At 73.5% G+C, this 53,101-nt stretch carries 61 protein-coding genes (2 of these 61 only partly in view); 28 read left to right on the plus strand and 33 right to left on the minus strand.

What is annotated here, in order from left to right:
- From AC3X7Z_RS15910 to AC3X7Z_RS15920, 3 genes are all read right to left on the minus strand, one after another.
- A protein-coding gene (locus AC3X7Z_RS15910) for a siderophore-interacting protein (protein WP_489976554.1) crosses the window boundary here: on the minus strand, window positions 1–181 show its 5' end (the start). Its footprint begins 623 nt before the window's first position; the window shows 181 of its 804 coding nt (coding positions 1–181); it begins with the start codon at window positions 179–181; the stop codon falls past the left edge of the window.
- A gap of 95 nt (window positions 182–276) precedes the next feature.
- Complete coding sequence (locus tag AC3X7Z_RS15915) at window positions 277–1,980, minus strand: GAF domain-containing sensor histidine kinase (protein WP_489976555.1); 1,704 nt, start codon at window positions 1,978–1,980, stop codon at window positions 277–279.
- Between the two features lie 164 nt (window positions 1,981–2,144).
- Window positions 2,145–2,837 carry a response regulator gene (locus AC3X7Z_RS15920; protein WP_489976556.1) on the minus strand — a complete coding sequence of 231 codons (693 nt, stop codon included), beginning with the start codon at window positions 2,835–2,837 and terminating at the stop codon, window positions 2,145–2,147.
- A gap of 314 nt (window positions 2,838–3,151) precedes the next feature.
- On the opposite strand from AC3X7Z_RS15920, the gene AC3X7Z_RS15925 reads away from it, so the two are divergent.
- Both AC3X7Z_RS15925 and AC3X7Z_RS15930 read left to right on the plus strand, forming a co-directional pair.
- Entirely contained in the window at window positions 3,152–3,673 is a 522-nt protein-coding gene (locus AC3X7Z_RS15925) for a hypothetical protein (protein WP_489976557.1), read from the plus strand.
- Window positions 3,670–3,882, plus strand: coding sequence for a hypothetical protein (locus tag AC3X7Z_RS15930; protein ID WP_489976558.1), 213 nt, complete (start codon window positions 3,670–3,672; stop codon window positions 3,880–3,882). Before AC3X7Z_RS15925 ends, AC3X7Z_RS15930 begins: the two co-directional genes overlap by 4 nt.
- Before the next feature lie 42 nt (window positions 3,883–3,924).
- Here the strand turns inward: AC3X7Z_RS15930 and AC3X7Z_RS15935 are convergent, their stop codons facing one another.
- From AC3X7Z_RS15935 to AC3X7Z_RS15945, 3 genes are all read right to left on the minus strand, one after another.
- Complete coding sequence (locus AC3X7Z_RS15935; protein ID WP_489976559.1) at window positions 3,925–4,776, minus strand: alpha/beta fold hydrolase; 852 nt, start codon at window positions 4,774–4,776, stop codon at window positions 3,925–3,927.
- A gap of 45 nt (window positions 4,777–4,821) precedes the next feature.
- The gene (locus AC3X7Z_RS15940) at window positions 4,822–4,902 is read right to left on the minus strand and encodes a DUF2200 family protein (RefSeq protein ID WP_489976710.1); all 81 of its coding nucleotides are present in this window, start codon (window positions 4,900–4,902) and stop codon (window positions 4,822–4,824) included.
- Window positions 4,903–4,988: 86 nt separating this feature from the next.
- Window positions 4,989–5,654, minus strand: coding sequence for a hypothetical protein (locus AC3X7Z_RS15945; RefSeq protein WP_489976560.1), 666 nt, complete (start codon window positions 5,652–5,654; stop codon window positions 4,989–4,991).
- A gap of 213 nt (window positions 5,655–5,867) precedes the next feature.
- Between AC3X7Z_RS15945 and AC3X7Z_RS15950 the strand changes: the two genes are divergently transcribed.
- Both AC3X7Z_RS15950 and AC3X7Z_RS15955 read left to right on the plus strand, forming a co-directional pair.
- The gene (locus tag AC3X7Z_RS15950) at window positions 5,868–6,335 is read left to right on the plus strand and encodes a DUF4383 domain-containing protein (RefSeq protein WP_489976561.1); all 468 of its coding nucleotides are present in this window, start codon (window positions 5,868–5,870) and stop codon (window positions 6,333–6,335) included.
- 11 nt (window positions 6,336–6,346) lie between these two features.
- Window positions 6,347–7,153, plus strand: coding sequence for an MBL fold metallo-hydrolase (locus tag AC3X7Z_RS15955; RefSeq protein ID WP_186341542.1), 807 nt, complete (start codon window positions 6,347–6,349; stop codon window positions 7,151–7,153).
- A gap of 7 nt (window positions 7,154–7,160) precedes the next feature.
- Here AC3X7Z_RS15955 and AC3X7Z_RS15960 read toward each other — a convergent pair whose 3' ends face one another.
- Complete coding sequence (locus tag AC3X7Z_RS15960) at window positions 7,161–7,901, minus strand: AfsR/SARP family transcriptional regulator (protein WP_489976562.1); 741 nt, start codon at window positions 7,899–7,901, stop codon at window positions 7,161–7,163.
- A 236-nt stretch (window positions 7,902–8,137) separates the two neighbouring features.
- On the opposite strand from AC3X7Z_RS15960, the gene AC3X7Z_RS15965 reads away from it, so the two are divergent.
- Together AC3X7Z_RS15965 and AC3X7Z_RS15970 are read left to right on the plus strand one after the other, a co-directional pair.
- Window positions 8,138–9,058, plus strand: coding sequence for a manganese catalase (locus AC3X7Z_RS15965; protein ID WP_489976563.1), 921 nt, complete (start codon window positions 8,138–8,140; stop codon window positions 9,056–9,058).
- A gap of 22 nt (window positions 9,059–9,080) precedes the next feature.
- Entirely contained in the window at window positions 9,081–10,175 is a 1,095-nt protein-coding gene (locus AC3X7Z_RS15970; protein WP_186341545.1) for a putative manganese transporter, read from the plus strand.
- A gap of 236 nt (window positions 10,176–10,411) precedes the next feature.
- Here AC3X7Z_RS15970 and AC3X7Z_RS15975 read toward each other — a convergent pair whose 3' ends face one another.
- From AC3X7Z_RS15975 to AC3X7Z_RS16005, 7 genes are all read right to left on the minus strand, one after another.
- A complete protein-coding gene (locus tag AC3X7Z_RS15975; protein WP_489976564.1) occupies window positions 10,412–11,119 on the minus strand; it encodes a hemerythrin domain-containing protein in 708 nt (235 codons plus the stop codon).
- Between the two features lie 47 nt (window positions 11,120–11,166).
- Window positions 11,167–11,721, minus strand: a complete 555-nt coding sequence (locus AC3X7Z_RS15980) for a hypothetical protein (protein ID WP_489976565.1) — start codon at window positions 11,719–11,721, stop codon at window positions 11,167–11,169.
- A gap of 13 nt (window positions 11,722–11,734) precedes the next feature.
- The gene (locus AC3X7Z_RS15985) at window positions 11,735–12,871 is read right to left on the minus strand and encodes a zinc-dependent alcohol dehydrogenase (protein ID WP_222129686.1); all 1,137 of its coding nucleotides are present in this window, start codon (window positions 12,869–12,871) and stop codon (window positions 11,735–11,737) included.
- A gap of 130 nt (window positions 12,872–13,001) precedes the next feature.
- Entirely contained in the window at window positions 13,002–13,598 is a 597-nt protein-coding gene (locus AC3X7Z_RS15990) for a DUF3618 domain-containing protein (RefSeq protein ID WP_186341549.1), read from the minus strand.
- Window positions 13,574–14,008, minus strand: coding sequence for a phage holin family protein (locus AC3X7Z_RS15995; RefSeq protein WP_206054535.1), 435 nt, complete (start codon window positions 14,006–14,008; stop codon window positions 13,574–13,576). The genes AC3X7Z_RS15990 and AC3X7Z_RS15995 overlap by 25 nt, the downstream gene beginning before the upstream one ends.
- Window positions 14,009–14,040: 32 nt before the next feature.
- On the minus strand, window positions 14,041–14,853 hold the full coding sequence (locus AC3X7Z_RS16000) for a hypothetical protein (protein WP_489976566.1): 813 nt from the start codon (window positions 14,851–14,853) through the stop codon (window positions 14,041–14,043).
- Window positions 14,850–15,014: a hypothetical protein gene (locus AC3X7Z_RS16005; protein ID WP_489976567.1), complete on the minus strand. Its 165-nt coding sequence runs from the start codon at window positions 15,012–15,014 to the stop codon at window positions 14,850–14,852. Before AC3X7Z_RS16005 ends, AC3X7Z_RS16000 begins: the two co-directional genes overlap by 4 nt.
- Window positions 15,015–15,108: 94 nt before the next feature.
- On the opposite strand from AC3X7Z_RS16005, the gene AC3X7Z_RS16010 reads away from it, so the two are divergent.
- Window positions 15,109–16,227 (plus strand): fatty acid desaturase family protein, encoded by a 1,119-nt coding sequence (locus tag AC3X7Z_RS16010; protein ID WP_489976568.1) that lies wholly within the window; start codon window positions 15,109–15,111, stop codon window positions 16,225–16,227.
- Between the two features lie 95 nt (window positions 16,228–16,322).
- The gene (locus tag AC3X7Z_RS16015; RefSeq protein ID WP_489976569.1) at window positions 16,323–17,456 is read left to right on the plus strand and encodes a carboxylate-amine ligase; all 1,134 of its coding nucleotides are present in this window, start codon (window positions 16,323–16,325) and stop codon (window positions 17,454–17,456) included.
- Between the two features lie 56 nt (window positions 17,457–17,512).
- On the opposite strand, the gene AC3X7Z_RS16020 is transcribed toward AC3X7Z_RS16015, so the two are convergent.
- From AC3X7Z_RS16020 to AC3X7Z_RS16030, 3 genes are all read right to left on the minus strand, one after another.
- The gene (locus AC3X7Z_RS16020; protein ID WP_186341554.1) at window positions 17,513–17,665 is read right to left on the minus strand and encodes a hypothetical protein; all 153 of its coding nucleotides are present in this window, start codon (window positions 17,663–17,665) and stop codon (window positions 17,513–17,515) included.
- 5 nt (window positions 17,666–17,670) lie between these two features.
- Window positions 17,671–20,361 (minus strand): FAD/NAD(P)-binding protein, encoded by a 2,691-nt coding sequence (locus AC3X7Z_RS16025; RefSeq protein WP_489976570.1) that lies wholly within the window; start codon window positions 20,359–20,361, stop codon window positions 17,671–17,673.
- 91 nt (window positions 20,362–20,452) lie between these two features.
- Window positions 20,453–21,055 (minus strand): GNAT family N-acetyltransferase, encoded by a 603-nt coding sequence (locus AC3X7Z_RS16030; protein WP_489976571.1) that lies wholly within the window; start codon window positions 21,053–21,055, stop codon window positions 20,453–20,455.
- A 74-nt stretch (window positions 21,056–21,129) separates the two neighbouring features.
- Between AC3X7Z_RS16030 and AC3X7Z_RS16035 the strand changes: the two genes are divergently transcribed.
- Window positions 21,130–21,843: an aspartate/glutamate racemase family protein gene (locus AC3X7Z_RS16035; protein WP_489976572.1), complete on the plus strand. Its 714-nt coding sequence runs from the start codon at window positions 21,130–21,132 to the stop codon at window positions 21,841–21,843.
- Between the two features lie 32 nt (window positions 21,844–21,875).
- On the opposite strand, the gene AC3X7Z_RS16040 is transcribed toward AC3X7Z_RS16035, so the two are convergent.
- On the minus strand, window positions 21,876–22,916 hold the full coding sequence (locus AC3X7Z_RS16040; protein ID WP_489976573.1) for a 1-aminocyclopropane-1-carboxylate deaminase: 1,041 nt from the start codon (window positions 22,914–22,916) through the stop codon (window positions 21,876–21,878).
- A gap of 66 nt (window positions 22,917–22,982) precedes the next feature.
- On the opposite strand from AC3X7Z_RS16040, the gene AC3X7Z_RS16045 reads away from it, so the two are divergent.
- Genes AC3X7Z_RS16045 through AC3X7Z_RS16055 form a run of 3 tightly spaced genes read left to right on the plus strand, consistent with a single transcriptional unit; the run spans window position 22,983 to window position 25,628 of the window.
- The gene (locus tag AC3X7Z_RS16045; RefSeq protein ID WP_489976574.1) at window positions 22,983–23,648 is read left to right on the plus strand and encodes a hypothetical protein; all 666 of its coding nucleotides are present in this window, start codon (window positions 22,983–22,985) and stop codon (window positions 23,646–23,648) included.
- 4 nt (window positions 23,649–23,652) lie between these two features.
- Window positions 23,653–24,591, plus strand: coding sequence for a cation diffusion facilitator family transporter (locus AC3X7Z_RS16050; RefSeq protein ID WP_489976575.1), 939 nt, complete (start codon window positions 23,653–23,655; stop codon window positions 24,589–24,591).
- A gap of 14 nt (window positions 24,592–24,605) precedes the next feature.
- Complete coding sequence (locus tag AC3X7Z_RS16055; protein WP_489976576.1) at window positions 24,606–25,628, plus strand: LLM class flavin-dependent oxidoreductase; 1,023 nt, start codon at window positions 24,606–24,608, stop codon at window positions 25,626–25,628.
- 178 nt (window positions 25,629–25,806) lie between these two features.
- Here AC3X7Z_RS16055 and AC3X7Z_RS16060 read toward each other — a convergent pair whose 3' ends face one another.
- Window positions 25,807–26,793, minus strand: coding sequence for an LLM class F420-dependent oxidoreductase (locus AC3X7Z_RS16060; RefSeq protein ID WP_489976577.1), 987 nt, complete (start codon window positions 26,791–26,793; stop codon window positions 25,807–25,809).
- Between the two features lie 108 nt (window positions 26,794–26,901).
- On the opposite strand from AC3X7Z_RS16060, the gene AC3X7Z_RS16065 reads away from it, so the two are divergent.
- Together AC3X7Z_RS16065 and AC3X7Z_RS16070 are read left to right on the plus strand one after the other, a co-directional pair.
- Window positions 26,902–27,114 (plus strand): hypothetical protein, encoded by a 213-nt coding sequence (locus AC3X7Z_RS16065; RefSeq protein WP_186341562.1) that lies wholly within the window; start codon window positions 26,902–26,904, stop codon window positions 27,112–27,114.
- A 53-nt stretch (window positions 27,115–27,167) separates the two neighbouring features.
- A complete protein-coding gene (locus tag AC3X7Z_RS16070) occupies window positions 27,168–27,824 on the plus strand; it encodes an SDR family oxidoreductase (protein ID WP_489976578.1) in 657 nt (218 codons plus the stop codon).
- Window positions 27,825–27,834: 10 nt separating this feature from the next.
- Here AC3X7Z_RS16070 and AC3X7Z_RS16075 read toward each other — a convergent pair whose 3' ends face one another.
- Both AC3X7Z_RS16075 and paaZ read right to left on the minus strand, forming a co-directional pair.
- Window positions 27,835–28,053, minus strand: coding sequence for a PLD nuclease N-terminal domain-containing protein (locus AC3X7Z_RS16075; protein WP_186341564.1), 219 nt, complete (start codon window positions 28,051–28,053; stop codon window positions 27,835–27,837).
- A gap of 38 nt (window positions 28,054–28,091) precedes the next feature.
- On the minus strand, window positions 28,092–30,122 hold the full coding sequence (gene paaZ / locus AC3X7Z_RS16080; protein WP_489976579.1) for a phenylacetic acid degradation bifunctional protein PaaZ: 2,031 nt from the start codon (window positions 30,120–30,122) through the stop codon (window positions 28,092–28,094).
- A 108-nt stretch (window positions 30,123–30,230) separates the two neighbouring features.
- Here paaZ and paaA point away from each other — a divergent pair, with 108 nt between their 5' ends.
- From paaA to paaI, 6 genes are read left to right on the plus strand one after another with little or no spacing between them, the layout of a single operon-like run.
- On the plus strand, window positions 30,231–31,190 hold the full coding sequence (paaA, locus tag AC3X7Z_RS16085) for a 1,2-phenylacetyl-CoA epoxidase subunit PaaA (RefSeq protein WP_186341565.1): 960 nt from the start codon (window positions 30,231–30,233) through the stop codon (window positions 31,188–31,190).
- Window positions 31,187–31,567: a 1,2-phenylacetyl-CoA epoxidase subunit PaaB gene (gene paaB / locus AC3X7Z_RS16090; protein ID WP_186341566.1), complete on the plus strand. Its 381-nt coding sequence runs from the start codon at window positions 31,187–31,189 to the stop codon at window positions 31,565–31,567. Before paaA ends, paaB begins: the two co-directional genes overlap by 4 nt.
- 40 nt (window positions 31,568–31,607) lie before the next feature.
- Window positions 31,608–32,564, plus strand: coding sequence for a 1,2-phenylacetyl-CoA epoxidase subunit PaaC (gene paaC / locus AC3X7Z_RS16095; RefSeq protein WP_489976580.1), 957 nt, complete (start codon window positions 31,608–31,610; stop codon window positions 32,562–32,564).
- A complete protein-coding gene (paaD, locus tag AC3X7Z_RS16100; RefSeq protein ID WP_241005357.1) occupies window positions 32,561–33,073 on the plus strand; it encodes a 1,2-phenylacetyl-CoA epoxidase subunit PaaD in 513 nt (170 codons plus the stop codon). The genes paaC and paaD overlap by 4 nt, the downstream gene beginning before the upstream one ends.
- A 2-nt stretch (window positions 33,074–33,075) precedes the next feature.
- Window positions 33,076–34,131 carry a 1,2-phenylacetyl-CoA epoxidase subunit PaaE gene (paaE, locus tag AC3X7Z_RS16105; RefSeq protein ID WP_241005358.1) on the plus strand — a complete coding sequence of 352 codons (1,056 nt, stop codon included), beginning with the start codon at window positions 33,076–33,078 and terminating at the stop codon, window positions 34,129–34,131.
- Complete coding sequence (gene paaI / locus AC3X7Z_RS16110) at window positions 34,124–34,528, plus strand: hydroxyphenylacetyl-CoA thioesterase PaaI (RefSeq protein ID WP_186341568.1); 405 nt, start codon at window positions 34,124–34,126, stop codon at window positions 34,526–34,528. Before paaE ends, paaI begins: the two co-directional genes overlap by 8 nt.
- Here the strand turns inward: paaI and AC3X7Z_RS16115 are convergent.
- A complete protein-coding gene (locus AC3X7Z_RS16115) occupies window positions 34,482–35,108 on the minus strand; it encodes a TetR/AcrR family transcriptional regulator (protein ID WP_489976581.1) in 627 nt (208 codons plus the stop codon). The genes paaI and AC3X7Z_RS16115 overlap by 47 nt on opposite strands.
- 59 nt (window positions 35,109–35,167) lie before the next feature.
- Here AC3X7Z_RS16115 and paaK point away from each other — a divergent pair, with 59 nt between their 5' ends.
- From paaK to AC3X7Z_RS16135, 4 genes are all read left to right on the plus strand, one after another.
- Window positions 35,168–36,475 (plus strand): phenylacetate--CoA ligase PaaK, encoded by a 1,308-nt coding sequence (paaK, locus tag AC3X7Z_RS16120; protein ID WP_489976582.1) that lies wholly within the window; start codon window positions 35,168–35,170, stop codon window positions 36,473–36,475.
- A 196-nt stretch (window positions 36,476–36,671) separates the two neighbouring features.
- Window positions 36,672–38,786, plus strand: coding sequence for a DEAD/DEAH box helicase (locus AC3X7Z_RS16125; protein ID WP_186341571.1), 2,115 nt, complete (start codon window positions 36,672–36,674; stop codon window positions 38,784–38,786).
- A 53-nt stretch (window positions 38,787–38,839) separates the two neighbouring features.
- A complete protein-coding gene (locus AC3X7Z_RS16130) occupies window positions 38,840–39,310 on the plus strand; it encodes a DUF5709 domain-containing protein (RefSeq protein WP_186341572.1) in 471 nt (156 codons plus the stop codon).
- A gap of 295 nt (window positions 39,311–39,605) precedes the next feature.
- Window positions 39,606–40,904: a S8/S53 family peptidase gene (locus tag AC3X7Z_RS16135; RefSeq protein WP_489976583.1), complete on the plus strand. Its 1,299-nt coding sequence runs from the start codon at window positions 39,606–39,608 to the stop codon at window positions 40,902–40,904.
- Window positions 40,905–40,943: 39 nt separating this feature from the next.
- On the opposite strand, the gene AC3X7Z_RS16140 is transcribed toward AC3X7Z_RS16135, so the two are convergent.
- The 3 genes from AC3X7Z_RS16140 to AC3X7Z_RS16150 form a co-directional block, all read right to left on the minus strand.
- Entirely contained in the window at window positions 40,944–41,780 is an 837-nt protein-coding gene (locus AC3X7Z_RS16140; protein WP_186341574.1) for a protein kinase domain-containing protein, read from the minus strand.
- The gene (locus tag AC3X7Z_RS16145) at window positions 41,777–42,496 is read right to left on the minus strand and encodes an ABC transporter permease (protein ID WP_186341575.1); all 720 of its coding nucleotides are present in this window, start codon (window positions 42,494–42,496) and stop codon (window positions 41,777–41,779) included. Before AC3X7Z_RS16145 ends, AC3X7Z_RS16140 begins: the two co-directional genes overlap by 4 nt.
- 74 nt (window positions 42,497–42,570) lie before the next feature.
- On the minus strand, window positions 42,571–43,449 hold the full coding sequence (locus tag AC3X7Z_RS16150) for an ABC transporter ATP-binding protein (protein WP_186341576.1): 879 nt from the start codon (window positions 43,447–43,449) through the stop codon (window positions 42,571–42,573).
- A 144-nt stretch (window positions 43,450–43,593) separates the two neighbouring features.
- On the opposite strand from AC3X7Z_RS16150, the gene AC3X7Z_RS16155 reads away from it, so the two are divergent.
- Window positions 43,594–43,737: a LuxR C-terminal-related transcriptional regulator gene (locus AC3X7Z_RS16155; RefSeq protein ID WP_489976584.1), complete on the plus strand. Its 144-nt coding sequence runs from the start codon at window positions 43,594–43,596 to the stop codon at window positions 43,735–43,737.
- Between the two features lie 47 nt (window positions 43,738–43,784).
- On the opposite strand, the gene AC3X7Z_RS16160 is transcribed toward AC3X7Z_RS16155, so the two are convergent.
- Window positions 43,785–44,492 (minus strand): 4a-hydroxytetrahydrobiopterin dehydratase, encoded by a 708-nt coding sequence (locus AC3X7Z_RS16160; RefSeq protein ID WP_186341578.1) that lies wholly within the window; start codon window positions 44,490–44,492, stop codon window positions 43,785–43,787.
- A 240-nt stretch (window positions 44,493–44,732) separates the two neighbouring features.
- Between AC3X7Z_RS16160 and AC3X7Z_RS16165 the strand changes: the two genes are divergently transcribed.
- Together AC3X7Z_RS16165 and AC3X7Z_RS16170 are read left to right on the plus strand one after the other, a co-directional pair.
- Window positions 44,733–46,007, plus strand: coding sequence for an HNH endonuclease signature motif containing protein (locus tag AC3X7Z_RS16165; RefSeq protein ID WP_489976585.1), 1,275 nt, complete (start codon window positions 44,733–44,735; stop codon window positions 46,005–46,007).
- Window positions 46,008–46,205: 198 nt separating this feature from the next.
- Window positions 46,206–46,817, plus strand: coding sequence for a DUF1294 domain-containing protein (locus AC3X7Z_RS16170; RefSeq protein WP_489976586.1), 612 nt, complete (start codon window positions 46,206–46,208; stop codon window positions 46,815–46,817).
- 156 nt (window positions 46,818–46,973) lie between these two features.
- Here AC3X7Z_RS16170 and AC3X7Z_RS16175 read toward each other — a convergent pair whose 3' ends face one another.
- The 7 genes from AC3X7Z_RS16175 to AC3X7Z_RS16205 all read right to left on the minus strand — a co-directional run bounded on the left by AC3X7Z_RS16175 (window position 46,974) and on the right by AC3X7Z_RS16205 (window position 52,961).
- The gene (locus AC3X7Z_RS16175) at window positions 46,974–47,366 is read right to left on the minus strand and encodes a hypothetical protein (RefSeq protein WP_489976587.1); all 393 of its coding nucleotides are present in this window, start codon (window positions 47,364–47,366) and stop codon (window positions 46,974–46,976) included.
- 251 nt (window positions 47,367–47,617) lie between these two features.
- On the minus strand, window positions 47,618–48,343 hold the full coding sequence (locus AC3X7Z_RS16180; protein WP_489976588.1) for a DinB family protein: 726 nt from the start codon (window positions 48,341–48,343) through the stop codon (window positions 47,618–47,620).
- Between the two features lie 93 nt (window positions 48,344–48,436).
- Window positions 48,437–49,180 (minus strand): SDR family oxidoreductase, encoded by a 744-nt coding sequence (locus AC3X7Z_RS16185; protein WP_489976589.1) that lies wholly within the window; start codon window positions 49,178–49,180, stop codon window positions 48,437–48,439.
- Between the two features lie 7 nt (window positions 49,181–49,187).
- A complete protein-coding gene (locus tag AC3X7Z_RS16190; RefSeq protein ID WP_489976590.1) occupies window positions 49,188–49,856 on the minus strand; it encodes a histidine phosphatase family protein in 669 nt (222 codons plus the stop codon).
- The gene (locus AC3X7Z_RS16195) at window positions 49,853–50,926 is read right to left on the minus strand and encodes a phosphotransferase family protein (RefSeq protein WP_489976591.1); all 1,074 of its coding nucleotides are present in this window, start codon (window positions 50,924–50,926) and stop codon (window positions 49,853–49,855) included. The genes AC3X7Z_RS16190 and AC3X7Z_RS16195 overlap by 4 nt, the downstream gene beginning before the upstream one ends.
- Window positions 50,923–51,711: an SDR family NAD(P)-dependent oxidoreductase gene (locus AC3X7Z_RS16200; protein WP_186341585.1), complete on the minus strand. Its 789-nt coding sequence runs from the start codon at window positions 51,709–51,711 to the stop codon at window positions 50,923–50,925. The genes AC3X7Z_RS16195 and AC3X7Z_RS16200 overlap by 4 nt, the downstream gene beginning before the upstream one ends.
- Window positions 51,708–52,961 (minus strand): acyl-CoA dehydrogenase family protein, encoded by a 1,254-nt coding sequence (locus AC3X7Z_RS16205; protein ID WP_489976592.1) that lies wholly within the window; start codon window positions 52,959–52,961, stop codon window positions 51,708–51,710. Before AC3X7Z_RS16205 ends, AC3X7Z_RS16200 begins: the two co-directional genes overlap by 4 nt.
- A 39-nt stretch (window positions 52,962–53,000) precedes the next feature.
- On the opposite strand from AC3X7Z_RS16205, the gene AC3X7Z_RS16210 reads away from it, so the two are divergent.
- Window positions 53,001–53,101, plus strand: the start of a protein-coding gene (locus tag AC3X7Z_RS16210; RefSeq protein WP_489976593.1) for a TetR/AcrR family transcriptional regulator. The gene runs 523 nt beyond the window's last position; 101 of the gene's 624 nt are visible here — the first part of the coding sequence; its start codon is at window positions 53,001–53,003; its stop codon lies beyond the right edge, outside the window.

Here is a 53,101-nt window from a genome sequence, read left to right on the forward strand (position 1 = left end):
GCCCACGCACGGCCTCGTCCTCGAACGGGGGCGCGTAGGGGGCCTCGGGTGGCAGGAAGAAGCAGTTGACGTAGTCGTCGGCGTGCCCGGTCGGGGTGAACCCGTCGAGCCCCGGCCCGCCCAGCACCACCCGGACGAGGTGGGAGCCCAGCTGCCGGGTGGAGACCACCTCGCCGTACATGTCGTCCCTCCTGGGCGTCCGGGACCCGCCGGTGCTACCCCGGCGGGTCGTCGCGCTCAGGTTAGCCATGCCTCGCCGACCCTCCGATGCCGCGGTCAGGTCAGTGGCGCCGACCAGGTCACCGTCGTGCCACGGCCGTCGGCCGTGGCGACCTGGAGGCGCCCGCGGCGCTGCTCGGCGCGCAGCCTGAGGTTGGCCAGCCCGCCCGTCTCGTGCACGCCGTCGGGCATCCCCACGCCGTCGTCGCGCACGCGCACGACCACCTCGGTGTCGACCGCCACGTCGACCGCGCACGTCGAGGCGTGGGCGTGGCGCACGACGTTGGACAGCGCCTCGGTGATCACGGCCAGGACCTCGGAGAGCAGGTCCGTGTCGAGCACGGACCCGACGGGTCCGTCGAAGCGCACGACAGGACGCACCTTCATCGTCCTGGCGGCACGCTCGACCACCTCCACGATGGCCGCGCGCGGGTCGGCGGCCGCGGCCACCGGGCCGAGCCGGAAGATCGTCGTCCGGATCTCGCGGATGACGTCGTCGATCTCCTCGGTCGCGCGGTCGATGCGCGCGGCCATGTCGCACGGGTCCTCGACCCATGACGCACTGTGCAGCTCGAGGCCCACCGCGAAGAGCTGCTGGATGACCAGGTCGTGCAGGTCGCGGGCGATGCGGTCGCGCTCCTCGAGCACGGCCAGGCGCCTCTCGTCCTGGCGGATGCGGGCGACGTGCAGCACCAGCGGAGCCTGCTGGGCCAGCAGGGTGGGGAGCGCGGCGTCGTGGTGCAGGCGTGCCGGGTCGACCTCGTCCACCCAGGCCAGGGTGACGGCGGCGTCGCCGTCGGCGGAGCTGTAGAGCGGGACGACGAGGGCGGAGGCCATGGGGCCGTGACCGAGCGCCGCCGAGACGTCGACCCCCCTGTCGTGCTCGAAGATGTTGTTCACCTTGAGCGGGCGGCCGCTGAAGGTCACGCAGCGGGTGAGCGAGGTGGTGAAGTCGACCTCGGCCATGGCGTCCGGGTCGGCGTCGAAGCCGGAGACGACGCGCAGCTGCAGGTGGGCCGGGTCGTCGCCCAGGACGATCCAGGCCGCATCGGCACCGGAGAGGTCGCGGGCCCAGTCGGCGACGATCTGCAGCGACATGTCGTCGGGGTTGGACGTGACGAGCTCGCTTGCCGCCGAGACCCACCGTTGGCGGTGCGATGCCCGGTCGTGGAGCCGGGAGTTCTCGATGGCCATCGCAGCGACGCCGACGAGCGCCCGCGCGACCTGCTCGTCGCGGTCGAGGAACGCCGGCCCGTTGGTCTTCTCGGAGAAGTAGAGCGTCCCGACGGCGCGGTCGGCGACCCGCACCGGCACGCTGAGGATGTCGCGCGCTGCGCCCTCGGCGCGACGAGGGGGCCGGCGGCCGGTGGCATCGTCGCTCGCCGCCCGCGACGTTTCCTCGCCGGGCGAGCCCAAGGGCTTGTCGGTGAGCAGGTCGTCGAGCCGCGTGCCGTGGGTGCCGAGGTCGCCGTGGGTGAAGAGGAGGCGCATCGGCCGGGTCGTGTCCCAGTCGGCGATGGCGAGGGCCCCGAAGCGCGCGCCGGTGATCTCGGCCCCCACCCGGAGCACCTGGTTGAGCACGTCGTCGAGGGCCGAGCCGGACGACAGGGTCGACGCCGCAGCCAGCAGCCGCTCCCACCGGTCCGTCTCGTCGTCGGCACGACCGCCGCGCCTGGCCATGCGCATCAGGTCGTCGAAGGTCGACCTCTCCGGGCCCCATTCCTGGGTGCCGGCGGCGATGTTGTTCGAGATCTCCTGCATTCCTGCTCCCCCCAAGATGTGCGGCTGTGTCACACGATCATGCGCCCTGCAGGCGTCTCCCTCCCCTGACGTCCACCCCTAGGGGGTGCGAAAGGACGGCGAGCTCGCGAGCCGCCCGTCGCGGCGGCCGCGCCTGGTCCACCTGTACCCGCGGCTGCATGGCCTCAGCCGTGACGATCGCCGGTGTTGGGGTGCGGGCTCTTGGCGAGGATCGCGGCCTGCGTCCTCGACCTCACCCCGAGCTTGCCGAGCACCGACGACACGTAGTTCTTCGTGGTCTTCTCGGACAGGTGCAGCGCGAACGCGATCTCGCGGTTGGTCATGCCCTCACCCAGCAGCTCCAGGACCTGTTGCTCCTTGGGGGTGAGGTGACGGGTCAGGGGGTCTTCGGGGCGCGTGTCGCGTAAGCGGGCGAGGACGTGCGAGGTCACCGCCGGGTCGAGCATGGACTGCCCGTCGGCGACCCGGCGCACGGTCTCGGCGAGGTCGGCCGGCTTGACGCGCTTGAGCAGGTAGCCGGCCGCCCCGGCCATGATGGCCGCGAACAACGCCTCGTCCTCGTCGTAGGACGTGAGCATCAGCGCCGCGATGCCGGGGTCGACCGAGCGGACCTGTCGGCACACCTCGACCCCCGAGCCGTCGGGGAGCCGGACGTCGAGGATGGCGACCTGCGGGCGCAGGGCAGGGATCTGTCTCGCCGCCTGCTGGGCCAGGCCCGACTCCCCGACGACGACGATGTCGCCGTCGTGCTCGAGGACGCTGCGGAGCCCTCGACGCACCACTTCGTGGTCGTCGAGCAGATAGACGGAGACGGGTCGACGCGACGTGCCGGCCGCGGCCCGAGACGGCTGTGCCATGCGACCAAAGTACCGCTGTGCGCCGACTCCGTGACGTGGTAAGAAGTCACGCTAGTTGTCCAACGTTCGGCACTACCGCGCTGCGCTCGCTGGGTCTATCGTGCCGAAAGCGGTCCCGGGCCCGACGGTGAGCGGTCCGGGACATCTCGCGGTCATGCGCCGTGCCCGCCCGGCAGATCAAGGCAGCTCCCGCCCGCCCGGCCGGGGTCCCATTGCGGAGGTCATCGCGGCAGCGAGCACTTGGCCTCTGCGTTCCGTGCGCCGCGTCGTCGACGCTTGAGGGCAGTCCCCTCATGTGCGACGAAGGAGCACCGATGGACGCAACGACGCACAGGAGGGACATCGACCAGCTCTGCGAGCGGCTGGCGGCGGAATTCGGGACACTCATCCCGGCGGGCCGAGTGCTGCGGATCGTCCATCGCGCCGACCGGCTGGTCGCCTCGGCCGCGAGCGACGCGGCGGATGCCCTCGCCCTCTGCGAGGCGGTCGCCCGCGGGCTGCTCGACGACCACGCCGCCGACCTGGTGACGACCCCGCTCGACCACCGCAAGGGCGTCGCGGACCTGGGGGAGCGTCTCGTCGCGGAGTTCGGCGAGTCGGTCCCGGCCGGGCGGGTGCTGCGCATGGTCCACCGCGCCGACCGCCTCGTGGCCCCCATCGCCGCCAGCGGCCCCGACGCCCTCGCGCTCTGCGAGGCGCTCGCCCGACGGCTGATCCGCGACCACGCAGCCCACGGCCGGGGCGGTGAGCGCGGGAACGCGCGGAGTGCCGTTCGCGCCGTGGTGCGTCCCGAGAGGCAGGCGGGCGCGGGTCGCGTCGCGCCGCTGCCGCAATGAGACTCCCGACCGTCCGGCTCTCCGGATGGCCTCTCCTGCACCGGCGCGGCCTCCCGGACACCTACTTCCCCGAGCGCCGGCCGTGGACCGCGACCACGATGACCGTGCTGGTCCTCGTCACGGTGGGCCTCGTCGTTGGAGGCGCGGTGGGGATGGTGCTGGCGCGCCTCGTCGGGGTGCTGGTGGGCCAGGTCGCGATCGGCACGTGACGCCCGGGAGCACGCTGCCCGCGCGGCGGCTGCGGGGCCGGCTCACGCGCCTCCGACCGGTCGACGCGCCTCGACGGCGGTGACGTGGCCGAGCACCTCCGCGGCCATCACCTCGGGGTGGGTCCGCAACGCCCAGTGGCCGAGGGGGAGGTCGTGACGGCGCAGGTCGTCGCACCACGGCTCGCTGGCGACGAGTGCCGCCTCCCGGATCGCTGGATCGCGGGCGAGCGCGAGCTGGCGGACCGGCACGCTCGTGCGTCGCGGGCGCGGGCGGCGTACCGGTCCGTGCACGTTGCCGCGGTAGTAGCGCAGCCCGGAGACCATGTCGCGGTGCCCGAGGACGCGTAGCAGCGGAGGCGCCAGGGGCGAGACGAGGAACGGGACGTAGGACGACGACACGGCCTGCCCGATGAGGCCGGTCAGACCGGTCGCCGTCGGGTGGCGCAGCGTGCTGCGGGCCCACGCCGCGACGTGGTCGAGGTTGGGCCCGCTGATCGAGGTGAACGAGGCGATCCGCTCGGCAGCGCCGTCCTCGCACACCGCCTCCCACGCCTGCACCGACCCCCAGTCGTGCCCGGCCACGTGGACCGGTCGCACCGGGTCGGTGTCGTCCACGACGGCCATCAGGTCGGCCGCGAGGTGGGGGAGGGCGAACGCGCTGTCGGCGGCGTCCGTGGGCGACAGGCCCTGCCCGCGCGTGTCGTAGAGGACGACACGCAGTTCGGCGGCGAGCCGCTCCGCGACCGGCAGCCACACCCGGTGCGTGTCGGGCCAGCCGTGCACCAGGACGAGGGCGGGTGCCTCCGGGTCGCCTGCCTCGAGCACTGCCAGGTCGACGCCGTCGCCGCGCACTGTGCGCCGTCGCCACGCGCCGGGGTCGGGTCGGGGATCCATGCGGCCCCCGTACCCAGCGCGAGGCGGAGCACGCGCGGGCGGGGCTCAGGCGCACAGCACCTTCTCCATCGGGCGTCCCTGGGCGAGCTCGTCGACGAGCTTGTCGAGGGAGCGGATCCGCCGCACGAGCGGATCCGGCCAGCCACTCGATCACCCGGTCGACCTCGGCCTGGGGCGGCCCGTGCGCTCGGCCTTGGCCGCTCCCGGGACCCTCAGCCCTTGTCGACCTCGGCGGCCCGCCTGAGCACGTCGGACTCGCTCGCCACCGACTTCACCGTGGCGGGGTCCATGAGGGGCTCCGTGCCGGGCTGGTGGAGGTCGGTCTCGGTGGTGTCGGGGTTGACCCCGGCGCCGGCCGCGGGGATGCCGGACGGCGTGGTCGGTCCGTCGTCGGAGCCGGTGCCCGAGTCGGCCACGGCCTTCTCGACCTCGGTCTCGCTCAGGCCCAGCGCGGGCGCGAGCACGGCCGCCTGCTTCGACGATGCCTTCCTCGGGGCCTTCGACGGGGCCTTCTTCGCAGCCGTCTTCGCAGCCGTCCTCGCAGTCTTCGTGGCGGTCTTCCGCGCAGGCCGCGTCGCGGGCGTCGCCGTGGGCTGCTTGCGTGCCGGCGCCTGCTCGGGGGCCGCGGCCGGCTCGGCGCCTGCCGCCGGGTGCGTACGGGTGCCGGGGATCGGGTCGACCTCGCGGGCCGCCGGAGGCTCCGGCCACGGGCCGGGAGCGGCGCGGTCGGCGGCAGACGCGCGCTCGATGACCCGTCCCACGGCTCGCGCGGTGGCGAGGGCGCCGGTCGTGGCGATCCCGACGGACGCTCCGAGCACGGCGGCAGCGGCGTGGGCGGGCAGGGCGATGGCTCCGGAGACCAGGCGGATCGGGTTCACCTGCGGTCCTCTCGTCAGTTCTCGGCGTCGACGGACGCGGTCCACGTACCCCGGTGCGGCCCCCGGCATCCGTGATCTTCACCACGGGCCCAGCACGTCGTTCGAGCACGTCACAACGGGTGGGACGACGTGTGCCTCGACCGCAGCAGGGTACGGACCGAGCCCCAGCCACGCCGCTCCCGGAACGGACCGGCACCACCGAAGGAGCCTCCGATGACCGACGACATGCGCCTGCGTTCGACGTCGACCGCGACAGGATCACCGATCCAGGCGGCCGCCGTCCTCGTCGGGGCAGCGTTCCTCCTCGTCGGTGTCCTGGGCTTCATCCCGGGCGTCACGACCGGCCACGACGGCCTCGAGGCCGCCGGGCACGAGTCGCACGCGGAGCTCCTGGGCCTCTTCCAGGTGTCGGTGCTGCACAATGTCGTCCACCTGCTGTTCGGCGTCGCCGGCATGGTCCTCGCCCGCACCGCGGCGAGCGCTCGCGGCTACCTGCTCGGCGGGGGTGCGGTCTACCTCGCCCTGTGGCTCTACGGGCTCGTCGTCGACGAGGACTCGCAGGCCAACTTCGTCCCGCTCAACACCGCCGACGACTGGCTGCACTTCGTCCTCGGCATCGGCATGATCGCCCTCGCCGTGGTGCTCGCCGGGCGGCCGGGCACCACCGGCCTCGGACGCTGAGGAGCGAGCCGATGACGACCAGCGACCGGCTCCACTTCATCGGCACCGCCACGACGGTGCTGTCGTTGGGCTCCTTCACGCTGCTCACCGACCCCAACTTCCTGCACCGCGGGCAGCGCGCCTACCTCGGCTGGGGGCTGTCCAGCCGCCGGCTGACCGACCCGGCCGTCGAACCGGAGGAGCTGCCCGCGCTCGACGCCGTGCTGCTCTCGCACCTGCACGGCGACCACTTCGACCGGGTCGCCCGCGCACGCCTCGACAGGTCGCCTCCCGTGCTCTCGACCCCGCACGCAGTGCGTCGCCTCGGCCCCTGGGGCTTCGACGCACGGGCGATCGAGACCTGGGACCGGCACACGCTGGTCAAGGGGAGCGAGGAGCTGCGGGTGACCGCCGTGCCCGCCGTGCACGCGCGTGGCCTCCTCGGGCGGATGCTGCCGCCGGTGATGGGCAGCGTCCTGGAGCACCTCGTGGACGGCGAGGTGCGCCGGCGCGTCTACGTCAGCGGCGACACGCTGACCGGCGCGCACGTCGACGAGGTGCGGGAGCGGTTCCCCGACATCGACGCCGCCGTCGTGCACCTCGGCGGCACCCGGGTGCTGCTGCGGACCGTCACGATGGACGGCCGGATGGGCGTCGACTTCGTCCAGCGGACGCGGCCCAGGGTCGTGGTGCCGGTGCACCACGACGACTACACCGTCTTCCGCTCGCCGCTGTCCGACTTCGTCACCCGCGCCCGCGACGCCGGGCTCGAGGCCGAGCTGCGCTGCCCGGCCCGGGGGGAGGTCGTGAGCCTCGACCCGTCGGCGCCGCCGTCCTGAGCCGGGGTCAGTCGGTGCCGGTCGGCAGGTCGACCGGGCGCCCGAGCAGGGGCGCGACCAGGCTGCGGATCGACGGGCTCGGCGCGAGTCCGAGCTCGGACGCCAGCAGGCGGCGGTAGCCGTCGTACTGCCGCAGCGCCTCAGCGTGGTTGTCCTCGGCGAGGTGCACCGCGATCACCCGCCGGTGCGCGCTCTCGCGCAGCGGCTCCGCACGCACCGCTCCGAGCCCGGCGCTCAGGGCGTCGTGGTAGTGACCGGCGCGGCACAGCAGGTCGGCGCTCCGCTCGAGGGCGTGGAGCCGACGCTGCCGGAACGACTCCTGCTCCACCGTCAACCAGTCGTCGTGCCAGGTGGGCAGCAGGTCCTGGGTCAGCAGGGACAGGTCCGGCAGCTCGTCGACGGGCGGCGCCTCGCTGCCGCAGAGTCGCTGGGCCTCCGCCTCGGCCTCCCAGAGGTCGACGGTGAGCTCGGGGTGCAGCCAGACCTCGATCGCGTCGCCCTGCACCAACGCCCGCCCGCGGTCGCGGGGCAGGCGCCAGAGCACCGAGCGCAGCGTCGAGGTCGCCCGCGCGGGGTCGGAGTCGGGGCGCATCATCTCGGCGAGCGCCGCGCGGGGGGCGCGACGTCCGCGGTGGCACACCGCGAGCAGGGCGAGCAGCCGGCGCGCACTGGCCGGGACGGGGTGCGGCTGACCGTCGAGGTCCAGCCGGAACCCGCCCAGCAGGTCGAGTCGTGCCGCCAACGCCACGTGCGCCTCCAAGATCGCGTGCGAAGACAGTGCCCCTCGCCCCGGTGTGCATGCATGCGTGACGCAACGGTGACGCCTCGGAGCCGACGGCCGGACGCCCGTCGAATGGCGGGCGGACCGACGGACGTACGCCGGTGTGGTCGCCGGCGTCACGACCCCGCGACGGGCCCCCGGAATCGTGGTCGTCGCAGCGGAGCCGACCGCTCCGCCTCACTCGACAGATTGCGAGGCACGACATGTACCGGCACACCAAGGAGCTCCAGTGGAGCGCCCGGCCCGAGCGCCCCGACGCCCTCTACGCCGCCAAGCTGCAGGAGGTGATCGGCGGCCAGTTCGGCGAGATGACCGTGATGATGCAGTACATGTGGCAGGGCTGGGCCTGCCGCACGCCGGGCAAGTACAAGGACATGATCCTCGACATCGGCACGGAGGAGATCGGCCACGTCGAGATGCTCACCACGCTGCTGGCCCGGCTGCTCGAGGGGGCCCCGTCGGAGACGCAGGCCGAGGCGGCCGCCGCCAACCCGGCGCTCGCGGCGATCCTCGGCGGGCAGAACCCGCAACAGGCCATCGTCAGCGGCGGCTTCGCGATGCCGACCAACAGCCAGGGCGTGCCCTGGAACGCCGGCTACATCGTCGCCAGCGGCAACCTGCTCGCCGACTTCCGGCACAACGTCGCCGCCGAGGCCCAGGGCCGGCTGCAGGTGTCGCGCCTCATCGGCATGACCGACGACCCGGGCGTGAAGGAGACGCTGTCGTTCGCGCTGGCCCGCGACACCTTCCACCAGCAGCAGTGGCTGCTCGGCATCGAGCAGCTGATCGAGGACGGGCACACCGACGGCTTCGAGAGCTCCCGCAAGGACGAGGAGGCGTCCGAGCAGGCCATCGTGTTCTACAGCTTCCACGAGGGCAGCACCGCCGGCGAGGGCCGCTGGGCCCAGGGCGCCTCCCTCACCGGGGAGGGCGAGATCAGGTTCGAGGAGGGCCGCGCGCTCACCGACGACGTGCAGGAGCTGCCGGCTCCCGACCCGCTGCACTTCGCGACCTACGACGGGTCGAAGGGGCCGGGCAAGCCCGGCACCGCCGGTGGCGCCTACGCACAGGGCATGCAGAACCTGATGAACAAGGCCAAGGAGAAGCTCACTCCCGGCGAGTGAGCCACCGGATCGAGCGCCTGGGATGACCGAGCTCCTGCTCCGGCCGCTGGCCGACGCGTTCATGCAGGTCGGCGTGTTCGTCGCCCTCATGGTCGCGCCCTTCGGCTGGGCCCGCTGCCGGTGGGGCCACCGCCTCGACGCCGCACTGGAGCGGCGTCGGGCGGCGGGTCCGCTGGTGGCGGCCGCCCTCACCATGCCGCCCGGGTGCGGCGGGGCGATCCTGGTGATGGCCGCCTACGGCCGAGGGGCCGTGTCCTACGGGGCGGCCGTCGCGGCGCTGGTCGCCACGATGGGCGACGCGTCGTGGGTGCTCCTGGCCCACGACCCGTGGCTCACGGTGCAGCTCAAGGGGCTGCTGCTCGTCGTGGGGGCCACGACCGGATGGCTGGTCGACGCGATCGGCATCGACCCGCGCCAGCGTACGCCGTCCCCCGCGCCCGCCCCGGTGGACGCCGGCGCGCGGGCGGCGCTCGTGCCGTCGCCCGTCGTGACGGCGGCCCGACCGGTGCGGGCGCGCCCGGTGCTCGCGCTCCACGAGGTCGGCGTGCTGCCGGTGCTGCTCTGGCTGGCGATCGGCGGGGGAGCCACGGTCAGCGTCCCGGTCACCTTCCAGCTCCTCGACCCCGAGACGGTCTACCTCGCGCTGGGCGTGCTGGGCGCCGTCGTGGCGCTGGTGGTGTTCGTGCGCAGCGGCTGCCGGCTCGCCGACGACGACGAGCGCAGCGCGGGGGAGACGTCGATGGCCGCGGTGCTGCGCCACGGTGGTCACGAGGTGGCGTTCGTGACCGTGTGGGTGGCCGTGGCCTACCTCGCGTGGTCGCTGCTCACGCACCTCACCGGCTTCGACGGCTCGCAGCTGCCCGTGCTGGGCCTCGCGGGGGTGCTGGTGGGAGCACTGATCGGCCTCGTGCCGGGGTGCGCGGTGCAGATCGTCTTCGTCGGCATCTTCGCCGCCGGGGGCATGCCGCTGGCGACCTTCGTCGCCAACACCATCAGCCAGGACGGGGACGCCCTGCTGCCCCTCCTGGCCCTCGAGCACCGCTCGGCCCTGGCCGCCACCGTGCTCACCACCATCCCCGCGCTGCTCGTGGGGCTGGCGTTCCTCGTCCTCACCTGACCACCTCATCCCGGAGGCAGATCATGTCCGTGCCCGTCGTTCCCCCGGTCCTTCAGCCCGTCCGTCATGCGCGCCACGCCGCCCGCCCGAGCCACCACGACGGGCTGCAGCGGGTGCTCGCCCTGTGCTGCGCGCTCACCGGCACCTGGTGGGGCGTGACGATGGCCCTGGTCGTGCTCGGCGTCCTGGCGGCGCAGCACGCGGCTCGCCGGGCGGTGGTGCGCTCGGCAGGCGCATCAGTCGCGGTGCGTGGAGGGGTGCTCGCCGCGGCGCAGCACCCCGGCCCGCTCCACCCGTCCGGCAGTGCGGGCCAGACCGCGGCTGGCCCGTGAGGCGGGCTCGTGGGCCCGCGGGAAGCGCCGGGCGCCGGCGTCGAGCAGGTCGCGGCCGCGGTCGAGCACCGTGAGCGGCACGGCCGCCAGCGCGTTGCCGGGAGGGCGGCGCGACACGACCGGGTGGGGGCGGGTGGGCGCCGTGCGCCGCACGGCCTCCCACGCGACGCCGAGCACCTGGAGGCGGCGGGTGTCCACGGCGTCCTGCAGGCGGGGCAGCAGCTCGTCCTCCTCGTCGCGGACGTCCTCGCGCAGCACCGCGGCGAGCCGGGTGAGCACCTCGCGGCGATCGGGGCTGCCCGAGGGCAGCCGCTCGAGCGAGGTCCACAGCTCGTTGACCTCCTGGTGCTCCCGCTCCACCTGGAGCGTGAGCGCCTCGCCGTCGGGGAGCACCCGCCGGGCCTCGGGCCACAGCACCGACTCCTCCGCGAACGCGTGCGGGAAGACAAGTCGGGCGATCGCGTGCAGCGTGGCGTCCTCCTCCTCGCCCGGCGCGCTCCGGCCGAGGCGGTGCAGCAGCCGGTCGAGCCGCTCGTGGTCGCGCTTCTGGCGGGTGAGGATGCTCAGCCGGCCGCCGAGCTGGTCGAGGTCCTGCTCTGCGAGTGAGGTCATCCTCCGTCGTACCCACGCGTGCGCCCTCGCACGCGCCCGCGGGCCGGTCACCCCCGGCGCAGGGACCGCGCCGCCCGCCAGGCGACGTAGGTCGCGAGCGCCCACGGCAGTCCGTTGACGACCGGGTCGAGCACCTGGTGGCGCACGTCGCTGCGTCCGCGGCGCGAGCGGATGCCGCCGTAGGTCGCCTCGGCGCGGATCCCGCTCTGCGTGAGCGGGTTGTCGGGCCGTGTCGTCGCGAGGGAGCGGACCACGTGCTCGGTGACGTCGACGCGGTCGGCGGCCATGAGGAGCAGCCAGTGCGCCGCCTTGGCCTCGCTGTGCCTGGCGTAGGCGTAGCGGCGGATGGTCCCGGAGAGTCCGGTCATGGGCTGCGCGGTGCCGAAGGCGGGGGTGAGCCGGGCGTGCTCGATCGAGCGCTCGCGTCCCTCGCCGCCGGGCTGCTGCTCCGGGAGGGGCCGCCCGACGACGGCCGGGTCGAGGACCTCGCGCGGGAAGGAGGGCCGGTCCGCGGGGTCGAGGTCGGCACCCCAGCCGGGGATGCGCGCGCGGAGCTGCTCGACGTCCTCGGGGAGTGCGGGCTTGTCCGGGGTGTAGGGCATGGGTCGTCCTTCCTCAGTCGCCGACCACGATGACCGGCTTGATGCAGCCGTCGAGCTTGGCGGAGAACACGTGGTAGGCCTCGGCGATGTCCTCGAGGTCGAAGCGGTGGGTGACGATGTCGTTGGGCTTGAGGTGGCCGTTGCGCACGTGCTCGAGCAGCCGGGGCCACTGGCGCCTGACGGGGCACTGGTTCATCCGCAGGGTCAGCCCTTTGTTGACGGCGTCGCCCATCTTGACGGCGCTGAAGATCGGGCCGTAGGCGCCCATGACCGACACGGTGCCGCCCTTGCGCACGCCGTCGATCGCCCAGTTGAGCGCGGTCGGGGCGCCGCCCTGGAGCTTGAACCGCGCCGCGGTCAGGTGCTGGGTGAGGTTGCCGTCGGCCTCGGCGCCCACGGCCTCGATGACGCGGTCGAAGCCGAGGTGACCGGTCGTCTCCTTCATCGCCACGACCACGTCGTCGATCTGGTCGTAGTCCAGGACCTCGGCGTGCGCGAACGTCTGTGCCTTGGCCAGCCGCTCGGCGAGGTGGTCGATCACGACGACGCGGCCCGCGCCCATCAGCCAGGCGCTGCGGGCGGCGTAGAGCCCGACCGGCCCGGCGCCGAGCACGGCGACCGTGTCGCCCTCGCGGATGTCGGCGAGCTGGGCGCCGAAGTAGCCGGTGGCCAAGGCGTCGGTCATCAGGAGGGCGTCCTCCTCGTCGAGCCACTCGGGGATCACCATCGGACCGACGTCGGCGAAGGGGACGCGGACGTACTCCGCCTGCCCGCCGTCGTAGCCGCCGGTGGTGTGGGAGTAGCCGTAGATGCCGCCGACGGCCGTGGCGTTGGCGTTGACGTTGTGGCAGTTGGAGTAGAGCCCGCGGGCGCAGAAGAAGCAGGTGCCGCAGTAGATGTTGAACGGCACCATCACGCGGTCGCCGACCTGCAGGTCGCGCACCGCGGGACCGACCTCGTCGACCACGCCGACGAACTCGTGGCCGAACGTGTGCCCGACCCGCGTGTCGGGCATCATCCCGTGGAACAGGTGGAGGTCGGAGCCGCAGATGGCGGCGCGTCGCACCCGCACGATGGCATCGGCGGGGTGCTCGATCCGCGGGCGGGGCTTGTCCTCGACGCGGACGCGGTAGGGACCGCGGTAGACCATGGCGCGCACGGCGTGCCTCCTGTGATGGGGCGGGGCGGGGCGGAGCTGGACCGGGAGGGGCTGGGCCACCGGTTCGCCGGCCGGCCCCGGTGGGGGCCGGCCGGCGAACCGGTGGGGAGGAGGGGTCGGGTCAGGACTGCGTCTGCGAGCGGACCTCGTCGACTCCCGACTGGCCCTCGGACTTCACCCGCCCGGCGCTGTCGGTGGCGGCGTCCTTGACCTCCTGAGCAGCCTGGGTGGCCGTTTCCTTGACGCCGTCGGCGACGTCCTGCGCCACCGACCTCGCCTGGTCCACGATCGGCTGACCGTGCTCCTTGGCCGCGTCGACGGCATGCCCTGCGGCCACCGCCTCCTTCTCCGAGGCGGGGATCAGCGCCGAGACGACCATCCCCAGGCCGAAGGCGACCAGGCCGGCGGCGAGGGGCGTGCCCTGCACCCTGTCCTGGGCCCCGCTGACGGCGCCCTGTGCGGTGCCCTTGATCGAGTCGACGGCGCCGGTCGCGGAGTCCTTGGCGGACCCCGACGTGCCCGAGGCCGAGGAGCCCACGCCCTGGGCGGTGCCCATCACCTTGTCGCGCACGCCGAGCAGGCGGTTGCGGGTCGCCTGCTTGCGCCGCTCGACGATGGCCGACGGGCTCACGCGGTCCTGCAGCGCGTCGACGTTGGCGGTCATCGACTCGCGCGTGTGCGCGATGTCGTTGCTCAGCTCTTCTGTGCTCTGGCCCATGCCGCGTCCTCCTTGAGTGTCTGCTGCGTTTCCGGCAGCTGGGGGTTGGTCTTCTTCAGCTCCGCGCGTCCACGGGCCGCCAGGACGGCGGCCACGACGGCCCAGAGCACGGTCGTGATCAGGAACGCCAGCTCCACCGGCATCCAGTTGTCGAGCAGGTAGCTCAGCGCGAAGCTCGCCAGGATCAGCGTCAGCAGGCCGGCGACGCCGGCGCCACCGAGCATCCCGGCGCCCTTGCCGGCCTTGGCCGCCTCCGCCTTGAGCTCGGTGCGGGCCAGGTCGAGCTCCTGCTTGACCAGCGTCGTCAGGTCGTGGCTCAGGTCGCCCACGATCTGGCCGAGGCTGCGCTCGTCCGCGGCGCCGGCCACGTGGGGGCCGGGCTCCGGTGAGCCGGTCGGCAGGGGACCCACGCCCGACACCGGATCCGCGCCCGGGACGCCCGTCACGGCGTGTCCTGGGTGCGCTGTCCCGGGAGGCCGGACGTCGTCGGGTCGAGGGACGAGGGCGCCGGGTCCGTCGCCGGGGTGTCGTAGCCCGTCGTGCCCGGGCTGTCGGTGCTGGAGTGCGCGGCGAGCGGCGCGTCCCCACTGGCGGTGGCCATCGGTCCCGTGCCCACGCCGGTGCTGCCGTAGGTCGTGCCCGGCGTGCCGGTGGTGCCGGAGTCGGCGAGCGACGCCGCAGCCGCGCCGTCGGCGGTGGCCCGGAACATCCGCCCGGCGACCACGCCCGCGGCGAGGGCGCCCAGCAGGAAGGTGCCCGGGCGGCGCCGCGCGAAGTCGCGGGCGTCGTCGAGCAGCTGCGCGGGGTCGCGGTCCTCGAGGTGGCTGCCGAGCGCGCGGACGCGGTCGGAGACCTCCTGGGCCAGGTCCTTCGCGAGGCCCTGCGACGCACCCTCGCCCTGGGCCATCTGCTCGAGGTCGTCACCCAGCGTGACGAGCGTCTGGGCCAGCTTGTCGCGCCCCGTGGTGGCCTGGTCGCTCAGCTGGCTGGTGACCTGCTGACGGGCCTCGCCGACGACGGTGCGGGCCTGCGCGGCCGCGGTCCCGGCGACGTTGAGCGCCTCGTCCTTGGCGGTCCCGGCCACCTGCTTGCCCTGGTCGGCGGCCGTGGCGGCCGTCTCCTTGGCCTTGTCGGTCGTGCTCGAGTCACCGGTGCCGGTCGAGCCCGGGGTGAAGCCGCTCGCGTCGTAGCCGCCCGTGCTGGCCGGGTCGCTGCCGGTGGTGGTGCCTGCTGGTTCGTTTCCGTAGGTCGTCATTCGTCCTCCTCGGACTGGGTGGATGTGCCCGGGCCTGCGCCCGGATCCGGGTCGGGGTCGCTCGCCGGCTCGGACTCCGGCTCGAGCTGCTCCTGGTCGGGCTCTCGGCCGTCAGGGGTCGGCGGGTCGGCGTCCTGGTCGTGGTACGAGTCGTCTGTCATGGCGCTCCGTACCCATCGACCTGCGGCACACTCCACCCCTGGGGGCGGACTTTTCGAGATGCATGGGGGAGGCCGGAGAGGGGCACTGGGAACGATGGCCCCCCTCCTCCAGCACGCCCCTGCGCCGCCGCCGGCCACCCGCTCGTACGCCGACCTGACGGACGCCGAGATCGAGGAGATCGGCCGCACGCTCGACGCGCTGCGCGAGGAGGTGCTGGCCGACCGCGGGGCACGGGACGCGGCCTACGTCCGCCGCGTCATCGCCGTGCAGCGGTGCCTGGAGGTGGGCGGTCGGGTGGTCCTCCTCGGCAGCCGCAGCCGCGTCGCGTGGTGGCTGGGCACGACCTCGCTCGCGCTGTCGAAGGTGCTCGACAACATGGAGATCGGCCACAACGTCCTGCACGGGCAGTGGGACTGGATGCGCGACCCCAAGATCCACTCCTCGACCTGGGACTGGGACCACGCCTCGGCGCCGGAGCAGTGGCGGCGCGCCCACAACGACCGCCACCACGCCAACACCAACGTGCTCGGCAAGGACAACGACCTCGGCTACGGCATCCTGCGCGTCGACGAGGCCCAGGAGTGGGAGCCGCGCCACCTGGCCCAGCCGCTGTTGAACCTCGTCAACGCCTGCATCTTCGAGTACGGCATCGCGATGTACGACCTCGACCTGGGCGAGTCGCTCCGCTCGGGCACCGGCTTCTCCCCGGAGCAGCGTGAGGAGATGCGCACGACGGGGCGCCGGGTGGCGCGCAGCGCGTTCCGCGACTACGTGCTCCACCCGCTGCTGTCGCTGCCCACCGGCTCGGCGCGCACCACCCTGACCGCCAACCTGGTCGCCAACCTGGCCCGCAACGTGTGGAGCCACTCGGTGATCATGTGCGGCCACTTCCCCGAGGGCGTGGAGGTCTTCGAGGTCGAGGAGGTCGACGAGCACGAGACGCGCGGGCGGTGGTACCTGCGCCAGATGCTCGGCTCTGCCGACATCTCCGGCCCGCCGCTGCTGCACGTGCTCTGCGGCAACCTGTCGCACCAGATCGAGCACCACCTGTTCCCCGACCTCCCGAGCAACCGCTACCGCGAGATCGCCGGTCCCGTCCGCGACCTCTTCGAGCGGCACGGCCTGGCCTACCAGAGCGCTCCGCTGCTGCGGCAGGTCGCCAGCGCCTGGCACCGCGTCCTCCGGCTGTCGCTGCCCCCGCGCCGTCGCTGACACCGCGCCGTCGCTGACACCGCGCCGTCGCCGACCCCGGAGTACGGGTGCCACGAGGGCGCATGCGCAGGGCGCCCGCGGGGCACGAGGGGCGCATGACGAGCGGGATGCCGGGGGAGCTCCCGGTCGACGGGGGCCTACCGGCGCACGTGCCGGGCGGTGAGTTCTCCGTCGGCGTCGAGGAGGAGCTGATGCTCGTCGACGACCAGGACGCGCTGATGGGCGCGGCGGCGGGCCCGCTGGTCGCGGCGATGTCGCAGTCGAGGCCCGACGCGGGTGTGGTGACCGGGGAGATCTACGTCGACCAGGTCGAGCTCAACACGCCCGTCTGCGCCACCGCGGAGGACGCGTGGCGCGCGCTGCGCGAGCTGCGCGCCCTCGTCGGCAAGAACGGCGGCCGGGTCCTCGCCGCAGGGGTGCACCCGACCGCCCCGGTCGGCGTCGCCGACATCGCCGCGTCGCCGCGCTACGACCGGATCATCGACGAGTACGCCGGCCTGCTGCGCACGCCGACGGCCGCGCTGCAGGTGCACGTCGGGCTGCCAGACGAGCGCACCGCGATCCTGGCCTACCGCGGGCTGCGCAACCGGCTGCCGCTGCTGCGCGCCCTCGCCGCCGGATCGCCCTACTGGCACGGGCTCGACTCCGGGCAGGCCACGGCCCGCGCCGCGATCATCCGCTCCTACCCGCGCACCACGATGCCGCCGCTGCTGCGGTCGTGGGACGACTACGTCGCGCGCACCGAGTCGCTGATGCGGGCCGCCGAGGCGTCCGACCACACCTACGTGTGGTGGGAGATGCGCCCGCGCCCGTTGCTCGGGACCCTCGAGGTCCGGGTGATGGACTCCGTGCCGTCCCTGACGAGCGTCGCCGCGCTGACCGCCCTCGTGCAGGGCATCGCACGTCGCGCCGTGGAGGCGCCCGACGAGCACGACCTCGAGGAGGACGTGCTGGCCGTCAACGACCACCGGGCGTCGCGCTACGGCCTCGACACCCGCGTGGTCGACGTCGACCAGCACCTCCGGCCGATGCGCGAGATCGCGGGCCGGGTGGTCGCCGAGGCGCGCGCGGTGCTGGCTCCCGATCGGATCGACGCACCGCTCGACGCGCTGGACGCGGCGCTGGCGGGGGAGACCGAGCCCAACCGCCAGCGCCGGGTGGTGGCCGCCGGCGGCATGCCGGCCCTGCTCGCCGACCTCGTCGCCCGCACCGGCGACCTGGAGGGCTGAGCCGTGCACGTCGACCACCTCGCGGTCGTGGCGCGCACGCCCGCGGCACCCGTTCCCTAGCCGTCAGCGCGGGGCGGACCGGCCTCGCGCAGCAGCCACCACCCCGCCAGCCACGCGGCGGCGCCGGCGACCACCTCGACGTGCAGGTCGGCCATGACCACGGCGACCATCGTGGTCGCCGCGACCGAGCCGAACCCGTCGAGGTGCACCGCGATCAGCGCCCGAGCGACCGACTGTGCTGCTGGGTCGTGCCGGGGGCCGCCGCGCGGGCGGCGGTGACCGCCGCCCGGCGCCGCGCGTCGAGGGCCGAGGAGCGGCGGGTGAGCCGCTGGTCGAGCAGCCCCGCGGCCTCCGTGGTGCGGCCGGCCATCGCGAGCGTGTGCACGAGGGTGTCCTCGACGACCTCGCGCTGCGCCCGGCTGCCGCCCAGCGGCGACAACCTGCCGACGATGCCGGTGAGGGTCGTCGCGGCGGCGTCCCAGCGCTCCTCGACGACCTGCAGGAGTCCGTCGCAGAGCGGGGCGACCACGTCGCGGAGCACCCGGTCGTCGCTCTCGCGGGACCGGACGGCCAGCGCGGCCAGCGCGGACGCGTCGCCGTCGGCCGCGAGCAGCACCGCGCTGTGCATCGCCGCGAACGGCGTGGGCGGGGTCGTGAGCCACTCGGCGGGGGCCTGGGCGCGCACCTCGGCGACGGGCAGGTCGTCGGTCCAGGCGCCGGTCATCCGCCCGCGCCACAGCAGCGACCCGCTGTCCACCACGACCCGGCTGCCGCTCACGACCGAGGGGGCGAGCTCGCGGGCGTAGCGGCGGCGGACCGCCTCCACGTCGTCCTGCATCAGCTCGTGGAGCGCGGCGTGCCAGGAGAAGTGGGAGCGGTGGTTGGCCTCCGGACCGCGGGTGTGGATCCACTCGTCGAGCCAGGCCAGCCCGGCGGCGTGGTCGCCGGTCTCGTAGTGGACGTGGGCGCGGGCGTGGACCGCGTGGCCCGAGGCCGGCTCGACCGAGAGGGCGTAGGAGGCCAGGTCCTCGGCCTCGGCCCAGCGCTCCTGGTCCTGCCGGACGAACGCCAGCTGGCCGGCGTACCACCAGTCGTCGCCGTAGGCACGGCCCAGCGACTCGACGAGGTCGGCGGTCTGGGGGCCGCTGGTCAGGCCGCCGAAGGCGACGGTCGGCACCGCGACGCTGACGGCGAGCGCGTCGCGGGGGAACAGGCGCACGTGCCGCAGGAGGGCGGCGGCGCCGGTGGCCTCGTCGGTGCGCAGGCGCGTGGTGACGGCGTCGAGGAACGACGACTCGCGGTCGTCGAGGTGGCGCTCGGCCGCCGCCCGGTGTGCGGCGCGCAGGGACTCCCGCCACTGGGCGGTGGTGCCCCACTCGTGACCGAGCAGCGCCAGGGCGGCGTGGGCGAGCACGAAGCCCTCATCGGCGGCGACGGCGTCGGTGAGCCCTTCCTCGACGCCTTCCTGCAGGCGGAGCAGACGGCCGAGGGCCGCGTTGTAGCGCTCGGCGGCGTCCTGGCTGGTGGACAGGGTGAGTCCGTAGGGGTCGACCGGCCGGCGGCGCGACTCGCCGTGCAGCGAGCGGCTGACGATGCGGGCGACGTCGTAGGCCTGCTCGCGGATCTCGGGCATGGCGGTGGACTCCCACAGGTTGCCGCGGCGCAGCGAGCCGACGGCGAGGAACGGGAGCGTGTCGGGCAGGGTGCCGAGGATGCGGCCGTCGTCGGCGGTGTCGATGCCCAGGCCCGCGGGGCCGGGTCGGACGAGGCCCGACTGGGCCAGCCGGGTCAGCAGCGGGTCGGCCGCGATGGAGCCGACGGGGCCGGTGCAGTTGACGACCGCCGCGACCCGCAGCGTCGTGCCGTCGTCGAGGGTGACGTGGAGGGCCGTGTCGTCGGCCCGCACGGCGGCGAGGGTGCCCCGGTGGCGCACGAGCCGGCCCTCGGCGGCGACGGCGTCGAGGCGGCGCGCCGTGGCGGGGGCCATCCGGTGGCGACGGACGTCCCACGCGCGGGCGTCCTCGGCGATGAAGCGACGCTTGTCGGCCTCCGACAGGCCGCGCCAGAGCTGGGCGGTGACCGGGCGCAGCCCGTCGATGGCGGCGCGCCAGTCGCCGGTGGCCTCGACGGTCTCGTGGACGTGCGCGGCGAGCGTGGAGCGCAGCGTGTCGAGGTCCTGGGTGCGGGTGATGCCGGGCGGCGGCGGGACGGGCGGGGTGGTCGGCAGCACGTGGGCGTGCGGCATCGCGTCGGTGCGCGAGACGACGTGGATGGTGCGGTCGGGGCGGTCGGCGCTGATCGCGAGGTCGACCATCGTCAGGCCCGAGCCGAGCATCAGCACGTCGCCGACAGCCGGGATCGGCTGCGTCCACGGGTCGGCCACCAGCCGGGGGTCGTCGGCCAGCTCGGGCGGGGCCCAGCCGGTGCCGGGGCGGCTGCCGGTCGCGAGCACGACCGCGCGCGCCTCGAGCCGGTCGCCGTCGGAGAGGTCCACGACGAACCCGTCGCCGGAGCGGGCGATGTCGGCGACCTCCGCGCGACGGCGTACGAGCTGGGCGTTGCCCGGGAACTCGGTCGCGGTCGTCAGCAGGCTCTCGACGTAGCGACCGAAGACGGCGCGCGGGGCGAAGTCGTGGGGCTGGAAGTCGGGGTCGTGGTGCGCGCGGAGCCAGCGCAGGAAGTGCTCGGGATCGCGGGGGAAGGCGCTCATGCCCGACGCCGGGACGTTGAGGAGGTGCCGCTCGTCGGTGGTGGAGTAGGCCTGGCCGCGACCGGTGCCGGGGGCCGGGTCGACCAGCTCGACCCGGAAGCGGGAGGAGAGCGCCGTGACGAGGTGGGTGGCGACCAGCGTGCCGCCGGCGCCCGCTCCGACCACGACGACCCGACAGTCCCCCTCGTTCGTCATCACAGCGCATTCTCCTTTAGTCAACTGGTTTACTCGACTTACGATATCAGGAGCAGGCGGCCTCCCGCGCATCCGGGTCTCGGCGTGGCGATCACGTCGTGCGGCGCATCACCACGCGGGGAAACCCGGCCGACGTGGCCGTGGTGGGAGCGGCCACCTCGAAGCCGGCGTCCTCGAAGAGCTTGCGGGTGCCGACGTAGGCCATCGTCAGGTCGACCTTCTCCCCGCGGTTGTCGACGGGGTAGCCCTCGACGACCGGCGCGCCGCGGCGGGCGGCGTAGGTCACGGCACCCTCGAGCAGGACGTGCGAGATGCCGCGGCCGCGGTGGCCGGGACGGACCCGGATGCACCACACCGACCAGGCGGGCTGGTCGTCGATCACCGGGATCCTGGTGGAGCGGGCGAAGGGCAGCTCGGCGCGCGGGGCGACGGCCGCCCACCCCACGACCTCGCTCCCGTCGTACGCCAGCACGCCCGGCTTGGTCGCGCGGCGGGTCAGCGCCTCGACCCGGGCCGCGCGCGCGGGACCGACCAGCTCGCGGTTGTCCTTGGCCGGGATGCGGTGGCTGAGGCACCAGCACACGTTGGAGCCTGGGTTCTTCGGGCCGACCATGGTGCGCACGTCGTCGAAGCGGGCGTGGGTGGCCGGGTGGACGGTGAGGTCGCCTGAGGCGACGAGGGGAGTCGTGGCCATGGTGCACGCTAGCGCTGCGCGCCGACATCGTGCGGCCGGCGACGGTGGTCGACGGCGCGATGTTGAATGGGGCGATGGACGCACCAGCGACACCGGTCGTGCGCCGGATCGGGCTCCTCGGCGGGATGAGCTGGGAGAGCTCGGCGCTCTACTACGCGATCGTCAACGAGGCCGTCCGCGACCGGCTCGGCGGCTACCACTCGGCGCGGGTGGTGATGGCCTCGGTCGACTTCGCCGACGTCGAGGCACTCCAGGCGGCGGGCGACTGGGACGCGGCGGGCGCGCTGCTGGCGGCCGAGGCCGCGGCGCTCGAGTCGGCGGGCGCGGAGTGCCTGGTGCTGTGCACCAACACGATGCACAAGGTGGCCGGGGCGATCGAGGCGGCGATCCGGATCCCGTTGATCCACATCGTCGACGTGAGCGCCGCGGCGGTCCGCGAGGCCGGGCTGCGCCGGGTCGCGCTGCTCGGCACGAGGTTCACCATGGAGCAGTCGTTCGTGCGCGAGCGGCTCGCCGGCCACGGCGTGGAGGCGATCGTCCCCACCGCCGACGACCTCGAGCTCGTGCACCGGGTGATCTATGACGAGCTGGTCCGCGGCGTCGTGCGTCCGCAGTCGCGGGCGGCCTACGTCGACGTGGTCGCGCGGCTGGTCGCGCGCGGCGCCGAGGGCGTGGTGCTCGGGTGCACCGAGATCGAGCTGCTGCTCGGCCCCGACGACGTCGACGTCCCGGTGTTCGCCACCACCCGCCTGCACGCGCTGGCCGCCGTCGACTTCGCCCTCGGCTGACCGGCCCCCGGTCGGGGCAGCGGCCGCCGGTCTCAGCCCTGCGCCGGCCAGAGCGAGTGGTAGGCGTTGACGGCCGGCTGACCGCCCAGGTGGGCGTACAGCACGTGCGAGTCGCGGGGGATGTCACCGGTGCTCACCAGGTCGACCAGCCCGGCGAGCGACTTCCCCTCGTAGACCGGGTCGGTGATCATCGCCTCGAGCTGCGCGCCCAGCGCCATCGCCTCCATCGTCGAGTCGACCGGGATGCCGTAGAGGTCGCCCGCCCACCCCTCGAGCACGGTGACCTCGTCGTCGCGCAGGTCGCGGCCGAGCTCGATGAGCTCGGCGGTGTGCCGCGCGATGCGCTCGACCTGGTCGCGGGTCCTGTCGATGGTCGCGCTGGCGTCGATGCCGAGGACGCGGCGGCGGACGCCGGTGAGGTCCTCGAGGGCCGCGAAGCCGGCGACCATGCCCGCGTGGGTGGAGCCGGTCACCGTGCAGACGACGATCGTGTCGAAGGTGACGCCGAGCGCCTGCTCCTGCTCGGCCAGCTCGAAGGCCCAGCGGGCGAAGCCGAGGCCGCCGAGCCGGTGCTCGCTCGCGCCGGCCGGGATGGCGTACGGCGTGCCGCCGGCCTCCTCGACCTCGCGGATCGCGTCCTTCCACGAGTCGCGGATGCCGATGTCGAAGCCGCTCGGGTCGAGCCGCGAGTCGGCGCCCATCATGCGGCTGAGCAGGATGTTGCCGACCTGCGTGGCGGCCGGGTCGTCCCACGGCACCCACCTCTCCTGCACCAGGCGGCACTTCAGGCCGAGGTGGGCGGCGACGGCGGCCACCTGGCGGGTGTGGTTGGACTGGTAGCCGCCGATGGAGACCAGCGTGTCGGCGCCGCTGGCCAGCACGTCGGGGACGATGTACTCGAGCTTGCGGACCTTGTTGCCGCCGTAGGCCAGGCCGCTGCTGACGTCCTCGCGCTTGGCCCACACCTGCGCCCCGCCACCGCGGGCGGCGAGGTGCTCGCTCAGGCGCCGGAGGTGGTGCACGGGCGAGGGTCCGAAGGTGAGCGGGTGGCGCTCGAACCGGTCGAGGATCACGGGGTCTCCCTGCATCGGGGTGGGTCCCTCAATATGGCGGACCGGTCAAGGGGGTACCCACCGACCATGCCCTCGCTCGCCACCCGCGCCGTCGTGCGCTCCTTCGCCGCGCTCGCCGCGGCCCGCTCCGCGCCGGCGTTCCATCCCCGCGGCGTGGTGTACGAGGGTCGCGCCGAGGTGCACGGCGCCGGGCCGCTGCCGGTGGGCGTGGTGCACTGCCTGGTCCGGCTCTCGAAGGGCATCGGCACGCCGCGCGGGGTGCCGGACCTGCTCGGCCTCGGCGTCCGCCTGCTCCACGACCCGCCCGTCGACGTGCTGTGCACGACGGCGCCGGGGGGCGCGCGGTGGCAGCGCTACCTGCTCGCGCCGAGGATGCGGTGGGGCGGCGCGACGCTGACCTCCCTGATGTGGTGGCGCTCGCCGTCGGGGGAGCGGCTCCAGGTCGTCGTGGACGTGCCCGACCCGCGCCTGGACTCGCCGGAGCCCGACGTGCTCGTCGGGCGGCTGCCCGTCGACCTCACCCTGCGCGTCGTGGGGGCGGGCGGTGACGTGCAGACGGCCACGGTCCGGGTGGAGCGCCGGTCCGAGGCGCCGCGTCCCGACCTCGACCCGGTGCTGCACCGGCCGCGGCCGTGGCGGCTCGGCCCGCACTGGCTGGCCGCGGTGCGCGAGCGTGCGTACGTCGGCAGTCGCGCGGGCCAGCCGCGGAAGGGCGGGGAGGGCGCACACTGAGGTCATGCTGACCGTCATCGTGGCGCTCACCGCCAACGCGATCCTGGCCGTGCTCAAGACCGTCGCCGCGGTCGTCACCGGCTCCGCGTCGATGGTCGCCGAGGCCTCGCACTCCTGGGCCGACACCGGCAACGAGATCTTCCTGGTGGTGGCCGAGCGCAGGTCGGACAAGCCGCCCGACGACGAGCACCCCCTCGGCTACGGCCGTGCCGCCTACGTGTGGTCGATGATCGCCGCGTTCGGCCTGTTCGCCGTCGGCGCGGCGGTGTCGGTCATCCACGGGATCCAGTCGCTCGGCGCCGACGAGCGCGACGCCGACTACCTGTGGGCCTACCTCGTGCTGGGCGCCGCGTTCGTGCTCGAGGGCACGTCGTTCCTCCAGGCCCGCCGGGAGGTCAGGCGGGGCGCGCTCTCGGCGAAGGTGAGCGGGGCGCAGTTCGTGGACCAGACGTCCGACCCGACGCTGCGGGGGGTCTTCTTCGAGGACGCCGCGGCGCTGGTCGGCATCGTCATCGCGCTCGCCGGGCTGGCGCTGCACCAGGTCACCGGCGACGCCGCGTGGGACGCGATCGGGTCGATCCTCGTCGGCCTGCTGCTCGGCTTCATCGCGATCTACCTGCTGCGCCGCAACATGGCGTTCCTCGTCGGCCAGGTCGCCGATCCGCGCATCTACGCCTCGGTGCTCCGCTGGCTGGAGGAGCGACCCGAGGTGCAGTCGGTCAACACCCTGCACCTGGAGTACGTCGGCCCGGAGCGGCTCTTCCTCGTCGGGTCGGTCGACCTGGTCGGCGACCACGTCGAGAGCGAGGCCGCCGAGCAGCTGCAGCGGCTCGAGGACGAGCTCGCGCAACGCCCGGACATCATGCGGGCGGTGCTGTCGCTGGCCGCGCCGGGGCGCCCGCCGAGCGTCGTACGCGTGCCCGGGAACATCCACGATGGTTGAGCGTTGAACCAGTCATGAAGAAGATCGGGTTCCTCAACTTCGGCCACTGGACCGACTCGCCGCAGTCCGCGGTGCGCTCGGCCTCCGACACGCTCCTGCAGTCGATCGACCTCGCCGTGGCCGCCGAGGAGCTCGGCGCGGACGGTGCGTACTTCCGCGTGCACCACTTCGCCCGCCAGCTCGCCTCGCCGTTCCCGCTGCTGGCCGCCGTCGGCGCGCGCACCAGCCGGATCGAGATCGGCACCGGCGTGATCGACATGCGCTACGAGAACCCTCTCTACATGGCCGAGGACGCCGGCTCGGCAGACCTCATCGCCGGCGGCAGGCTGCAGCTCGGCATCAGCCGCGGGTCACCGGAGCAGGTGATCGAGGGGTGGCGCTACTTCGGCTACGCCCCCGCCGAGGGCGAGGACCAGGCCGACATGGCCCGCCGCCACACCGAGGTGCTGCTGCAGGTGCTGGAGGGCGAGGGGTTCGCCCAGCCCAACCCGCGCCCGATGTTCCCCAACCCGCCCGGCCTGCTGCGCATCGAGCCGCACTCCGAGGGCCTGCGCGAGCGCATCTGGTGGGGCGCCGCCTCCGACGCCACCGCCCGGTGGGCGGCGGAGAAGGGCATGCACCTGATGAGCTCCACGCTGAAGGCCGACGAGACGGGCGAGCCCTTCCACGTCCAGCAGCGCAAGCAGATCGAGGTGTTCCGCGAGGCCTGGCGCGAGGCCGGGCACGCGGGCGAGCCGCGGGTGTCGGTCAGCCGCTCGATCATGCCGATCACTACCGACCTCGACCGGATGTACTTCGGCCACGAGGGCAGCAGCTCCGACCAGTTCGGCCAGATCGAGGCCAACCTGCGCGCGGTCTTCGGCAAGACCTACGCCGCCGAGCCCGACGTGCTGGTCGAGGAGCTCGCCGGCGACGAGGCGGTCGCCGCCGCCGACACGCTCCTGCTCACGGTGCCCAACCAGCTCGGGGTCGACTACAACGCGCACCTGCTGGAGTCGGTGCTCACCGACGTGGCCCCCGGCCTCGGCTGGCGCTGACGCCGCTGGGCGCGGCCGCCCGGCGTACGTCCTCGGGCCGGACTTGGAGGGCGAGTCGGACACCTGGAGGCCTTCGCAACCCCCTCCAGGTGTCGAACTCCCCGCTCGAGCGGGGACTCCGACAGGCGCGCGCCCGAGCGGGGACTCCGACGAGGGCGGGCGGAGCAACCCCGCGGGGTCAGCGGGCGGCGGCCCGGAGCTTGTCGAGGAGCGGCCGGGCGGCCTCGGTGAGGAAGCGGTCCTGGCCCTCGTCGCCGACCTGCACGAGCGCCACGTCGGTGAAGCCCGCCTCCCAGTAGGCCGAGACGGCCTCGACGATCTTGTCGAGGTCGGGCCCGCAGGGGATCGACTCCGCGACGTCCTCGGGGCGGACGAAGGTCGTCGCGCCGGAGAAGCCGGCGGGGGTGGGGAGGTCGGCGTTGACCGACCAGCCGCCGCCGAACCAGCGGAACTGCTCGTGGGCGCGCGCGAGCGCCGCGTCCTCGTCGGGGTCCCAGCAGATGGGGATCTGGCCGACCGCGCGGGCTCCGTCGCCGATGCGCGGGGCCCCGTCGACGGAGTTCCACGACTCCACGATCTCCGCCTTGGGCTCGACGGCCACCAGGTGGTCGGCCAGGGGCGCGAAGCGCTCGATCGCGCGATCGCCGGCCACGGCGACGCCGATGTCGACGCCCTGCTCGGGAATGTCCCAGACCCGGGCGGAGTCGACCTGGAAGAACTCGCCGCGGTGGTCGACCAGGTCGCCGGTGTGCAGCGCGCGGATGACCTCGATGGCCTCGGCCAGCATGTCCTGCCGTTCGGCGAGCGCCGGCCAGCCCTGGCCCACCACGTGCTCGTTGAGGTTCTCCCCGCTGCCGAGGCCGAGGACGAACCTGCCCTCGGCGAGGATCTGCAGCGTCGCGGACTTCTGCGCCACCACGGCCGGGTGGTAGCGCAGGGTCGGGCACGTCACGTAGGTCATCAGCCCGACCTGCTCGGTCGCCTGCGCCACCGCTCCCAGCGTCGTCCAGGCGTACGGGGCGTGCCCCTGCTCGGTCAGCCACGGGGAGTAGTGGTCGCTCATCACCTCGAAGTCGAAGCCGGCCCGCTCCGCGGCGACGGCGTACGACACCAGCTCCCGCGGGCCGCTCTGCTCGGTCATCAGGGTGTAGCCGAAACGCGTCATGCTGCGACGGTAGCCAGCCGCCGCAGGGCACCCACCACCCGGCGAGGTGAGGTGTGCGCGCGGGCCTGCTGGTTGTGTGGAGGGTCCCCGACGAAGCAGGAGGCACGCATGAGCGGCACCGACGGACACGACGATCAGCAGGACCAGCAGGACGGGCAGGTCTCCGAGATGGCCGCGGCCGGCGGTGAGCCCGAGCCGATCAGCTCCGGCGACTCCGTGGCCGGGCAGCCCGACCCCCACCCCGGCGAGGTCGACGAGGGCGCGCAAGGACCCGACGCGATCCCGGACGACCCGACCGGCGAGCACCCCCACAAGCCCTGAGCCCACCGGCCCTCTGGGCCGGGACCCGCACGCTGGTCCTGTAGGAACGTCCCATGAGCCGACCAGTGATCGTCGTCGTGGGGGCCGGTCCGGGCGTGAGCGGGTCGCTCGCGCGCCGCTTCGCCGACGAGGGGTACGACGTGGCGCTGCTCGGCCAGGACCAGCACGTCCTCGACGACCTCGCGGCCGACCTCGAGCGCCGGGGCGCCACGGTCGGGCACGCCCGCGTGGACGTCACCGACGACGAGGCCACCCGGGCGGCCGTACGCCGGTTCGGCGAGCACAGCGGCCGGATCGACGTGCTGCACTTCAACCCCAGCGTCTTCCGGCAGAGGGACCCGCTGGAGCTCACCGTCGCCGAGCTGCTCGCCGACGTCGCGCTGGGAGTGGGTGCGCTGCTGACGGCCGTGCAGGCAGTGCGGCCCTTCATGTCGGCCGGCGCGCGGATCAGCGTGACCGGCAGCGTGGCCGCCGACGAGCCGTGGGAGGGCGCGGCGTCCCTCGGCGTGCAGAAGGCCGGCGTGCGCAACCTCGTGCAGAGCATCGACAAGACGCTCGCGCCCCACGGGATCCGCGCCGTCTCGGTGACGGTGCGCGGCGCCCTGGCGCGCGAGGGCGCGTTCGCCCCGGACCGGGTCGCCGAGGCGCTGTGGTCGGCCGTGAGGACGGACGAGGCCGACTGGCGCTCCGAGGTCCCCTACGACGGATGAGGCGCGGGCCTCAGCCCTTGCGGCCGAGGACGAGGTAGGCGATCGGGCCGACCGGCTGCACCGACAGCGCCGGTACCCACAGCAGCTTGGGCCCGCGCACCTGGTCGGAGGGGCGCCGTTTGAGGTCGCGGGCGCACCAGGCGGTGAGGGCGACCTCGACGATCCCGGCCGCGGCGACGAGCTTCCTCTGGGTGGGCGTCAGGTCGCTCCACGACTTCTTCTGTGCCATGGCCGCACGCTACCGGGGCCGGCGCCGGGTCGGCGCGCTCAGGCCTCCTTGGCCACCAGCGTCAGCACGTCGTAGGTCGCCACGGGGTCGCCGTCCTGGTTGGTCACCAGGGCGTCCCACCGCACCTCGCCGTAGTCGGCCGACGCGCGCGGGGTCATCTGCTTGACCGTGAGCGTCACCCGGATCGTGTCACCGGCCTTGACCGGGGTGAGGAAACGCAGGTCGTCGACGCCGAAGTTGGCCAGCACCGGGCCGGGCGCCGGGTCGACGAAGAGCCCGGCGGCCATCGAGACGATGAGGTAGCCGTGGGCGACGATGCCCCCGAACAGCGGGTTGCGCGCCGCCGCCTCCGGGTCGGTGTGGGCGTAGAAGGTGTCGCCGGTGAAGTCGGAGAAGTGGTCGATGTCGTCGCGCGAGATCGTGCGCGGCTCGGAGGTGATCGTGTCGCCGATGCGCAGCGTGGCGAGCGAGTGGCGGAACGGGTGCTCCGGGGTCTCGGTGCGCCGGGAGCCGCGCGTCCACCGCCCGGTGATCGCGGTCAGCATGTCGGGGGAGGCCTGGATCGCGGAGCGCTGCATGTGGTGGAGCACCCCGCGTACGCCGCCGAGCTCCTCGCCGCCGCCGGCGCGGCCCGGGCCGCCGTGCACGAGCGTCGGCAGGGGCGAGCCGTGCCCGGTGCTCTCCGGGGCGTCGTCGCGGTCGAGGACCAGGATCCGCCCGTGCCACGGCGCGAGGCCGAGCACGAGCGTGCGGGCCACGCCCGGGTCGTGCGTCACGACCGAGCCGACCAGCGACCCCTTGCCGCGTGCCGCGAGGGTGACCGCCTCGTCGAGCGAGTCGTAGGTCAGCACCGTCGAGACCGGCCCGAACGGCTCGACGTCGTGGGGCTCGAGCGCCCCGGCGCGGGCCCGCAGCAGCACGGGCTGCATGAACGCGCCGCGCTCGGCGTCGCCGAGGAAGCCCGAGGTGGCCGTGGGGTCGCCGTGGACCACGTCCGCGGAGGAGCGCAGCGCCTCGACCGCCTTGCGCACCTCCTCGCGCTGACCGAGGGAGGCGAGCGGGCCCATCCGCACCGACTCGTCGCCGGGGTCGCCGACGGTGATGGTGGCCAGCCGGGCCGCGATCGCCTCGGTCACCTCCCCGGCCACCGCGGACGGCACGATCGCGCGCCGGATCGCCGTGCACTTCTGGCCGGCCTTGGCGGTCATCTCGGTCACCACGCCCTTGACGAAGAGGTCCCACTCGGGCTCGTCCGGGGTGACGTCCGGGCCGAGGACCGAGCAGTTGAGCGAGTCGGCCTCGACCTGGAGCTCGACGCCACCGTGCAGGACCGAGGGGTGCTGCCGCAGGATGCTCGCGGTGTGCGCCGAGCCGGTGAAGGCGACCGAGTCCTGCACCCCGAGGTGGTCGAGCAGGTCGCCGGCCGAGCCGGCGAGCAGCTGCAGCGAGCCCTCGGGGAGGATGCCGGACTCGATGATGCGGCGCACCACCAGCTCGGTGAGGTAGGCCGTCTGGCTGGCGGGCTTGACGATCGTCGGCAGGCCGGCCACGAAGGCCGGCGCGAGCTTCTCGAGCATGCCCCAGACGGGGAAGTTGAAGGCGTTGATCTGCACCGCCACCCCGGGGCGCGAGGTGTAGACGTGCTGGCCGAGGAAGACCCCGGTGCGGCCGAGCTGCTCGAGGTCGCCGTCGCACACCACGACGTCGTTGGGCAGCTCGCGCCGGGCCTTGGACGAGTAGCTGAAGACCGTGCCGAAGCCGCCGTCGATGTCGATCATCGAGTCGCGCCGGGTCGCCCCCGTGGCCAGGGAGACCTCGTAGAGCTCGTCCTTGAGCCCGTTCAGGTGCGTCGCGAACTCCTTGAGCAGCAGCGCGCGCTCGTGGAAGGTCAGCTCGCGGATCGCCGGCCCGCCGACGGCGCGCGCGTGGTGCGTCATCGCCCCGAGGTCGAGGCCGGCGCTCGAGATCCGGGCGACCTCCTCGCCGGTCGCGGCGTCGAGCAGCGGATCGCCCTCGGCGGGGGCGGCGTACCACCGGCCGGCGGCATAGCTCTCGAGCAGTCGGGTCACGGTGGGCTCCTCGCCGATCGGTGTTTGCTTCCAGGGGGTGATGGATGCCACACTAATACAGACCGATCGGTCAGTAAATGTGGCCGCACTGCCCAGGCTGGAGGACGGATGACGCTGACCCAGACCGCGCCCGGGGCGTCCGAGGAGGAGCTCGAGCGCCATTTCGAGGCCACCGTCGCGCGCAACGAGCGCATCGAGCCGCGCGACTGGATGCCCGAGGGCTACCGCCGCACGCTCGTGCGCCAGATCGCCCAGCACGCGCACAGCGAGATCATCGGGATGCAGCCCGAGGGCAGCTGGATCACCCGCGCCCCGAGCCTGCGCCGCAAGGCGATCCTGCTCGCCAAGGTGCAGGACGAGGCCGGCCACGGGCTCTACCTCTACTCCGCCGCGGAGACGCTCGGCGTCTCCCGGCTCGAGCTCACCGAGCTCCTCGTCGCCGGCAAGCAGAAGTACTCCTCCATCTTCAACTACCCGACCCTGACCTACGCCGACGTCGGCACGATCGGCTGGCTGGTCGACGGCGCGGCGATCTGCAACCAGGTGCCGCTGTGCCGCACGTCCTACGGGCCCTACGGCCGCGCGATGATCCGCGTGTGCAAGGAGGAGTCCTTCCACCAGCGCCAGGGCTACGAGCTGCTCGCCACGATGATGCGCGGCACCGACGAGCAGCGCGCGATGGTGCAGGAGTCGGTCGACCGCTTCTGGTGGCCGGCGCTGATGATGTTCGGCCCGCCCGACGACGCCTCGCCCAACACCGCCCAGTCGATGGCGTGGGGGATCAAGCGCCACACCAACGACGAGCTGCGCCAGAAGTTCGTCGACATGTCCGTGCCGCAGGCCGAGGCGCTCGGCGTCACGCTGCCCGACCCCGAGCTGCGGTGGAACGCCGAGCGCGGTCACCACGACTTCGGCCAGCCCGACTGGGACGAGTTCATGGAGGGCGTCAAGGGCAACGGCCCGTGCAACGCCCAGCGGATGGCCCACCGGCGTCGCGCCCACGAGGACGGCGCCTGGGTGCGCGAGGCCGCGACGGCGTACGCCCGCACGCAGGGAGGCGCCCGATGAGCGACCAGCCGACCGGGGCCGACCTCTCCGCCGAGGGCGGCCACGGCGCCGTCCCGCTCCAGGGCGTCCCGACGGGGCAGGGGGTGCCCGCCCCCGAGCCGGAGTGGCCGCTCTACGAGGTCTTCGTGCGTGGCAAGCGCGGGCTCAACCACGTCCACGTCGGCTCGCTGCACGCCGCCGACGACCGGATGGCCCTGCTCCACGCCCGCGACGTCTACACCCGGCGCAGCGAGGGCGTGAGCATCTGGGTCGTGCGCGCCGCCGCGATCACCGCCTCGAGCCCGGACGAGAAGGACCCGATGTTCGCTCCGAGCGGCGACAAGGTCTACCGCCACCCGACGTTCTACGACATCCCCGCCGACGTCCCGCACATGTGACGTCGTCCCACCCCCTGCCGACAGTCGACGGATCGAGGCCATGGACTCCCACATCGCGACACCCGACGAGGACGAGCACGACAGCGCCTACTCCGGGCTGCTCGTCAACGACGCCCACTGGGCGTTCGGCGCCGCCCCCGTTCCTGACGGACACGGCGAGGACCCGCTCGCCGGCGTCGACACGACCGTCCCCGAGGGCGTCGACGCCGCGGAGCTGGCGGCGTACGCGCTGATGCTCGGCGACGACGCGCTGGTGATGTCGCACCGGGTCTCGGAGTGGACGAGCAACGCGCCCGACCTCGAGGACGACATCGCGCTGTCCAACCTGGCGCTCGACCTGCTCGGCCAGGCGCGGCTCCTGCTCGCCCGCGCCGCGAAGGCCGACGCGTCACTCGTGCCGACGCTCCCCGAGGGCTCGCCTGCCCCGCCCGACGACGCGCTGGCGTTCTTCCGCGACGCCCACCAGTTCCGCAACGTGCGGCTCGTCGAGCTGGTCAACGGCGACTTCGCCGAGGCCACGGTGCGGGTGCTGCTGTTCTCGGTCTGGCGGCTGGCGACCTTCGAGCGGCTGCGGGAGAGCCGCGACCACGTGCTCGCGGCCGTCGCGGCCAAGGGCGTCAAGGAGCTGGCCTACCACCGCGACTACGCCGCCCGGTGGTTCGTCACCCTCGCCGGGGGCACCGACGAGTCGCGTCGCCGGCTCGTCGCCGCGCTCGACGCCCTGTGGCCGCTGTGGCCCGAGCTGTTCGACACCCACCCGGTCGAGGCGGCCGCGGCCGCGGGCGGGGTGGGCGTCGACCCCGCGACGGTGCGCGACGATGCCGAGGCCGTCCTCGGGCAGGTGCTGGCCGCCGCCGACGTGCCGCGCCCCGAGGTCGCCCGGCGCGCCGGGGTGCTCGGCCGTACCGGCCGCGACGGCATGCACGGCGAGCCGCTGAGCCGGATGCTCGCCGAGATGCAGTCGGTCGCGCGGGCCCACCCGAGGGGGCTGTGGTGAGGCTGACGAGCCGCACGACCGAGCGCGCCCGCCGCGTGGCGGAGCGGGTCACCGATCCCGAGCTCCCGGTGCTGACGCTGGCCGACCTCGGCGTGCTGCGTGACGTCGAGGTGGTCGGCGACTCCCACGTCGTCGTCGAGATCACGCCGACCTACTCCGGCTGTCCGGCGATGGCGACGATGCGCGACGACCTGGTGCGCGAGCTGCAGGCGGCGGGCTTCGCCCGCGTCGAGGTGCGCGTCAGCCTCACCCCGGCCTGGACGACCGATTGGATCACGCCCGCCGGCCGCGCCGCCCTCGCCGCGGCCGGCATCTCGCCTCCCGGACCTGCGCCGTCGGCGACCGGGCCGATCCCGCTCACCCTGCTGCCGACGGCCCGCCAGGTCCGCTGCCCGCAGTGCGGCTCGGCCGCGACCGAGCTGGTCTCGGAGTTCGGCTCCACCGCCTGCAAGGCGCACTACCGCTGCACCGCCTGCCGCGAGCCCTTCGACCACGTCAAGGAGATCTGAGCGTGGCCACCGCCTTCCACGAGCTGACCGTGAGCCGCGTCGAGCCGCTCACCGACGACTCGGCCGCCGTCACCTTCGAGGTCCCCGACGACCTGCGTGACGTGTTCGCCTTCGAGCCGGGGGAGTCGCTGACGCTGCGCCGGGTCGTCGACGGGGTCGAGCACCGCCGCAGCTACTCCATCTGCGCCCCGGCCGGCGCCGCGCCCCGTATCGGGGTGCGCGAGATCCCCGGGGGCATGTTCTCGTCCTGGCTCATCCGCGAGGTCGGGCCGGGGGAGCGGATCGAGGTCGCCGCGCCGTCGGGCAGCTTCCGTGCCGACCCGGCGATGGCCGGGCGCCACCTGTGCATCGCCGCCGGGTCGGGCGTCACCCCGATGCTCTCGATTGCGGCGTCCGTGCTGGCCAACCCGGCCAGCTCGGTCACCCTGCTCTACGGCAACCGCGAGACGACGTCGGTGATGTTCGCCGAGGAGCTCAGCGACCTCAAGAACCTGCACGGCCCGCGCTTCGACCTCGTGCACGTCCTCTCGCGCGAGCCCCGCGACGTCGAGCTCTTCAGCGGGCGCCTCGACGCCGCCCGACTGCGCCGGCTGCTGCCGCTGAAGGTGCCGCTGGGGGCGCTCGACCACGTGTGGCTCTGCGGCCCGCTCGGCCTCATCGAGGACTCCCGCGCCGTGCTCGCCGAGCTGGGTGTGCCCGAGGACAAGGTGCACTTCGAACTGTTCTACGTCGACGAGCCGCCGCCGGAGCTGCACCACGCCGACCGCGTGGTCGAGGGCGTGACGAGCGACGTCACCGTCGTCCTCGACGGGCGTACGACGACCACGCCGATGCCGCGGGGCGCGACGGTGCTCGACTCCGCCCAGGCCGTGCGCAGCGACCTGCCGTTCGCGTGCAAGGGAGGGGTGTGCGGCACCTGCCGGGCCAAGGTCGTCGCGGGCGACGTGGAGATGGTGCGCAACTACGCCCTCGAGCCCGACGAGGTCGCCCGGCAGTTCGTGCTGACCTGCCAGACCTATCCGGTCGGCGACGCCGTGACCATCGACTTCGATGCCTGACCCGGCGCGCGAGATGTGGGCGGCCGACGCGGCCAGCGCCATGCTCGGGATGCGGCTCGCCGACGTCGGCGACGGCGCCGCGCGGGTCTCGATGGTCGTGCGTCCCGACATGGTCAACGGCCACGACCTGTGCCACGGCGGCCTGGTCGCGTCGCTCGCCGACTCGGCGTTCGCGCTCGCCTGCAACTCCCGCGGGCCCGTGACGGTGGCGGCGGGGTTCTCCGTCGACCTGCTGGCGCCCGCGCGCCTGGGCCAGACGCTCCACGCCGGGGCGCGCGAGGTGTGGCTGCGCGGTCGGTCCGGGCTCTACGACGTGACCGTGCGTGCCGACGACCCCGACGCCGGCGAGGTCATCGCGCAGTTCCGCGGCCGGAGCCGGGTGCTGTCCCGTGGGTGAGACCGTCGAAGGCCAGCGCCACCAGGGCGTCGCCGAGCGCGTCGGCGTCGATGCCGGGACGCACCCACTCGACCAGCGAGTTGACCATCCCGAACAGCAGCCGGCTGATCACGAGCGGGTCGAGGTCGTCGCGCAGCACGCCCTCGTCGACCGCGTCGCGCACCATGTCGGCCAGTCGCTCGTCGATCGCGCGCCGGCGCGCCAGGGCCGCCTTCTCGACGGGCGTGTTGCCGTGCACCCGGAGCAGCAGCGTGACCGCCGGCAGGTGGTGCACCAGCACCGTCACGCTGGCCCGCACGGCCACCCGCAGCCGCTGGCCGGCGTCGAGGCCCTCGGTCTCCGCCACCTCGTCGAGCGCGGCGGTGAGCGCGTCGAGCGCCTCGTCCACAGCGCTCTGCAGCAGGTGCTCCTTGCTCGGCACGTGGTGGTAGATCGCCGACTTGGTCAGCCCCAGCTCGCGGGCCACGTCGCCGACGCTGGTGGCGTCGTAGCCCTGCCGGTTGAAGAGCTCGACCGCCACCCGCACCACGGAGTGCTGGTCGTGGCCCGGGCGTCCGCGCCGCGTCGCTCCCTCCGTCATGAGCCCCAGCCTCCCACGACCCGACCCGCGACCCGACCCGCCACCCTGAGGACCCCACCGTGCACGACCTGACTCCGCAGCCCGGCGACCTCGAGCCGATCGAGACCGCACCCGTCGAGCAGCTGCGCGCCCTCCAGCTCGAGCGGCTCCAGTGGTCGGTGCGCCACGCCTACGACAACGTCCCGCACTACCGCAGCGCCCTCGACGAGGCCGGCGTCGTCCCCGACGACGTACGGTCGCTGGAGGACCTGGGCCGGCTGCCGTTCACCACCAAGGCGACGCTGCGCGACAACTACCCGTTCGGGATGTTCGCGGTGCCGCGCGAGGACGTCGTGCGCGTGCACGCCTCCAGCGGGACGACCGGCAAGCCGACCGTCGTCGGCTACACCCGCGACGACCTCGACATGTGGGCCGACGTCGTGGCCCGCTCGATCCGGGCCGCGGGCGGCCGGCGGGGGATGGTGCTGCACAACGCCTACGGCTACGGGCTCTTCACCGGCGGCCTCGGCGCGCACGCGGGCGCCGAGCGGCTGGGATGCACCGTCGTGCCCGTCTCGGGCGGCATGACGCAGCGCCAGGTGCAGCTGATCCTCGACTTCGAGCCCGACATCATCATGGTCACCCCGTCCTACATGCTCTCGGTCCTCGACGAGCTCGAGGCCCAGGGCGTCGACCCGCGCTCGACGTCGCTGAAGGTCGGCATCTTCGGCGCCGAGCCGTGGACCAACGACATGCGCCGGGAGATGGAGGAGCGCACCGACATGCACGCGGTCGACATCTACGGCCTGTCCGAGGTGATCGGTCCCGGGGTGGCGAGCGAGTGCGTGGAGTCCAAGGACGGCCTGCACGTCTGGGAGGACCACTTCTACCCCGAGGTGATCGACCCCGTCACCGGCGAGGTGCTGCCCGACGGCGAGGAGGGCGAGCTGGTCCTCACCACGCTCACCAAGCAGGCGATGCCGGTCCTGCGCTACCGCACCCGCGACCTGACCCGGCTGCTGCCCGGCACCGCCCGCAGCATGCGGCGGATGGAGAAGATCACCGGACGCACCGACGACATGATCATCCTGCGCGGGGTCAACCTGTTCCCCACGCAGATCGAGGAGATCGTGCTCGGCATCGCGACCCTCTCGCCGCACTTCCAGTGCCACCTCGAGCGCCGGGGCAACCTCGACAGCCTCACCGTGCGGGTCGAGCGACGCGACGCCACGACGGACACCGAGGCCGCCCACGCGCAGTCCGAGCTGCAGCAGCGGATCAAGGCCTCCATCGGCGTCAGTGTCGGCGTCGAGGTCGTCGACGTGGCCTCCATCGAGCGCTCGGTGGGCAAGATGCGCCGCATCGTCGACCACCGCGCGGCGCGCTGAGGCAATGCGTTTACCGGCAACCGCCGCGCGGGCGGTACAGTGGTCCGAGCGTCCAGACGCCGTGCCGCAGTGATCGCCCCTGATCCGTCGCCACCGCGCACCTGACGCCCGCTCCACACCTCCACGCCGTGGCGTGCCAGGCAGAGCCGTACGGGTCGCCTGCTCCACGACGCGTACCCAGTCCGGGAGGACCACCTTGGCCCAGCGCCAGCGCCAACGCGGCAGTCGCCGCACCCCTGCGCACGCCCGCCACAAGGACAACGAGGGCATCGTCCCGGTCCTGGCGCGCGCCGTGCGCGAGCTCGAGTCGGCGGTGCAGCGCGGCCCGCTCGCCCCCGGCCAGCGGGTGCGCTTCCAGGTCGTCGCGCTGCTGGTGCGCGAGCACCGCACCGACGTGCGGGCCTCCACCGAGCTGAGCGAGGCCCAGAAGGCCGACGAGCTCAAGCGCCTCGACGGCATCGCCACGATCCTGGCCAAGACCGCCACCCGCGACCCCTCGCTCTTCGGCCTGCTCTCGGAGGAGGCCGTGGTCACCGACAGCGCCCGCGACCTGCGCCTGGAGATGCTGCGCCGGGCCGGCGTCGAGGTGGCCCCCGAGGAGCCCAAGCCCGACGACGAGGCCGGCCCCGGTCTCGGCGAGCGCCGCGTGGTGCCCCGCTCGGTGGTCCAGCACCAGCTGGCCAACCCGTTCCTCGTGCCCGACTTCGGCATCGGCCGCGAGCGCCGCAGCATCCACGGCCGGCTGTCGTCGTGGGAGCTCCTCGGCCCGCTCTTCCGCTCCTTCGAGCTCGGTGGCGCCTCCTCGTGCATGGACCTGCCCGAGGCCACCTCGCTCAGCGCCCCCGGCAAGCTCGAGCTGATGCCGCACCAGGCGCGACTCATCGCCGCCGCGGCCGAGGGCCACCGCACCTTCCTCCTCGCCGACGAGCCCGGCCTCGGCAAGACCGCGCAGGCGCTGCTCGCCGCGCAGGCCGCCGACGCGTTCCCGCTGCTCGTGGTGTGCCCCAACGTCGTCAAGACCAACTGGGCCCGCGAGACCGAGCGCTGGACGCCCCGCCGCCGGGCCACCGTGATCCACGGCGACGGCGACGAGGTCGACGCGTTCGCCGACGTCATCATCGTCAACTACGAGATCCTCGACCGGCACGTCGGCTGGCTCGGCTCCTTCGGCTTCCGCGGGATGGTCGTCGACGAGGCCCACTTCATCAAGAACAAGACCTCGCAGCGCTCGCGCCACGTGCTCGAGCTCTCCGAGCAGCTCCGCGCGCGCACCGCCCGCCCGCTGCTCATGGCGCTGACCGGCACCCCGCTGATCAACGACATCGAGGACTTCCGCGCGATCTGGCAGTTCCTGGGCTGGATCGACGACACCAAGCCGCTGGCCCGGCTGATGGAGGCGCTCGAGGAGACCGACCTGACCCCGGCCGACCCGCCGTTCTACCCCGCGGCGCGCAAGGCCGTCATCGACATGGGCATCGTGCGTCGCCGCAAGGTCGACGTGGCCGAGGACATCCCGGCCCGCCGCATCGCCGACATCCCCGTCGAGCTCGACGACGAGGACACCCGCTCCATCCGGGCGGCCGAGGACGACCTCGCCCGTCGCCTCGTGCAGCGCTACAGGGCCGCGCTCGAGACACGTCGTACGGGCTCGGTCGTCGACGGCATCGACCACGAGCTCGTCCGCCGCGTCGCGACGTGGGAGCGCGAGGAGATGGACTCCGGCACCGGCGGCGAGAACGTCTTCTCGATGTTCCGCAGGATCGGGCGCGCCAAGGCCGGCCTGGCCGCCGACTACGCCGCGCAGCTGGCCCGCAACGTCGGCAAGGTCGTCTTCTTCGCCCGCCACGTCGACGTGATGGACATCGCCGAGGACACGTTCACCCGCCGCGGCCTCAAGCACACCTCGATCCGCGGTGACCAGACGCCCCGGGCCCGCGAGAAGGCGATCGACGCCTTCGTCAACGACCCCGACGTCCAGGTCATCGTCTGCTCGCTGGCCGCGGCCGGCGTCGGCGTCAACCTGCAGGTCGCCTCCAACGTCGTGCTCTCCGAGCTGTCGTGGACCGACGCCGAGCAGACCCAGGCGATCGACCGCGTGCACCGCATCGGCCAGAGCGACCCGGTCACCGCGTGGCGCATCATCGCCGCGCAGACCATCGACACCCGCATCGCCGAGCTGATCGACTCCAAGGCCGGCCTCGCCGCCCGGGCGCTCGACGGCTCCGACGAGGAGGTGTCGTCGTCGGCCAACATCCAGACCGAGGCGCTGGTGACGCTGCTGACCGAGGCGCTCGAGCGCGAGCTCGGCTGAGCGGTCCCGTCCGGCCCTTGCCCGCCCCGCGCGGGTCGGGTAGGTCTGTAGGCATGACGGAGGACCGCGAGACCTACCTCGACATGTCCATCGACGACGAGGACCAGCTCCAGCCCGAGGACACGCTCGACGACACCGACCTCGACGACGTGCTCGACCGCGGCTACTCCCCGCCCGACCGCGCGCCGAAGGGCTACGACGACTACCCGACCGAGGCCGAGCGCCGCCAGGGCGAGTCCCTCGACGAGCGGCTGGCCGAGGAGGAGCCGGACCCCGACCCCTACGCCCAGGACGACGCCGACGACGACAGCGAGGACGAGAACGCGCTCGACGAGCAGCTCGGCCTCGACGAGCCCGACGAGCGCACCGGCCGCCTCGTCGCTCCCGACCAGGGTCTGGGCGAGGACCGCGACAAGCAGGAGATCGCCCACGACGTCGGCATCGACGGCGCCGGCGCGTCGGCCGAGGAGGCCGCGATGCACGTCACCCGCGAGCCCGAGCCCGCGGAGCCCGACGACTACTGACCGCGCCCGCGTGATCGTGGCGGATCCGGGTCGGTCACCAGGTGGCTCGGATCCTCCCCGATCGGCGTCGGCGACCCGGGCCGTCCGGCCTTGACCGTGGCGCGGGGCAGGGGTCACCGTGGACGTAGGCGCCCCGAGCAGGGGGAGCCGCAGGAACGGGAGAGCGGATGGGCGTGACCGACGGGGTCCGGGCCATGGCCCGGGACCGGCAGGTCCGCGGCACCGCCACGGTGACGTCCACGCCCCACGAGTGAGGGCGGTCCCGCCACGTGGCCGGGGACCGAGGGAGGCAGGCATGGCACGACGCTTCGACGTGCACCTCCTGCCCGCCCCTCCGGACCTGCGCGACGGCGACCCGTACGACACCGCCGACGGCGGGATCGTGTTCCGCGGGCTGCCCCTCCTGGCCTGGCCCGCCGGAGTGCCTCCCGACCCGAGGTTCGAGGTGCTGCGCACGTGGCCGCGCTACCCGCGCACCCGGCTGCGCCTCCTCCACGCGCTGGATGCCGCCAAGGCCCACGACGCGCACGTCTACCGCCTCAGCCTGGGGGTGACCCGCTCGCGGGATCCCGAGTCCGACCCGCTGGCGCACGCCACCCGGTTCCTGCGCGAGAGCAACCGGCTCGTGGTGGCGGCCGCGGGCGACTGGGGTCCGCGCCCGGGCACCCTCGACGACCTCGCCCGCGCCCCGGGCGTCATCGCGGTGGCCGGGTGCACGCCGGACGGGCTGCTGCTCGACTGCTCGAGCCGCGGCACCGTCGACGGGGCACGACCGACCCTGACCGCGGACGGGACCGACCCCACCGGCCCCGCGAGGCCGGGCACCGGCCTGGCCGCCGCGCGCGTCGCGGTCCTCTGCGTCTGGATCCGCTCGATGCTCCAGTGCCTGGCCGCTGAGGCGAGCGCCGCCCGGGCAGGGGAGCGGCTCGCCGAGATGCCGGCGCCCTCCCGGCTCGCCCACGTCGACAGCGACTTCTCCCGCGACGACGTCGACGCGCTCGTCGCGCTTCGCCAGGGCCGCGGGATCTCGCCTGCCGGCTCGGTGATCTACGCGGGAGCGACGATGCGCCGGATCTGGTGGCTGGGCCGGGTCATGGACCATGCCGCTGCGCAGCACGTGCCCGTGGCGTTCGACGCCGGCGCCGACTGGGTGGCGCGCGTCCTCCTCGCCACCGCCCGCCCCGGCCCCGCGCCCGACCCCGTCGGCGGCGGCGCGGGTGTCGTGTCCCGCGAGTCGGTGCGGGCGCTCCTCGCCGACATGACCCCTTCGCGGTTCCTGCGGCTCTTCGCCGACGACGGCCGGTGGGACGAGCGACGAGCCGCCGTCGCCGCCGCGCTCGACCACGAGCTGGGCGAGTTGTGGTCGTTGGCGGACCTGGAGACGTGCGAGCAGCTCTACGCCGCCGAGCACGAGGACCTCTTCGTCGAGGTCGGCCTGCCGGGGGCGACGGGCCCCGGTCACTCGAGGCTGCGCGTCGGTGGCCCACCCACGACGTACGCGCAGCGGGCCGTGCACGCGCACCTCGACGAGCGCGGTGACCCGATCCACGACCCTGACGCCCGGCCGACCAGCGCCTCGCCGGGCGGCGGCTGACAGCCCCTCGGGCGAGGAACGACCGCCCTCGCGTCGCTGCTACGCCGCGGACAGGAGCGCGTCGCGGAACGTGGACGCGTCCTGGAACCGGTCGTCCGGCTCCTTGGCCAGGGCCCTCGCCAGCACCGCGTCGAGCGGGGCGAGGGCGGTGCTGACGGCGGCGGGCGCCTCGTGGACGTGCTGGTAGGCCACGGAGACGGCGTCGTCCCCGACGAACGGCGGCCGCCCCGTCAGCAGCTCGTGGAGCACGCAGCCGGCGGCGTAGAGGTCGCTGCGGGCATCCACCGGGTGACCCCGCACCTGCTCGGGGGAGGTGTACGACGGGGTCCCGAGGAACGTCCGCCCGTGGGTCTGGGTCGCGGCGGGGTCGGTCCCGGCGCTCGAGATGCCGAAGTCCAGCAGCTTGACGGCGCCCTCGGGCGTGATCATCACGTTGGCCGGCTTGACGTCGCGATGGACGACGCCCGCCCGGTGGCTGGCGTCGAGCGCGGCGAGGATCCCGGTCTGGTAGTGGATCGCCTCGTCGCGCCCGAGGTCGCGGGTCGCCAGGAGCTCGCGCAGGGTGCGCCCCGCCACGTACTCTAGGACGAGGAACGGGACCCCGCCGGCAGTCTCGCCCCCGAGCCCCTCGTCGGCGCTGTCGCCAGCGGCGTAGACCGACACGATGGCGGGGTGGTCCAGGCGAGCCACGGTCCGTGCCTCGCGCCGGAACCGGGACCGGGCGGCCGGGTCGCGGGCGAGGTCCTGGCGCAGCACCTTGATGGCGACGGGGCGCCCCGAGCGGAGGTCGTGGCCGCGGTGGACCTCGGCCGTGGCGCCCCGCCCGATGACGTCACCCACCGCGTAGCGGCCGTCGACGACCGACTCCGCGATCATCGGCGCGGCTCCCACCGGAACAATCGCTCGGCGAGCGCCACGGAGGCGGCGACCCAGGCGAGCGTGGGCGCCAGCAGGGGGAGCGAGTCGCGGAGGGGCACCCCACCGTTCCAGGCGTCGACGACCAGCTCGGTCGCCGCGCCACCGGGAAGGAGGCGCTTGAGGTAGGCCAGCTCCTCCGTGCCGGTGATCCCCACCCAGCTCGCGATCGCGATCACCGCGAGGCTGACCGGCAGGGTGGTGACCTGGGCGTGCTCGGGCGAGTTCGTGAGCCCGGCGGTGGCCAGCGCGAGGGCGAGCATCATCGCCGTCGTCGCGAGCACCGCGACGACCAGCAGCGGCACGTGCGCGGGGCTGCGGACCACCGCCCCCAGCACGACCAGGATGGCGACGACCTGGATGAGCGAGATGACCGTGATGGGCAGGACCAGCCCGGCGAGGATGCTCCGGTCGCTCGCCGCGGTCGAGCGCAGTCGCTTGAGGAAGAGGTTCTGCCGGCGCGCGGCCAGGGTGGTCACGGCGGTGGTGTAGAGGCCGAACGCGAGCACGGTGAACATCACGATCCCGGCGACGTAGCCGAGGCTGCCGAGCTCGGAGAAGGTCTCGTGCTGGCGGACGAAGTAGCCGCCGACGGCGACCGGGATGACGAGTCCGGTGACCAGGACGAGCCGGTTGCGAAAGATCTGGATGAGCTCGCTGCGAGCGATCTCGAGCATGGGTGGTTCCCTTCGGGTGTGGGGGCGTACGCCGGTCGGCGGGCGCGGGTGCGGTGGGTGGCGGCGCAGAGGCCTCAGGCCGCATCGAGCGTGCGGAAGACGTCGTCGAGCCGCGTCGGCCCGGCGGCCAGCTCCCGCAGCTCCACCCCGGAGTCGTCCGCCCAGCCCAGCAGCCGGTGGAGGTCCTCCTGCAGGCGGAAGGTCTCGACATGGAAGGCGCCGTTGAGCGCGCCGACGAGGGGCGGCTCGGGCGCGCCGGGGGGGAGCGTGAAGGTGATGACGGAGGGCAGGGACTCGGTGAGCTCGGTGACGGTGCCCTCGCGTCGCAGGGTGCCCTCGTGCATGAGCCCGATGCGGTCCGCGCGCTCCTGCGCCTCCTCCAGGTAGTGGGTGGTGAGCACGATCGTGGCGCCGTCCTCGCGCAGCCGCTCGACGGCGTCCCAGAGCGCGTCGCGGGACTGGATGTCCAGACCCGTCGTGGGCTCGTCCAAGATGACCAGGTCGGGCCCGCCGTAGATCGTCGTGGCGAAGTCGAGGCGGCGCTTCTCGCCCCCCGACAGCTGCGCCACGCGGGTGTCGGCCCGGCGGGTGAGACCGGAGACGTCGAGCAACCGGTCGACGTCGTCCAGCCGCCCGCTCAACGAGCCGACCAGGCCCACCGACTCCCGCACCGTCAGGTCGGCGGAGAAGCCGCTCTCCTGCAGCATGATGCCCATCCGCGGCCGCACCGCGCGCCTGTCCATCGGGCTCTGCCCGAAGATCCGGACCGCGCCGGAGGCGGCCGGCCGGTGACCCTCCACGACCTCGAGGCTGGACGTCTTGCCGGCCCCGTTCGTGCCCAGGAGGGCGTAGAGCTCGCCTTGTCCGACCTGGAACGAGAGGTCCTTGACGGCGGTGAAGTCGCCGTACGTGACGTGGAGGTCGGCGACATCGATGACGGGACTGGTGGACATGGGGATCCTTCGGGTCGAGGTGGTGGTGTGTCATCAGGCTCGTGCTGATGACGGCACCACCGCGTCGGTGAAAGTCACCGATGTGCTCGCCGGATCGTCGGCCTCCAGGGACGGGAGGCGTTGTGGGTCCGGGTCGCGTCGGTGATGACCACCGGGGCGACCTCGCGGGAGGCGGCCTCGCAGCTGTTCCTCAGCCCGCGCACGATCGACGCCCACCTGCGCCACGTCTTCCGCAAGCTGGACATCGCCTCTCGCCGCCGCCAGCTCAGGGAGGTGGGACTGTCCTGACCCGGCTCCTGGACGGGCTCAGGCGAGACGACGGGCGATCGACTGCGTCAGCCCCTGCCGGCCGCGGACACGTCGGCGCAGACGACGCCGGTGTTGCCGTCGGGGTCGGCGAGGACGGTGAGCCCGGGCGACTGGGTGTCGTCGACGACCGTCCCGCCCGCGGCGACGGCGGCGGCGATCCGCTCCTCGACCACCTCGAGCGGCACGTACACCTCGACGTGGAGCCGCTGGTGGGACGCGCCCTCGTCGGCGCTGTCGTCGAACCACAGGTTGGGCACGCGTCCGGTGGCGTCGCGGACCTCGTCGCCGGGCGAGCCCCTGCCCTGCGAGTCGGCATCTCCCGTGAGGAGCGCGGCCCACACAGGCGCGACCGTCGCCGAGCGCGAGGTGTCGAGGCCGAGCTCGACCTCGCTGACGGACGCCGGGTCGGCAGTCAGCCCGTGGTCGGCGGCGATGTCGGTGATCCGGCGGGCGAGGTCGATGTCCTGCTGGGTCACCCACTCGACGACGTGCTCGGTGCCCTCGTCGTCGCGGTAGATCGCGTCGCCCGTGACCAGCTCGAGGTCGACGTGCCCGGTGCCGATGCTCACCCTCGGGTGGTGGCCGATCGCGTCGCCCGCCTCACCGATCGCGGTCACGAACCGGACCGCGGCGCCGAAGCCGTCGGTCAGGTAGCGCGCGTGCAGTCCTTGGGCGAGCTTGCGCCAGTCGGTCAGGTCCGCCTCGGCGATCTGGGGCCCCCGCAGCATGTCCATGCGCGCGAACCTACCCCCGGTCGGGCGCGCCACGCCCGTACGACGACGCGCGGCGCGCCAGGTCGGCACCGTCACCGCGCTGGCCGCTGCCGCACGTCCTCCGAGCGACGGGCGCGCGCAAGGTCCCTGGGATGGGGGCATCTCTTGCGGATTCCTTGATCGAACATGTATTCGAATAACGCCAGAAGGGCGGTAGGATCGAGCTACGCTCGCACGACGCCGACGGGAAGGGGACCACCTGTGACCCACCCGATCCTCGCTGCCGCGGGCATCATCGACGAGACGCTCAAGAGCGTCGCGGACACCAACCCGACGTTCATGTCGACGTCCGACAAGGCCGCCGCGTTGGGCGAGCTGATCCGGCTCGAGACCCGGCTGGCGGAGCTGAGGTTGCGGGTGCTGGCTGGCGCCGGTGACGTGGCCGCGGGTGCGGCCGCCCGCGACGCCGCCGGCTGGCTCGCGTGGGCCACGCTGTCGCGTCCCGAGGACGCCCGCGCCGACCTGCGCCTCGCGTCGGCGGTCGACCGGCGCTGGCCGGTGGTCGGTGCCGCGCTGCGGGAGGGGTCGGCCACCCTCGCCCAGGCCCGCGTCATCGTGCGGGCGCTGGACAACCTGCCCGACACCGTCCCCGGCGACGTCCTCGCCGCTGCCGAGGGTGCCCTGGTCGGCCACGCCGCGACCCTGGACCCGCAGCGGCTCGCGAAGGTCGGCCGACACATCCTCGCCACCGTCGCCCCCGAGCTCGTCGACGACGCCGAGGCCCGGCGGCTGGCCGAGCTCGAGGCCGAGGCGCACCGCAAGACCCGCACCACCGTGCGCCGGCTCGGTGACGGCACCACCCGGATCACCTCGCTCGTCCCCGACGCCGTCGCGCACCGGTTCGTCACCTACCTCACGGCGTACACCAACCCCCGCCGCGACGACGGCACGACCGCCCCTGCCGCGGGAGACGCGGTCGGACGGCTCCCGCACCCGCGCAAGCTCGGCGAGGCGTTCTGCCGGCTCCTCGAGGCCGTCGACCCGCGCCGCCTCCCGGTCCACGGCGGCGACGCCACCACCCTCGTCGTCACGATCGGTCTCGACTCACTGCGTGCCGACCTCGCCACCGCCGGGCTCATCGCCCCGACCGTGCCCGGAGATTCCGACGGCCCGGCGGGGTCCGGGGACACGATCACGGCCGCCGAGGCCCGCCGGCTCGCGTGCAGCGCGAGGATCGTGCCCGCCGTCCTCGGCGGCCCCTCGGAGGTCCTCGACCTCGGCCGCACCCGCCGCCTGTTCAGCCCCGCCCAGCAGCGCGCCCTGCTCATCCGGGACCGCACCTGCCGCGGCGAGGGCTGCGACATCCCCGGCACCTGGGCAGAGGCCCACCACTGGAACCCCTGGCTCTCCGGCGGCCGCACCGACCTCGACGACGGCGTCCTGCTCTGCAGCCACCATCACCACCGCGCCCACGATCCGGCGTACAACGCTGCGCGCCTCCCCAACGGCGACGTCCGCTTCACCAGGAGGACGTGAGGGTCATCGCCGTTTGACCGACGATGTCTCCGCTCGCCTGGGCACGCTCGTGTCACGTCTTCTCGGAGTTCGGCCCGTCGCGAGATCGAACGTCGCATAATGCCGATCACAGGTGCTCGGTGCTCCGAGGGCGGGAGCCACCTGTGCCGCGATCCAGGCTGACCAGCCTGGCGACACCCGAGCCAAGGAGCCGAAGACGTGACTTCTGACGCCGTCGTCGGGCGGCAGCAGGGGGTCCTGGCGGATTGGAACGACGACCGGGGCTTCGGCTTCATCACGCCCGCTGTTGGAGGCCCGCGTGTGTTCGTGCACGTAAGTGCGTTCCCTCGTGGTCGGCGGCCCGTCACCGGGTGCGAGGTCACCTACGCCGAGCTTCGAGACGAGCGCAACCGGGCGCGTGCATCGGAGGTGCGATACGTCGGCGCCGTCTGGGCCGGCCGTCCAGGCGCCCCCGGGATGCCCCTGGCGCTCGCCGCAGCGACGCTGTTCTTCACCCTCCTGGTGGGCCTTCTCGTGCTGGACGAGCTGCCAGTCACGCTGTTGGCTGCTTACGGCCTGTGCAGCGGAGTGGCGTTCCTGATGTACGGCGCCGACAAGTCCGCAGCGGAACAGGGGAGGTGGCGCACGTCGGAGTCCACCCTCCACACGATCGCCCTCCTGGGTGGCTGGCCGGGTGCGCTGGTCGCGCGACGGGTCTTCCGACACAAGACGACCAAGCAACCGTTCCGCACGATCTTCTGGTTCACGGTCATCGCCAACTGCGTGGCACTTGCCTGGTTCGTGTACGACGCGCCTGTGACGCTGCCCTGACCAGGTGGGGTCCGCTGCACGAATCGGTGCCGGCCCCGACCTTGGCCGTTCGGCCGCCTGTCCGCGCCACCTGGAAAGCACCCGGACAGCCGCTGTCCGCCTCCTGCATGGTCTGGTTGTGCCATCCGGTTGCCGACAACGCTGCACCTGTGAACGTCAGGGGCCGGCCAACTGGATGGCGGCGTCGAGCTCACGGAGCTTCTCCGGCGAACAGGCGCCGATCCGCTCGACAAGAAGTTCCTCGCCGAGGCGCGTACCCCAGGTGCAGAAGACCGTCGCGTTCTGCGGGAGCGCGACTCGCACGACACCTTCCTCGGCCAGCCCTTCCGAGCTGCCGAACCAGACCTCGATCCCGATGGCTTGAACCTGACCGGCTTCGGCGACCATGCGGCGCCGGTTGTCGGCGTCGACCGCCTGGTCGCCGGACATGATCAGGAAGCCGCGTTTCTCGGCCGACGTGGCCGGTGCGACGATCTGCATGACGTGGACCTCAGAGCGCGCCTCGTCCGACAGCACAACCACCGGTCGCTTCCCGTCGATCTCGCCCACCACAGCTCGCCACGACGCACCTGGCGAAACTACCAGTTCTGATGTGTGGCAAGGACGACTCAAGGCGCCCGCTCATGCCCATGGCGTGCGAGGCGTCGGCCATCCGGAGCTGCCGCTGGGCGTGCGTGGGGAGGGTGCGTCATCGCCGCGTGACGGAGAAGGGCGGCGGCTTCCCAGCCGTTGTTCGTCGACCTGCCGTCGAGATGGAGGGGAACCTCACGGGTCTGCCCCCGCTCGTACCCACCGATGGCTCATCGCGTCCGACGATCACCCCCCAGCAGGTCGAGGTCGCGCTCGCAGAACCCGTGATGCGCCCACTCTTCGTTCAAGACCACCCGCAGACACTCGAGCACCGTCTTCCCCGCGGCGTACGGCGGCCAGCCCGGCCCAGCAGGCACGGGCGCGGGCGCCGACAGCTCATCGGTCGTCACGCTCGCCAACCAACGCTCGAGCTCGGCGGCCTGCTCCTCGCGCACCGTCAGCACCTCGTCGAGGCCAGGCGCAGCCGCTCGGTCCAGGCCTTGCTCCTCCTGGTCAGGCACGAAGGCCGGTGCCAACCCGATTGCCGTGAACCGTCGAGGTGACCCAAGGCAGCAGCGACGGAACCACGAGTCGTGCACGAACACCAGGTGGCGCAGGGTCTCTACCGCCGACCATTCGCCGCCGACGCGCTGGTGCTCTGACCCCTCGGGCATGCCGCGCAGTCGCGCGACCGTGGATGCCCAGCTGTCCCGCAGGCCTCGCTCGGCCTCGCGTAGGTCTGTGGGGTCGGTTGATCGCATCAGCGCTCGCACCGGGTGCCGCCGGTCCAGCTCGGCCTCGACGTACGCCGTCACTTCGACTCCGTTGACCACCAGGTTGGTGACCAGCCCGTCGATGACCGCGTCCTGCATCACCACGCCGATCAGACGAGCCCGGGTCATGTCGCACTCGCGAAACTCGGCACCAGTCATGTCTTGATCCTCGAATGTGACCATGCCGGACACTCTGCACCGCCATACCGACATCCACCCCGCCATGGCCCGAGCAGGCTCGGGCTCACCCGGGCGAACGAGGCACCTGAGCCGGCGCTAGGCCAGACGTCGCAGCACCGACACCGGCACGCGCCTGATCAGGAACCCCAGCGGCACCCAGGGCCAGGCGGGGACCACGGCGGAGCCCTTCTCCTTCTCCATCGCCTCGACCATGGCGCGCACGCCCTTCTCGGTCGAGGCGACCAGGGGAGTGGCGGTGGCGGTGGCCGACATCTCCGAGACGATGAAGCCCGGGTAGAGCACGGTGACCTTGATCGGCGTGCCGTGGACGTCGGCGCGGAAGCCCTCGGCGAGGTGGGCGACCGCGGTCTTGGAGGCGGCGTAGGTCGTCATGTTGCGCGGCATGCCGCGCAGGGCCGAGAAGCTGGAGACCACCACCAGGTGGCCGGAGTCCTGGGCGCGGAAGATCGCCGCCGCCGCTTCGGTCTGGGCCAGCGCACCGACGAAGTTGGTCATCGCGGTCTGGCGGTTGGCGTCGAAGCGGCCCGTGCCGAGCGGCTGGCCCTTCCCGATCCCGGCGTTGACGACGACCCGGTCGAGTCCGCCGAGCTCGTCGCGGAGCTCGCCGAAGACGCGGAAGACCGCGTCGTGGTCGTCGACGTCGAGCGCCTTGACCGCCACGCGGCGCTCGGGGTGGGCGGCCACGATCTCGTCGCGCAGCGCGTCGAGCCGGTCGGTCCGCCGCGCGCAGAGCGCGAGGTCGTGGCCGCGGGCGGCCAGCTGGCGGGCCATCTCGGCGCCCAGGCCGCTGCTCGCTCCGGTGATGAGGGTGGTCGGCACGGGGGTCCTAGCGGTAGGTGATCAGGTCGGGGGAGAGGTGGTCGGCGGCGTTGAACGTCACGAGCGTGGTGCCGCGCGAGCCACGGACGACGGTCGAGGTGCCGGTGTTGATCGACACGGGGTTGAGCCGCAGCCACAGGTCGGTCCGCGCGGGCTCGCCGTCGGCGAGGAGCGAGGCCGCCGCCCAGGCCACCGGTCCGCCGCTGGTCAGCACGACGGCCGTGCCGCTGCGGGGCAGCGCGTCGGCCAGCCGGTCGAGCGCCGCGCCCACCCGGGCGGTGAACGCCGCGAACGACTCGTCGTAGGACTCGTCGTGGTCGCCCGACGTCCAGCGGCGCGTCGCCTCCTCGAACCACCGCTGGAAGGCGGCCTTCTCCGACTCGCCGCCCGTCGTGGTGGGCTGGTCGTGGACGGCCAGCACCTGCAGGTGGTCGAACTCGCTCCAACCGCGGTCGACGTCCGCCGGGGTCGACCAGCCCGCGCCGTCGAGCACGCCGGCCGCCGTCTGGGCGTGCCGCCTCATCCCGCCCGTCACGACCAGGTCGGGCACGACCCCCCGGGCGGCGAGGGCGGCGCCCAGCAGCCGCGACTGCTCGTGGCCGGTCGGGGAGAGCTCGTCGTAGTCGGCGGCGCCGAACGAGGCCTGCCCGTGCCGCACGAGGAGGATGCTGCTCACCTGGCGATCAACCTGTCGACCCGGCGGCCGATGACCTGCACGGCCGCCCCGAACAGGGCGTACATCTCGTTGGTCGTCTGGCGGTGGACGTAGCGGTAGTAGATCTGCTGGGCGATCACCGCCATCCGGAAGAGCCCGAAGACCTCGTAGAAGCGCCACTGCTCGGGCGTGACGGACCGGCCGGTGCGCTCGGCGTACGCCGCCACGAACTCGCCGCGGGTCAGCATCCCCGGCAGGTGCGTCGGCACCCGCCGCATCAGCTGGAACTCCTCGTCGTCGTCGGCCTGCACCCAGTAGGCCATCGAGCCCGCGAGGTCCATCAGCGGGTCGCCCAGGGTCGCCATCTCCCAGTCGAGCACCCCGACCACGCGCGTCACGTCGTCCTCGGCGAGCACCAGGTTGTCGAGCTTGTAGTCGTTGTGGATCACGCAGGTGGCCACGTCGTCGGGCTGGTGCGCGTCGAGCCACGCCATCACCGACTCGAGGTCGGGCACGTCGTCGGTGCGGGCGTTGCGGTAGCGCGTCGACCAGCCCTCGACCTGGCGGCGGACGTAGCCGCGGCCCTTGCCGAGACCGGTGAGGCCCGCCGCCCCGGGGTCGATGCCGTGCAGCTCGGCGAGCACGTCGACGGCGTGCAGGCACAGCTTGCGCGCCTGCTCGGCGGACAGGGGCACGTCGCCCGGCCACTCGCTGCGCGGGATCACGCCGGGGATCCGCTCCATCGCGTAGAAGTCGGCGCCGATGACGTCGGCGTCGTCGCAGAAGGCGACCATCGGGGCGACGTAGCCGAAGACCGGCGCGAGCGCCGACTGGATGGCGTGCTCGCGGTGCATGTCGTGCGCCCCACGCGCCTTGGTGCCGGCCGGGGCGCGTCGCACGATGAGGTCGCGGCCCGAGGGGTAGCGCAGCAGGTAGGTGAGGTTGGAGGCGCCGCCGGTGAACTGCCGGACCTCCGGCTCGCCGTCGAGCCCGTCGGCGTGCTCGGCGTGGTCGCGGAGCCAGGCCGCGACCCGGGGGACGTCGAACGCGTCCTCCGCGCGCACCTCGCGGGCGCCCGGCACGTCGCTCACGAGCCCGCTCCCGCCTCGAGCTTCGCGGCCTGGTCGCGCATGATCGCGTCGTAGGCCGGTCGGTCGGCCCACTTGAGGAAGAAGGCCTGCCGGGCCGCCTCGTCCGGCACGATCACGTCGTCGCCGGCGTCGATGCCGGCCAGGACCGCGGCGGCGATGTCGTCAGCGGTGGTGGTCGAGCGCTCGACCAGCCCGGCGACCACCCGGCCCACTGCCTCGTCGCTGCCCTGCAGGGAGTCCATCAGGTTGGTGCGGAAGTAGGACGGGCAGACGACGCTCGCGCGGATGCCGTGGGACGCCAGCTCGTGGCCGCACGTCTCGGTGAAGGCCACGACAGCAGCCTTCACCGCGTTGTAGGAGCCCATCCCGCCCGGGTGCACGAGCCCGGCGAGGGAGGCGACGTTGACGAGGTGGCCCGAGCGCCGCTCCTTGAGCATCGGGACGAACGCTCGGGTGCCGCGGACCGCGCCGAAGAGGTTGACGTCGGTGATCCACTGCCACTCCTCGATCGTGCAGCGGTCGACCCGCCCGCCACCGGCGACGCCGGCGTTGTTGACCAGCACGTCGAGACCGCCCCACCGCTCCCGGACGGCGTCCACGGCCGCGTCCCAGTCGGCGTCGGAGGTGATGTCGAGGACGAGGTCGATGCCGTCGGCGTCGACCCGGTCGGTGGCGAGCACCTCGTCACCCCTCTCGCGGAAGGCGGTGACCAGCGCGGCACCGAGCCCCGAGGCGGCACCGGTGACCAGGACGCGTCGCGCGCTGCTGCTCGACGGGGCGCTCACGAGGCGTGCTTCCCGAGCTCGATCTTGGCGACCACGTTGCGGTGCACCTCGTCGGGTCCGTCCGCCAGCCGCAGCGTGCGGGCCCCGACCCAGGCGGCCGCGAGCGGGATGTCGTCGGACATCCCGGCCCCGCCGTGCAGCTGGATCGCCATGTCGATCACGTCCAGGGCCATCGCCGGCACCTCGACCTTGATCTCGCTCACCGCGGAGTAGGCCTCCCGGCTCAAGCCCTGGTCGAGCAGCCAGGCGGCGTGCATCACCAGCAGTCGCGAGCGGTTGATGGCGATCCGCGCGTCGGCGATGCGTTCGCGGTTGCCGCCGAGGCTGGCGATCGGCTTGCCGAAGGCGGTGCGCGAGAGCGCACGGGCGCAGGCGAGCTCGAGGGCCCGCTCGGCGAGGCCGATCGCTCGCATGCAGTGGTGGACCCGGCCGGGACCGAGCCGGCCCTGGGCGATCTCGAACGCGCGTCCCGGGCCGAGCAGGACGTGGGAGGCCGGGACCCGCACGTCGTCGAAGGAGACCTCGCCGTGGCCCAGCGGCTCGTCGTAGTAGCCCATCGTGGTGAGCATCCGCTCGACGGCGACGCCCTCGGCGTCACGGGGCACCAGCACCATGGTGTGGCGCGAGTGCCGGTCGGCGTCGGGGTCGGAGAGCCCCATGAAGATGAAGACCTTGCAGTCGGGGTTGCCGACGCCGGTCGACCACCACTTGCGGCCGTTGATGACGACCTCGTCGCCGTCGAGCACCGCGGTGGCGGCCATGTTGGTGGCATCCGACGACGCCACGTCGGGCTCCGTCATGCAGAAGGCGCTGCGGATCTCCGCGCGCAGGAGCGGCTCGAGCCACTGCTGCTTCTGCTCCTCGGTGCCGTACTTGAGCAGCACCTCCATGTTGCCGGTGTCGGGGGCGTTGGAGTTGAAGACCAGCGGGGCCAGGAACGAGCGGCCCATCGCCTCGGCGACCGGCGCGTAGTCGACGTTGGTGAGCCCGTCGCCGCCGTCGGTGCCGAAGTCGGCGGCGTACCGCCCGGCGTGCGAGGCGGGGAGGAAGAGGTTCCACAGACCCTGGGCGCGGGCCTTGGCCTGCAGCTCGGCGATGACGGGGTCGGGGGTCCAGTTGTCGCCGCCGGACTCGCGGAGCCGGGTGATCCGGCGGTGCGCCTCGGCCTCGACGGGCTCGATCTCGTCGGTGACGAACGCGCGCACGCGCTCGCGCAGGTCGGCCGCGCGCGGGGAGAGGGAGAAGTCCATGGCGTTGACCTTCGCACACTGTTGAGCAATGCTCAACAGATGTCCGACGCCCCGGTGCCGCCCGCCGACGCGCCCGTCGTACGACGACGGCTGAGCGCCGACGACCGGCGCCGCCAGCTGGTGGGCATCGGCCTCGCGAT

The sequence above is a fragment of the Nocardioides sp. Z24_21 genome (assembly GCF_058134345.1).

Excerpts from the sequence above, each read along its gene's own strand:
- AC3X7Z_RS15990 (WP_186341549.1), bottom strand. The coding sequence starts at position 13,598 with ATGGGCCAGAGCACAGAAGAGCTGAGCAACGACATCGCGCACACGCGC.
- AC3X7Z_RS16015 (WP_489976569.1), top strand. The coding sequence starts at position 16,323 with ATGACGAGCGGGATGCCGGGGGAGCTCCCGGTCGACGGGGGCCTACCG.
- AC3X7Z_RS16160 (WP_186341578.1), bottom strand. The coding sequence starts at position 44,492 with ATGGACATGCTGCGGGGGCCCCAGATCGCCGAGGCGGACCTGACCGAC.
- AC3X7Z_RS15970 (WP_186341545.1), top strand. The coding sequence starts at position 9,081 with ATGACCGAGCTCCTGCTCCGGCCGCTGGCCGACGCGTTCATGCAGGTC.
- AC3X7Z_RS16055 (WP_489976576.1), top strand. The coding sequence starts at position 24,606 with ATGAAGAAGATCGGGTTCCTCAACTTCGGCCACTGGACCGACTCGCCG.
- AC3X7Z_RS16045 (WP_489976574.1), top strand. The coding sequence starts at position 22,983 with ATGCCCTCGCTCGCCACCCGCGCCGTCGTGCGCTCCTTCGCCGCGCTC.
- AC3X7Z_RS16010 (WP_489976568.1), top strand. The coding sequence starts at position 15,109 with ATGGCCCCCCTCCTCCAGCACGCCCCTGCGCCGCCGCCGGCCACCCGC.
- AC3X7Z_RS16050 (WP_489976575.1), top strand. The coding sequence starts at position 23,653 with ATGCTGACCGTCATCGTGGCGCTCACCGCCAACGCGATCCTGGCCGTG.
- AC3X7Z_RS16005 (WP_489976567.1), bottom strand. The coding sequence starts at position 15,014 with ATGACAGACGACTCGTACCACGACCAGGACGCCGACCCGCCGACCCCT.
- AC3X7Z_RS16075 (WP_186341564.1), bottom strand. The coding sequence starts at position 28,053 with ATGGCACAGAAGAAGTCGTGGAGCGACCTGACGCCCACCCAGAGGAAG.
- paaI (WP_186341568.1), top strand. The coding sequence starts at position 34,124 with ATGCCTGACCCGGCGCGCGAGATGTGGGCGGCCGACGCGGCCAGCGCC.
- AC3X7Z_RS16155 (WP_489976584.1), top strand. The coding sequence starts at position 43,594 with ATGACCACCGGGGCGACCTCGCGGGAGGCGGCCTCGCAGCTGTTCCTC.
- AC3X7Z_RS16145 (WP_186341575.1), bottom strand. The coding sequence starts at position 42,496 with ATGCTCGAGATCGCTCGCAGCGAGCTCATCCAGATCTTTCGCAACCGG.
- paaA (WP_186341565.1), top strand. The coding sequence starts at position 30,231 with ATGACGCTGACCCAGACCGCGCCCGGGGCGTCCGAGGAGGAGCTCGAG.
- AC3X7Z_RS16130 (WP_186341572.1), top strand. The coding sequence starts at position 38,840 with ATGACGGAGGACCGCGAGACCTACCTCGACATGTCCATCGACGACGAG.
- AC3X7Z_RS16065 (WP_186341562.1), top strand. The coding sequence starts at position 26,902 with ATGAGCGGCACCGACGGACACGACGATCAGCAGGACCAGCAGGACGGG.
- paaC (WP_489976580.1), top strand. The coding sequence starts at position 31,608 with ATGGACTCCCACATCGCGACACCCGACGAGGACGAGCACGACAGCGCC.
- AC3X7Z_RS16115 (WP_489976581.1), bottom strand. The coding sequence starts at position 35,108 with ATGACGGAGGGAGCGACGCGGCGCGGACGCCCGGGCCACGACCAGCAC.
- AC3X7Z_RS16135 (WP_489976583.1), top strand. The coding sequence starts at position 39,606 with ATGGCACGACGCTTCGACGTGCACCTCCTGCCCGCCCCTCCGGACCTG.
- AC3X7Z_RS16000 (WP_489976566.1), bottom strand. The coding sequence starts at position 14,853 with ATGACGACCTACGGAAACGAACCAGCAGGCACCACCACCGGCAGCGAC.
- AC3X7Z_RS16030 (WP_489976571.1), bottom strand. The coding sequence starts at position 21,055 with ATGGCCACGACTCCCCTCGTCGCCTCAGGCGACCTCACCGTCCACCCG.
- AC3X7Z_RS15925 (WP_489976557.1), top strand. The coding sequence starts at position 3,152 with ATGGACGCAACGACGCACAGGAGGGACATCGACCAGCTCTGCGAGCGG.
- AC3X7Z_RS15975 (WP_489976564.1), bottom strand. The coding sequence starts at position 11,119 with ATGACCTCACTCGCAGAGCAGGACCTCGACCAGCTCGGCGGCCGGCTG.
- AC3X7Z_RS15980 (WP_489976565.1), bottom strand. The coding sequence starts at position 11,721 with ATGCCCTACACCCCGGACAAGCCCGCACTCCCCGAGGACGTCGAGCAG.
- AC3X7Z_RS16035 (WP_489976572.1), top strand. The coding sequence starts at position 21,130 with ATGGACGCACCAGCGACACCGGTCGTGCGCCGGATCGGGCTCCTCGGC.
- AC3X7Z_RS16060 (WP_489976577.1), bottom strand. The coding sequence starts at position 26,793 with ATGACGCGTTTCGGCTACACCCTGATGACCGAGCAGAGCGGCCCGCGG.
- AC3X7Z_RS15915 (WP_489976555.1), bottom strand. The coding sequence starts at position 1,980 with ATGCAGGAGATCTCGAACAACATCGCCGCCGGCACCCAGGAATGGGGC.
- AC3X7Z_RS15965 (WP_489976563.1), top strand. The coding sequence starts at position 8,138 with ATGTACCGGCACACCAAGGAGCTCCAGTGGAGCGCCCGGCCCGAGCGC.
- AC3X7Z_RS16180 (WP_489976588.1), bottom strand. The coding sequence starts at position 48,343 with ATGGTCACATTCGAGGATCAAGACATGACTGGTGCCGAGTTTCGCGAG.
- AC3X7Z_RS15955 (WP_186341542.1), top strand. The coding sequence starts at position 6,347 with ATGACGACCAGCGACCGGCTCCACTTCATCGGCACCGCCACGACGGTG.
- AC3X7Z_RS16025 (WP_489976570.1), bottom strand. The coding sequence starts at position 20,361 with ATGACGAACGAGGGGGACTGTCGGGTCGTCGTGGTCGGAGCGGGCGCC.
- paaB (WP_186341566.1), top strand. The coding sequence starts at position 31,187 with ATGAGCGACCAGCCGACCGGGGCCGACCTCTCCGCCGAGGGCGGCCAC.
- AC3X7Z_RS16150 (WP_186341576.1), bottom strand. The coding sequence starts at position 43,449 with ATGTCCACCAGTCCCGTCATCGATGTCGCCGACCTCCACGTCACGTAC.
- AC3X7Z_RS16140 (WP_186341574.1), bottom strand. The coding sequence starts at position 41,780 with ATGATCGCGGAGTCGGTCGTCGACGGCCGCTACGCGGTGGGTGACGTC.
- AC3X7Z_RS16205 (WP_489976592.1), bottom strand. The coding sequence starts at position 52,961 with ATGGACTTCTCCCTCTCCCCGCGCGCGGCCGACCTGCGCGAGCGCGTG.
- AC3X7Z_RS15935 (WP_489976559.1), bottom strand. The coding sequence starts at position 4,776 with ATGGATCCCCGACCCGACCCCGGCGCGTGGCGACGGCGCACAGTGCGC.
- AC3X7Z_RS15930 (WP_489976558.1), top strand. The coding sequence starts at position 3,670 with ATGAGACTCCCGACCGTCCGGCTCTCCGGATGGCCTCTCCTGCACCGG.
- AC3X7Z_RS15950 (WP_489976561.1), top strand. The coding sequence starts at position 5,868 with ATGACCGACGACATGCGCCTGCGTTCGACGTCGACCGCGACAGGATCA.
- AC3X7Z_RS15920 (WP_489976556.1), bottom strand. The coding sequence starts at position 2,837 with ATGGCACAGCCGTCTCGGGCCGCGGCCGGCACGTCGCGTCGACCCGTC.
- AC3X7Z_RS15985 (WP_222129686.1), bottom strand. The coding sequence starts at position 12,871 with ATGGTCTACCGCGGTCCCTACCGCGTCCGCGTCGAGGACAAGCCCCGC.
- AC3X7Z_RS16070 (WP_489976578.1), top strand. The coding sequence starts at position 27,168 with ATGAGCCGACCAGTGATCGTCGTCGTGGGGGCCGGTCCGGGCGTGAGC.